Source organism: Streptomyces sp. NPDC059696, from assembly GCF_042733745.1.
In the GTDB taxonomy this organism is placed as follows: Bacteria; Actinomycetota; Actinomycetes; order Streptomycetales; family Streptomycetaceae; genus Streptomyces.
Window position 1 is genome coordinate 1 of sequence record NZ_JBHWFG010000044.1, and the last position, 55,619, is coordinate 55,619.

At 73.6% G+C, this 55,619-nt stretch carries 43 protein-coding genes and 1 pseudogene; 17 read left to right on the plus strand and 27 right to left on the minus strand.

All coding sequences use genetic code 11. The features are described from left to right. Positions 1-165: 165 nt before the first annotated feature. The 7 genes from ACFV20_RS32725 to ACFV20_RS32755 all read right to left on the minus strand — a co-directional run bounded on the left by ACFV20_RS32725 (position 166) and on the right by ACFV20_RS32755 (position 6,317). Positions 166-663, minus strand: coding sequence for a hypothetical protein (locus ACFV20_RS32725; RefSeq protein WP_385663534.1), 498 nt, complete (start codon positions 661-663; stop codon positions 166-168). A 181-nt stretch (positions 664-844) separates the two neighbouring features. Continuing rightward, positions 845-1,747 (minus strand): universal stress protein, encoded by a 903-nt coding sequence (locus ACFV20_RS32730; protein WP_385663537.1) that lies wholly within the window; start codon positions 1,745-1,747, stop codon positions 845-847. 160 nt (positions 1,748-1,907) lie between these two features. Beyond that, positions 1,908-2,150: a DUF397 domain-containing protein gene (locus ACFV20_RS32735; RefSeq protein WP_104786506.1), complete on the minus strand. Its 243-nt coding sequence runs from the start codon at positions 2,148-2,150 to the stop codon at positions 1,908-1,910. 82 nt (positions 2,151-2,232) lie between these two features. Continuing rightward, a complete protein-coding gene (locus tag ACFV20_RS32740; RefSeq protein WP_385663541.1) occupies positions 2,233-3,399 on the minus strand; it encodes a thiolase domain-containing protein in 1,167 nt (388 codons plus the stop codon). After that, a complete protein-coding gene (locus ACFV20_RS32745; protein ID WP_385663544.1) occupies positions 3,396-4,460 on the minus strand; it encodes a thiolase domain-containing protein in 1,065 nt (354 codons plus the stop codon). Before ACFV20_RS32745 ends, ACFV20_RS32740 begins: the two co-directional genes overlap by 4 nt. Beyond that, positions 4,457-5,398: a Zn-ribbon domain-containing OB-fold protein gene (locus tag ACFV20_RS32750; RefSeq protein WP_385663547.1), complete on the minus strand. Its 942-nt coding sequence runs from the start codon at positions 5,396-5,398 to the stop codon at positions 4,457-4,459. The genes ACFV20_RS32745 and ACFV20_RS32750 overlap by 4 nt, the downstream gene beginning before the upstream one ends. A 118-nt stretch (positions 5,399-5,516) precedes the next feature. Continuing rightward, positions 5,517-6,317 carry a crotonase/enoyl-CoA hydratase family protein gene (locus ACFV20_RS32755; protein ID WP_385663550.1) on the minus strand — a complete coding sequence of 267 codons (801 nt, stop codon included), beginning with the start codon at positions 6,315-6,317 and terminating at the stop codon, positions 5,517-5,519. 175 nt (positions 6,318-6,492) lie between these two features. Between ACFV20_RS32755 and ACFV20_RS32760 the strand changes: the two genes are divergently transcribed. Beyond that, positions 6,493-8,112 (plus strand): acyl-CoA synthetase, encoded by a 1,620-nt coding sequence (locus ACFV20_RS32760; protein ID WP_385663553.1) that lies wholly within the window; start codon positions 6,493-6,495, stop codon positions 8,110-8,112. Between the two features lie 116 nt (positions 8,113-8,228). Further along, on the plus strand, positions 8,229-10,037 hold the full coding sequence (locus ACFV20_RS32765) for a sulfatase (RefSeq protein WP_385663556.1): 1,809 nt from the start codon (positions 8,229-8,231) through the stop codon (positions 10,035-10,037). Between the two features lie 106 nt (positions 10,038-10,143). Here the strand turns inward: ACFV20_RS32765 and ACFV20_RS32770 are convergent, their stop codons facing one another. From ACFV20_RS32770 to ACFV20_RS32785, 4 genes are read right to left on the minus strand one after another with little or no spacing between them, the layout of a single operon-like run. After that, on the minus strand, positions 10,144-10,968 hold the full coding sequence (locus ACFV20_RS32770; protein WP_385663559.1) for an alpha/beta fold hydrolase: 825 nt from the start codon (positions 10,966-10,968) through the stop codon (positions 10,144-10,146). Between the two features lie 60 nt (positions 10,969-11,028). After that, the gene (locus ACFV20_RS32775) at positions 11,029-12,531 is read right to left on the minus strand and encodes an acyl-CoA synthetase (RefSeq protein ID WP_385663562.1); all 1,503 of its coding nucleotides are present in this window, start codon (positions 12,529-12,531) and stop codon (positions 11,029-11,031) included. Positions 12,532-12,589: 58 nt separating this feature from the next. After that, positions 12,590-14,140 (minus strand): acyl-CoA synthetase, encoded by a 1,551-nt coding sequence (locus tag ACFV20_RS32780; protein WP_385663565.1) that lies wholly within the window; start codon positions 14,138-14,140, stop codon positions 12,590-12,592. Next, positions 14,137-15,249 carry a nitronate monooxygenase gene (locus ACFV20_RS32785; protein ID WP_385663568.1) on the minus strand — a complete coding sequence of 371 codons (1,113 nt, stop codon included), beginning with the start codon at positions 15,247-15,249 and terminating at the stop codon, positions 14,137-14,139. The genes ACFV20_RS32780 and ACFV20_RS32785 overlap by 4 nt, the downstream gene beginning before the upstream one ends. A 210-nt stretch (positions 15,250-15,459) precedes the next feature. Here ACFV20_RS32785 and ACFV20_RS32790 point away from each other — a divergent pair, with 210 nt between their 5' ends. Continuing rightward, positions 15,460-17,190 carry a serine hydrolase gene (locus ACFV20_RS32790; protein ID WP_385663643.1) on the plus strand — a complete coding sequence of 577 codons (1,731 nt, stop codon included), beginning with the start codon at positions 15,460-15,462 and terminating at the stop codon, positions 17,188-17,190. Here the strand turns inward: ACFV20_RS32790 and ACFV20_RS32795 are convergent. The 4 genes and pseudogenes from ACFV20_RS32795 to ACFV20_RS32810 form a co-directional block, all read right to left on the minus strand. After that, positions 17,079-18,773, minus strand: a complete 1,695-nt coding sequence (locus ACFV20_RS32795) for a phytoene desaturase family protein (RefSeq protein ID WP_385663571.1) — start codon at positions 18,771-18,773, stop codon at positions 17,079-17,081. The genes ACFV20_RS32790 and ACFV20_RS32795 overlap by 112 nt on opposite strands. A gap of 61 nt (positions 18,774-18,834) precedes the next feature. Next, positions 18,835-21,063 (minus strand): tetratricopeptide repeat protein, encoded by a 2,229-nt coding sequence (locus ACFV20_RS32800; RefSeq protein WP_385663574.1) that lies wholly within the window; start codon positions 21,061-21,063, stop codon positions 18,835-18,837. A gap of 64 nt (positions 21,064-21,127) precedes the next feature. Next, positions 21,128-21,907, minus strand: a pseudogene (locus tag ACFV20_RS32805) (oxygenase MpaB family protein); the annotation flags it as partial. A gap of 181 nt (positions 21,908-22,088) precedes the next feature. Continuing rightward, positions 22,089-22,970: a universal stress protein gene (locus tag ACFV20_RS32810; RefSeq protein ID WP_385663576.1), complete on the minus strand. Its 882-nt coding sequence runs from the start codon at positions 22,968-22,970 to the stop codon at positions 22,089-22,091. A 175-nt stretch (positions 22,971-23,145) separates the two neighbouring features. Between ACFV20_RS32810 and ACFV20_RS32815 the strand changes: the two genes are divergently transcribed. Continuing rightward, positions 23,146-23,604 (plus strand): Crp/Fnr family transcriptional regulator, encoded by a 459-nt coding sequence (locus ACFV20_RS32815; RefSeq protein WP_385663578.1) that lies wholly within the window; start codon positions 23,146-23,148, stop codon positions 23,602-23,604. A 19-nt stretch (positions 23,605-23,623) separates the two neighbouring features. Here ACFV20_RS32815 and ACFV20_RS32820 read toward each other — a convergent pair whose 3' ends face one another. Continuing rightward, the gene (locus ACFV20_RS32820; RefSeq protein ID WP_385663581.1) at positions 23,624-24,301 is read right to left on the minus strand and encodes a helix-turn-helix domain-containing protein; all 678 of its coding nucleotides are present in this window, start codon (positions 24,299-24,301) and stop codon (positions 23,624-23,626) included. 423 nt (positions 24,302-24,724) lie between these two features. Here ACFV20_RS32820 and ACFV20_RS32825 point away from each other — a divergent pair, with 423 nt between their 5' ends. After that, positions 24,725-25,165, plus strand: a complete 441-nt coding sequence (locus ACFV20_RS32825; protein ID WP_385663584.1) for an STAS domain-containing protein — start codon at positions 24,725-24,727, stop codon at positions 25,163-25,165. Here the strand turns inward: ACFV20_RS32825 and ACFV20_RS32830 are convergent. The 4 genes from ACFV20_RS32830 to ACFV20_RS32845 all read right to left on the minus strand — a co-directional run bounded on the left by ACFV20_RS32830 (position 25,110) and on the right by ACFV20_RS32845 (position 29,278). After that, positions 25,110-25,616, minus strand: coding sequence for a flavodoxin domain-containing protein (locus ACFV20_RS32830; protein ID WP_385663587.1), 507 nt, complete (start codon positions 25,614-25,616; stop codon positions 25,110-25,112). The genes ACFV20_RS32825 and ACFV20_RS32830 overlap by 56 nt on opposite strands. A gap of 16 nt (positions 25,617-25,632) precedes the next feature. Next, positions 25,633-26,364 carry a CBS domain-containing protein gene (locus ACFV20_RS32835; RefSeq protein ID WP_385663590.1) on the minus strand — a complete coding sequence of 244 codons (732 nt, stop codon included), beginning with the start codon at positions 26,362-26,364 and terminating at the stop codon, positions 25,633-25,635. A gap of 476 nt (positions 26,365-26,840) precedes the next feature. After that, on the minus strand, positions 26,841-28,571 hold the full coding sequence (locus tag ACFV20_RS32840) for a GAF domain-containing protein (protein WP_385663592.1): 1,731 nt from the start codon (positions 28,569-28,571) through the stop codon (positions 26,841-26,843). A 227-nt stretch (positions 28,572-28,798) separates the two neighbouring features. Next, entirely contained in the window at positions 28,799-29,278 is a 480-nt protein-coding gene (locus tag ACFV20_RS32845) for a hypothetical protein (RefSeq protein WP_385663595.1), read from the minus strand. A 468-nt stretch (positions 29,279-29,746) separates the two neighbouring features. Here ACFV20_RS32845 and ACFV20_RS32850 point away from each other — a divergent pair, with 468 nt between their 5' ends. Together ACFV20_RS32850 and ACFV20_RS32855 are read left to right on the plus strand one after the other, a co-directional pair. After that, positions 29,747-30,322: a hypothetical protein gene (locus ACFV20_RS32850; RefSeq protein WP_385663598.1), complete on the plus strand. Its 576-nt coding sequence runs from the start codon at positions 29,747-29,749 to the stop codon at positions 30,320-30,322. Beyond that, entirely contained in the window at positions 30,319-31,908 is a 1,590-nt protein-coding gene (locus tag ACFV20_RS32855; protein ID WP_385663601.1) for an FAD-dependent monooxygenase, read from the plus strand. Before ACFV20_RS32850 ends, ACFV20_RS32855 begins: the two co-directional genes overlap by 4 nt. 349 nt (positions 31,909-32,257) lie before the next feature. On the opposite strand, the gene ACFV20_RS32860 is transcribed toward ACFV20_RS32855, so the two are convergent. Beyond that, the gene (locus ACFV20_RS32860) at positions 32,258-32,539 is read right to left on the minus strand and encodes a metal-sensitive transcriptional regulator (protein WP_385663604.1); all 282 of its coding nucleotides are present in this window, start codon (positions 32,537-32,539) and stop codon (positions 32,258-32,260) included. A 73-nt stretch (positions 32,540-32,612) separates the two neighbouring features. Here ACFV20_RS32860 and ACFV20_RS32865 point away from each other — a divergent pair, with 73 nt between their 5' ends. Next, positions 32,613-33,176 carry a rhodanese-like domain-containing protein gene (locus tag ACFV20_RS32865; RefSeq protein ID WP_385663607.1) on the plus strand — a complete coding sequence of 188 codons (564 nt, stop codon included), beginning with the start codon at positions 32,613-32,615 and terminating at the stop codon, positions 33,174-33,176. 93 nt (positions 33,177-33,269) lie between these two features. Continuing rightward, positions 33,270-34,160 carry a universal stress protein gene (locus ACFV20_RS32870; RefSeq protein ID WP_385663610.1) on the plus strand — a complete coding sequence of 297 codons (891 nt, stop codon included), beginning with the start codon at positions 33,270-33,272 and terminating at the stop codon, positions 34,158-34,160. A 117-nt stretch (positions 34,161-34,277) separates the two neighbouring features. Here the strand turns inward: ACFV20_RS32870 and ppdK are convergent, their stop codons facing one another. Then, the gene (gene ppdK / locus ACFV20_RS32875; RefSeq protein ID WP_385663613.1) at positions 34,278-36,962 is read right to left on the minus strand and encodes a pyruvate, phosphate dikinase; all 2,685 of its coding nucleotides are present in this window, start codon (positions 36,960-36,962) and stop codon (positions 34,278-34,280) included. A 287-nt stretch (positions 36,963-37,249) separates the two neighbouring features. Here ppdK and ACFV20_RS32880 point away from each other — a divergent pair, with 287 nt between their 5' ends. Genes ACFV20_RS32880 through ACFV20_RS32900 form a run of 5 tightly spaced genes read left to right on the plus strand, consistent with a single transcriptional unit; the run spans position 37,250 to position 43,876 of the window. Continuing rightward, positions 37,250-37,756, plus strand: a complete 507-nt coding sequence (locus ACFV20_RS32880; RefSeq protein WP_385663616.1) for a hydrogenase maturation protease — start codon at positions 37,250-37,252, stop codon at positions 37,754-37,756. Beyond that, positions 37,753-40,038 (plus strand): carbamoyltransferase HypF, encoded by a 2,286-nt coding sequence (gene hypF, locus ACFV20_RS32885; RefSeq protein ID WP_385663619.1) that lies wholly within the window; start codon positions 37,753-37,755, stop codon positions 40,036-40,038. Before ACFV20_RS32880 ends, hypF begins: the two co-directional genes overlap by 4 nt. Before the next feature lie 5 nt (positions 40,039-40,043). Continuing rightward, positions 40,044-40,412: a HypC/HybG/HupF family hydrogenase formation chaperone gene (locus ACFV20_RS32890; RefSeq protein WP_385663646.1), complete on the plus strand. Its 369-nt coding sequence runs from the start codon at positions 40,044-40,046 to the stop codon at positions 40,410-40,412. Continuing rightward, positions 40,409-43,105 carry a GNAT family N-acetyltransferase gene (locus ACFV20_RS32895; RefSeq protein WP_385663622.1) on the plus strand — a complete coding sequence of 899 codons (2,697 nt, stop codon included), beginning with the start codon at positions 40,409-40,411 and terminating at the stop codon, positions 43,103-43,105. Before ACFV20_RS32890 ends, ACFV20_RS32895 begins: the two co-directional genes overlap by 4 nt. Positions 43,106-43,144: 39 nt before the next feature. After that, positions 43,145-43,876 carry a CBS domain-containing protein gene (locus tag ACFV20_RS32900; protein WP_385663624.1) on the plus strand — a complete coding sequence of 244 codons (732 nt, stop codon included), beginning with the start codon at positions 43,145-43,147 and terminating at the stop codon, positions 43,874-43,876. Between the two features lie 118 nt (positions 43,877-43,994). Here the strand turns inward: ACFV20_RS32900 and ACFV20_RS32905 are convergent, their stop codons facing one another. The 3 genes from ACFV20_RS32905 to ACFV20_RS32915 all read right to left on the minus strand — a co-directional run bounded on the left by ACFV20_RS32905 (position 43,995) and on the right by ACFV20_RS32915 (position 48,626). Continuing rightward, positions 43,995-44,900: a universal stress protein gene (locus ACFV20_RS32905; RefSeq protein WP_385663626.1), complete on the minus strand. Its 906-nt coding sequence runs from the start codon at positions 44,898-44,900 to the stop codon at positions 43,995-43,997. Positions 44,901-44,952: 52 nt separating this feature from the next. Further along, positions 44,953-47,715, minus strand: a complete 2,763-nt coding sequence (locus ACFV20_RS32910; protein WP_385663629.1) for a cation-translocating P-type ATPase — start codon at positions 47,713-47,715, stop codon at positions 44,953-44,955. A 215-nt stretch (positions 47,716-47,930) separates the two neighbouring features. After that, entirely contained in the window at positions 47,931-48,626 is a 696-nt protein-coding gene (locus ACFV20_RS32915; RefSeq protein WP_385663631.1) for a response regulator, read from the minus strand. Between the two features lie 254 nt (positions 48,627-48,880). On the opposite strand from ACFV20_RS32915, the gene ACFV20_RS32920 reads away from it, so the two are divergent. Continuing rightward, positions 48,881-49,333, plus strand: coding sequence for a pyridoxamine 5'-phosphate oxidase family protein (locus tag ACFV20_RS32920; RefSeq protein ID WP_385663632.1), 453 nt, complete (start codon positions 48,881-48,883; stop codon positions 49,331-49,333). 21 nt (positions 49,334-49,354) lie between these two features. On the opposite strand, the gene ACFV20_RS32925 is transcribed toward ACFV20_RS32920, so the two are convergent. Beyond that, positions 49,355-50,425: a zinc-dependent alcohol dehydrogenase family protein gene (locus ACFV20_RS32925; protein WP_385663633.1), complete on the minus strand. Its 1,071-nt coding sequence runs from the start codon at positions 50,423-50,425 to the stop codon at positions 49,355-49,357. Positions 50,426-50,661: 236 nt separating this feature from the next. Here ACFV20_RS32925 and ACFV20_RS32930 point away from each other — a divergent pair, with 236 nt between their 5' ends. Then, positions 50,662-52,992 (plus strand): heavy metal translocating P-type ATPase, encoded by a 2,331-nt coding sequence (locus ACFV20_RS32930; protein WP_385663635.1) that lies wholly within the window; start codon positions 50,662-50,664, stop codon positions 52,990-52,992. Between the two features lie 117 nt (positions 52,993-53,109). Further along, positions 53,110-53,367, plus strand: coding sequence for a DUF1876 domain-containing protein (locus tag ACFV20_RS32935; RefSeq protein WP_385663638.1), 258 nt, complete (start codon positions 53,110-53,112; stop codon positions 53,365-53,367). Positions 53,368-53,417: 50 nt separating this feature from the next. On the opposite strand, the gene ACFV20_RS32940 is transcribed toward ACFV20_RS32935, so the two are convergent. After that, positions 53,418-55,619, minus strand: a 2,202-nt coding sequence (locus ACFV20_RS32940) for a glycoside hydrolase family 65 protein (RefSeq protein ID WP_385663640.1), incomplete at its 5' end; no start/stop codon positions are given.

Sequence of the window (55,619 nt, forward strand, 5' to 3'; positions counted from 1 at the left end):
CGGCCGGCCCCCCCCTCCCACACAGGCCCCAAAACACTCGGGCCTCCCGGGTGGGGGGCGGGGCGGCCGGGGGGGGGGGGGTGGGCCTGCCGGGGCGGGGTCGGTGGGGGGGTTGCCCCACCTGTTCGGGTGGGCAACGGCCCCTTCGTGTGCGTTCGGCCGGGCTCAGTCCTGCTGGAAGAGTTCCGCGGGGAGCGGCTTGAGGAGGGCGTAGAGATCGTCCGTGATGGGGCGGTCCCAGGCGGCGATGGTCACGAGGACGTTGTCGCTGCGGTCGAACTGCACGCAGGAGATCCGGCTCTCGGAGAGCTTGACGCGGCGCACGATCAGCAGGTTGTCGCCCTGCATCACCGGGACGTCCTCGGTGGCGACGACGGTGACCTCCTCGTCGTTCTCCAGCGCCAGCAGCAGCTGGGCCACCTCGAAGGGGACCTGCCCCTCGGGGACCTCACGGGCCGGGGAGCCCTCCGGCAGATTGCCGATGATCATCGCGGGGCCCCGGCCGCCGAACAGGTCGTAGCGCAGGAAGACACCCTGGCAGGTGCCGTCGGGCGCGGGCAGCAGCCCCGCCCCCAGGTTTCCGGGCCAGTCACCCGGGTCCATGGCCAGTACGTCGAAGTCGGGCCCGGCGGGAGTGGCGCTGCGGCGGCGGAGGAACGACATGTCGCCCATGGTACGTGCCCCGGCCTGCGCGGCGCGGCGCGGGCGGCGGCCCGGGAAGGGCCGGGTGGACACCCTGCGCCGGGTGGGGCGCCGGGCCACTCGCGCGGTGCCGGTCGGGCCGGGTGACCGCCTCGCGCCGGGTGCAGCGATGACAGGCCCGGCCCTCGCCATGACCGCGGGGTCAGGAATCCGAGGGCGACGGCGGCACGACGGCGACCGGGCTCACGGCGTGCAGCAGGACGGCGTGGGTGACCGAGCCCATCATGCGCACGGGTGAGAGCAGACGCCGCTGGTGGCGCCCCACGACGACGAGGTCGGCGTCGAGGGAGGCCGCGACGAGGTGACCCGCCGCGTCGCCCGCCGACGGCAGCAGTTCGACCGGGACCTCGGGGTGACGTTCGCGGAAGGGGGCGAGGAAGCCGTCGGCGAGGACGCGGGTCTCGTCCTCGATGACGTCCTGGTCGACGACCGGCGGGGGCATCTCTGCGGGCATCATCCAGGGCTGCGCGGGCCACGGGTAGGCGGCGACCGCCTGGAGCCGGGCGTCGCGACGGGCGGCCTCGGCGAAGGCGAAGGCGAGTGTGGCCTCGTCGGGGCCGTCCGCCTTCAGGCCGACGACCACCCGCGAGCCGGGACCGCCCGGCGCCTCACCGGAGGTCTCGCGTCCGGGCCGGGGCACCACGACGACGGGGCATTCGGCGTCCCGGGCGGCGGCCATGCCGGTGGAACCGAGCAGCAGGCCGGCGAAGCCGCCCCGGCCGCGGGAGCCGAGCACCAGCAGCTGGGCGCCGGCGCCCAGCCCGGGCAGGACGGCGCCGACCGCGCCTTCCAGGCCGACGTACTCCGTGTCCGGCAGGTCGCCGCGCCCCGCCAGGTGCGCGCGGACCCGGTCGAGCACGGGGTCGTCCCCCGGGTCAGCCTGCACGGCGGCGAGCATGTCGGAGTGCGCCCAGTGGGCGTACTGGCGGACATGCGCCACCCGCAGGGGTGCCGCGCGCCTGCGGGCGGCGTCGACGGCCCACTCCAGGGCGCGCAGGCTGTCGTCCGAACCGTCGACCGCCGCGACGACGGGCAGGGTGCTCATGGGGTCCTCACCTCCGGGATCCGGGCGTCCCCTCCCGGGGCCGGCCTGGCTCAGGCGGCGGCTCCGGGAAGATGCCTCCGGTCGCGTGTCCGGAAATGGGGGCGGAACACCCCCGGATCGGCCGTCGGGCGGCGGCTGTCCGGAACGGTACGTCCCGTCGTCAGGTGAGGTCGAACTCCCCTTCCCGCGCGCCTGACACGAACGCGCCCCACTCGGCGGGGGTGAAGATCAGCGAAGGGCTCTCCGGGCGGGCACTGTTGCGCATGGCGATGAAGCCCTCCACGAAGGCGATCTGCACATCTCCCCGCCCCCGGCTGCTGGACTGCCACTGTGCGTCCGTGAGGTCAAGCTCCGGCTTGTCCCAGCCTGTGAGCGGGCGCTGCTGGGTGGTGGTCTCGGCCACGTCGGTGCTCCTCCCGATTCGTCGTCCGCGGCCAGCCTAGCGATCGTGTCCCACGGCCAACAGGGCACGTGAGGGGGACCTTTCAGGACTCCGGAGGACGGTCGCCCACGAGCCACATCGAGAAGAACTGCGACCCGCCGCCGTAGGCGTGTCCGAGGACCCGGCGAGCCCCGTCCACCTGGTGTTCTCCGGCCTGCCCCCGCACCTGGAGCGCCGCCTCGGCGAAGCGGATCATGCCGGAGGCGCCGATGGGGTTGGTGGACAGCACGCCGCCCGACATGTTCACGGGCAGGTCCCCGTCCAGTTCGGTCACGCCCGCCTCGGTGAGCTTCCAGCCTTCGCCCTCTCCGGCGAAGCCCAGGTTCTCCAGCCACATGGGCTCGTACCAGGAGAACGGCACGTAGATCTCGGCGCCGTCGATCTCGCGGCGGGGGTCGGTGATGCCGGCCTGGCGGTAGACGTCGGCCGCGCAGTCCCGGCCGGCCTGCGGGGAGACGAAGTCCTTGCCGGCGAAGAGGGTGGGTTCGCTGCGCATGGCGCCGCCCAGCATCCAGGCGGGTGGTCGCGGTGCCCGGGCGGCGCCGGCGCGGTCGGTGAGGATCATGGCGCAGGCGCCGTCGGAGGAGGGGCAGGTCTCCGAGTAGCGGATCGGGTCCCACAGCATCGGCGACGCCATGACCCCCTCGAGGGTGATGTCGTGTTCGTGCAGGTGGGCGTAGGGGTTCTTGAGGGCGTTGCGGCGGTCCTTGTAGGCGACGAGGGCGCCGATCGTCTCGGGTGCGCCGCTGCGGCGCATGTAGGCGCGGATGTGCGGGGCGAAGAAGCCTCCGGCCCCGGCCAGCAGGGGCTGCTGGAAGGGGATGGGCAGGGACAGGCCCCACATGGCGTTCGACTCGGACTGCTTCTCGAAGGCGAGGGTGAGGACCGTGCCGTGGACGCGGGCGGCGACGAGGTTCGCCGCGACGAGCGCGGTGGATCCGCCGACGGAGCCGGCGGTGTGGACGCGGAGCATGGGTTTGCCGACGGCGCCGAGGGCGTCGGCGAGGTAGAGCTCGGGCATCATGACGCCCTCGAAGAAGTCGGGCGCCTTGCCGATCACGACGGCGTCGATGTCGGCCCAGGTCGCCTCGGCGTCCTGGAGGGCGCGCTGCGCGGCCTCCCGGACCAGTCCCGCGAGGGACACGTCCCGGCGTGCCGCGACGTGCCTGGTCTGGCCGATGCCGACGACGGCCACGGGCTCCTTGCTCATCGGGGTTCCCCTTCGAGTACGGCGACCAGGTTCTGCTGGAGGCAGGGGCCGGACGTGGCGTGGGCGAGGGCGCGGTCGGAGACGCCGCGGTGGACGCGGGCGGCGGCCTCGCCGATGCGGATGAGACCGGCGGCCATGATCGGGTGGGCGGCGAGGGCTCCGCCGGAGGGGTTCACGTCGACGTCCTCGCCCAGCCGGAGGGCCTTGCGCAGGACGATCTCCTGCGCGGTGAAGGGCGCGTGCAGTTCGGCGGTGTCGACGGGCCGCTCGAACGCTCCGGCGCGCTCGGCGGCGAGGCGGGCGGAGGGTGCGTCGGTCAGGTCGCGCACCCCGAGGCTGTGGGCCTCGATGCGGTGGTCGATGCCGCGGATCCAGGCGGGACGTGCGCACAGTGCGCGGGCCCGGTCCCCCGCCGCGAGGATCACGGCGGCGGCCCCGTCGCCGATGGGCGGGCAGTCGCCGGTGCGCAGGGGCCGGACGAGGTAGTCGCCCTGCGGTACGGGGCCGCGCAGTTGTGCGTGGGGGTTGGTGGTCGCCGCTTCCCGGCTGCGGGAGGCGACGGCGGCGAGGGCCCTCTCGTCGGTGTCCCCGGCGTCGATGAGGGCCTGTGCCTGGAGGGCGGCGAGGGCCACGGAATCGGGCCAGAGCGGCGCCACGTAGTAGGGGTCGAGCTGGCGGGTGAGGACGTCGCGGACCGAGCCGGGCGAGGACTTGCCGTACGCGTAGACGAGGGCGGAGTCGGCGTCGCCGGTGAGGAGTTTCGTCCAGGCCTCGTACAGGGCCCAGGCGCCGTCCATCTCGACGTGCGACTCGGAGATGGGAGGCCAGGCGCCGACGCTGTCGAGGGCGAGGGTGAAGGAGAAGGCGCGGCCGGCGAGGTAGTCGCTGGAGCCGGAGCAGGTGAAGTCGATGTCGGCGGTCTTCAGGCCGGTGCGGTCGAGGACCTCGTGCAGGACCGGCATCAGCATCTCCACCTCGGAGAGGTCGTCGCTGGTGCGCCGGTGGACGGTCTGGGCGAAGGCGACGACGGCGATCTCGCGGCCCCGCGGTGCGCTCGTCACAGCAGCTCCTTGTAGGTGTCGTAGTCCGCGTCGGGTTCGCCCGTGGGCCGGTAGTGGTCGGGGTAGCGGGCGCCGTCGGTCCACACCGGTTCCACCCGCAGTCCCATGCGCACCTCGTCGTACGGGATGCCGCCGATCCGGCCGTGCAGGGCCAGGCCGGCGCCGTCGAGGGCGATGTGGGCGTAGACGTAGGGCACCTCGATGTCGAGGTTCTTCGCCTTGATGTTGACGATGCAGAAGGTCGTGACGGTGCCGCGTGGTCCCACCTCGACCTGTTCGGACGTGGCCACGCCGCAGGTGGGGCAGGCCCCCCTCGGGGGGACGTACACCTTGCGGCAGGACGGGCAGCGCTCTCCGACGATCCGCCGGGCCGAGAGGGCGTCGATGTAGGCGGTCTGGGCGCGGCCGGGCGAGTAGGTGTAGTCGAGGCGCGCCTCGGCGACGATGCCGGTGACGGGGTCCTCGAACTCGCCCGCGTGGACGGTGACCGTGGAGGCCTCTCCGTCGTAGGGCTCGAAGCAGGCGATGTCCGTGATGGCGCCGGTGCGTTCCCCGGCCCAGCGGACGCGGACGCGCATGCCGGTGTGGACGACGTCGGGGCCGGCTGCGTCGAGGGCGTGCAGGAGGGCGGTGTCGGCGCCGTCGAGTCGTACCAGGACCCAGGCGAAAGGCGTGTCCAGGGGCTGCCCTCGACGGGGCTCGTGGTTCCAGGCCCAGGTGGTGACGGTGCCCGTGACACCGACGTGGACGAGGTCGTGGAGTTCCTCGGCGGTGACGGGGTCGTACTCGACGGGCGGGACGAGGGTGCGGCCGTCGCGTGTCTTGACTCCGAGGATCACCCGTTCCCGCAGGCCGGTCAGGAAGGCGCTCTGGACCGGGCCGAGGGAGCGGGTGAAGGGAAACTCGACGACGAGCGGGGCCTTGAGAACTGCGGACATCGAGGGCCTGCCTCCTTCGTGATCGGCGTGCACGGGGCGCCCCCGAGGAGGCGCTGGGAACTGCGCGCTCGGCCACCGACGACCCGCGGCTCGGCAACCGGCCACCACCGGCACAGCGCTACGCGCGCTGGTAGCGGGGCGGTCGCTTCTCGGCGAAGGCCCGGGCGCCTTCCTTGGCGTCGGCGGTGTCGAAGACGGGCCAGCCCATGGTGAGTTCGGCGGCGAGACCGTCGGACTCGGTCATCTCGGCGGTCTCGTAGACCGAGGCCTTGACGGCCTCCACGGCCAGTGGCCCGCAGGCGTTGATCTGCTCGGCGATCTCCAGCGCCTTGTCCAGCGCGGTGCCGTCGGGGACGACGTGGCCGACCAGGCCGATGGCAGCGGCCTCGCGGGCGCTGTAGGGGCGGCCGGTGAGGAGCATCTCCAGGGCATGGGTGCGCGGGATCTGGCGTTGCAGGCGGACGGTGGAGCCGCCGATGGGGAACAGGCCGCGCCGCACTTCGAACAGCCCGAAGGTCGCGGAGTCGGCGGCGACGCGGATGTCGGTGCCCTGGAGCATCTCGGTGCCGCCCGCGACGCAGTGCCCCTCGACGGCGGCGACGACCGGCTTGCGCGGGCGGTGGTGGCGCAGCATCGCCTTCCAGTGCAGGTCCGGGTCGGCCTTGAGCCGGTCCCGGTACTCCTGGCCCGCCATGCCGTTCCCGGCGAGCGCCTTGAGGTCCATGCCGGAGCAGAACGAGCCGCCCGCGCCGGTGAGGACGATCGAGCGGACCGAGTCGTCCGCGTCGGCCTCCAGCCACCCGTCGTGGAGGCCGACGAGCATCGGCAGTGAGAGCGCGTTCCTGGCTTCGGGCCTGTTGAGCGTGAGCACCAGTGTGGCGCCTTCGCGCCGCACGGTGAGGTGTTCCGTCCCGCCCATGGCGAACTCCCCTCTCAAGGAACGAGAACAGGTTGCAGTAGCGCGGGAGGCACTTCAAGGGTTTTCTGACATACAGTCAGATTCTTTCGCGCGGACTCTTCACACGTGGACCGCCCTTTGCTCTGATGACCGGCGAACCGTCCGATGCCAGGCACGCCCGGGGTCAGGAGGAGCGGTGGAGTACAACCTTGCCGACCTGTTCGAGTCGGTCGTCGACGTCGTCCCCGGCCGTGAGGCCCTGGTGTACGCCGACCACCCCGGCACGGGTGCCGAGCGCCGCCTGACATACGCGGAGCTGGACGCCGCGGCCGACCGCGTCGGTCACCATCTGCTCGACAGCGGGATACGCCCCGGGGAGCACCTCGGGCTCCATCTCTACAACGGCGTGGAGTACCTGCAGACTGTCCTGGGGTGCCTGAAGGCGCGGATCGTGCCGGTCAACGTCAACTACCGCTATGTCGAGGAAGAGTTGGTGTACCTCTACCGGGACGCCGACCTGGCGGCGCTGGTCTTCGACGCCGAGTTCACGGACCGGGTGGCGGCGGCACGGCCGCGGGCGCGGAAGCTGCGGCACCTGATCCGGGTGGGTGCGCCCGCGCCGGGGTCCGCGGAGCTGCCCTGCGTGGAGTTCGGGCAGGTGGAGTCCGCGGGAGCGGCCGGGCGGGGTTTCCCGGCCCGCTCGGGCGACGACCGGTTCATCATCTACACCGGCGGCACGACCGGGATGCCCAAGGGCGTGATGTGGCGGCAGGAGGACCTGTTCTTCGCGGGGCTCGGTGGGGGCGCCCCGACCGGGGAGCCGGTGAGGAAGCCGGAGGAGCTCGCCGAGCGGGTCGCGGCCGGCGGGGCGGGGATCACGTTCTTCCCGACGGCTCCGCTGATGCACGGCACGTCCACCCTCACGGCGTTCATCGGCTTCAACTTCGGGCAGCGGGTCGTGATCCACCGCAAGTTCGTGCCCGAGGAGGTGCTGCGGACCGTGGAGAAGGAGAGGGTCAACAGCATCTCACTGGTGGGGGATGCCATGCTGCGGCCGCTGGTCGACGCGCTGAGCGGGCCGCTGCGGGACATCGACCGCTCGTCGCTGTTCAGCGTGTCGTCGTCGGGCGCGATCATGTCGGACACGGTGCGCCGGCAGTTCCGGGAGCTGGTGCCGAACGCCGTGCTGCTGAACAACTTCGGCTCGTCGGAGTCGGGCTTCAACGGTACGGCGACCGAGGACTCCGGGCCCGAGCGGGGCTTCCGGGTGCGGGTCAACGCCCGTACCCAGGTGGTCGATCCGGTCACCCACGCGCCCGTGGCGCCCGGCGAGGTGGGCCGGATCGCCCAGTGCGGGCACGTGCCGCTCGGCTACTACAACGACCCGGTCAAGACGGCCGCGACCTTCTTCGCCAGGGACGGCGAGCGGTGGGTGCTGCTCGGCGACATGGCCACCGTCGACGAGGAGGGCGTGGTCACCGTCCTCGGCCGCGGCTCGCAGTGCATCAACACCGGCGGCGAGAAGGTGTACCCGGAGGAGGTCGAGCAGGCCCTCAAGTCCCACCCCGACGTCTACGACGCGCTGGTGGCCGGGGTGCCGGACCCGCGGTGGGGTCACCACGTGGCGGCCGTGGTGCAGTTGCGCCGGGGGGCGGCACGGCCGTCGCTGGAGGACATCCGGGCGCACTGCCGTGACCGGCTGGCCGGCTACAAGATCCCGCGCCAGCTGGTGATCACCGAGTCGATCCGGCGGTCGCCGAGCGGCAAGGCGGACTACCGGTGGGCGCGGGAGGTGGCGCTGACGGCGGACGGATGATTCTCCGGCCGGGACATTGAACCCAAGGTGACGTGCGGACGTACTGGTGGTGGCAGGCGGGCCCGGCCGGGCTCTGTTCGGCATGCCATCGCAAGACCGCACGGAAGGACCACCGGGTGTCGCTCTTCACTCGCTCCCGTCAGCTCCCGGACGACACGGCCGGGGGCGGGGCGAAACCCGACGGAGACAGCGGCACGGCGGATCCGGTGGACGTCACCACCGCCGAGGACGGCCCCGAGAGTGCGGTCCCGCCGCAGGAGCCCCCGGCGACGAAGCCCGGCTGGTTCGGCTGGCGGCACCGCTACCCCCGTACGGCACGGGGTGTCTCCCTCGGCACGACCGTGCTGGCCGGGGCTCTGGTGCTGTTCGCGCTGCTGGTGCCGAACCGCATCGAGCGCATCGAGTTCGCGTCGTTCGTGCGCATCCCCGCCGAGGGCGTGCTGCTCGCCGGCCTGCTGCTCGCCCTGCCCCCGAAACCCCGGCGGATCACGTCGGTGGTCGCGGGCGCGTTCCTCGGGCTGCTGACGGTCCTGAAATTCGTCGACATGGGCTTCTACCAGATCCTGGCCCGGCCCTTCGACCTGGTCCTGGACTGGATCCTGATCCAGAACGGCACGGACTTCCTGAGGGAGACGTTCGGGCGCACCGGCCAGATGCTGGCCGTGGCGGGGGTGATCGTGCTGCTCGTCGCGCTGCTCGTGCTCACCACCCTGGCGGTGGTGCGGCTGACGAACCTGATGGTCCGGCACCGGCCGGTCGCCGGCCGGACGATCCTGATCCTCGGCACGGCGTGGATCACCTGTATGACGCTGGGCGTGCAGATCGGCACCGTGCCGGTCGCCACCAAGGGCAACGCCGAGTTCGTGGGCAACCGGGTGGAGCAGGTGCGCGCGGGGCTGCGGGACGCCCGGGTCTTCGAGAAGCAGGCCGCGGTGGACGCCTTCGCGAAGACACCGCCCGACCAGCTGCTGACCGGACTGCGCGGCAAGGACGTGCTGTTCACGTTCATCGAGAGCTACGGCCGGGTCGCCATCGACGACCCGGCGATGGCCGAGCAGACCGACGCCGTGCTGAAGGAGGGCACCGGCAGGCTGAAGGCGGCCGGTTTCGAGTCGCGCAGCGGCTGGCTGCGGTCGCCGGTGACGGGCGCGGGCAGCTGGCTCGCCCACTCGACGTTCCTGTCCGGGCTGTGGATCAAGAACCAGCAGCGGTACCGCAGTCTGACGACGAGCGATCGCATGACGCTGACGAAGTACTTCGGCAAGACCGGCGCCTGGCGGACCGTCGGCATCGTGCCGGGGGTGCGCCGCGCCTGGCCGGAGGGGAAGTACTTCGGCCTGGACCACATCTACGACTCCGAGCACCTCGGCTACCACGGCCCGTACTTCAGCTGGACGCCCGTGCCCGACCAGTTCAGCATGGAGGCCTTCCAGCGCCTGGAGCACGGCAGGAAGGACCGCGAGCCGATCATGGCGGAGATCATCCTGGCCTCCAGCCACAACCCCTGGTCCCCCATCGCCCACATGATCGACTGGGAGGACCTCGGCGACGGCTCGGTGTTCCACCGGATCAAGAAGGAGGGCACCGACCCCGCCGAGGTCTGGAAGGACCCGGAGAAGGTGCGCGCCGAGTACCGCAAGGCCATCGAGTACTCGATCCGCAGCCTGACCGAGTGGGTCGAGCGCTACGGCGACGACGACACGGTGCTGGTGTTCCTCGGCGACCACCAGCCGGTGCCGACGGTCCTCGCCGGGGACACCGGCCGGGACGTGCCGGTGACGATCGTCGCCCACGACAAGAAGGTCCTGGACCGGGTCGCCGACTGGGGCTGGACGGACGGGCTCAAGCCGGCCGAGGACGCGCCCCGGTGGGGCATGGACCGGTTCCGCGACCGCTTCATGACCGCGTACGGTCCGCAGGGCTGAGGGACTCCCCGACGGCCGCGGGGAACTCCCGCGGCCGGGCCCTCGTGCAGGAGGTGCCGTGCCCGCGCGGCGCTTCGCCGGCAGCGGGCGCCGGGGGCCGCGGGGGTCAGGCGAAGAAGGCGGACACGCGGTGGGTGAACCACTGCGGGTCGTCGAGCCAGGGGTAGTGGCCCGCGCCCGGCTGCACCACGAACTCGGCCTTCGGGAAGACGTCGGCCACCCGGCGGGCCAGGGCCGGATTCGGCCCGCCGTCGGCCCCGCCGGCCAGGACGAGCACCGGGGCCGTCACTCGGGCCAGCGCGCTCCTGGTCGCCTCCGGGTCGTAGGCGCCCTCGGCACCGTAGGCGTCCGCCGCGGCGTCGTTGGTCTCGGCCTCCTCGCGGTCGGCGTGGGCCCGGGCGGTGTCGTCCCAGCGGCCGTAGAAGAACGGGAGGAACACCGGGTCGAAGTCTCCCGTGCCGTCGAGCCAGGCCTCGAACGCCGGGAAGGCGTCCGCGAACCAGGGTTCGAAGGACCGCAGCCGGGCCGCCGCCAGCCGGTCCTCGGCCGTCGCCGGCCGGCCCAGGGCCCACGGAGTGGCGGTGACCAGCGCCAGCCGCTCCAGCCGCCGTGGGTAGCGCGCCGCGTACAGCATGGCGAGACTCCCGCCCGCCGAGTGCGCGATCACGTCCATCCGCTCCAGTCCCAGATGCCGTCGCAGCGCCTCGACGTCGTCCACGAGCCGGTCGCAGCGGTAGGTCGCCGGATCCGCCGGTGTCCCGGACTCCCCCGTGCCCCGCAGGTCGAGCAGGACCAGCTGCCGGTGTGCGTCCAGACCGCCCAGGTAGGCGGAGGCCCGCATGGGCCCGCCGGGCAGCACGACGAGGGGTTCGCCCCCGCCGCGCAGGTGGAAGGCGAGTCGGGTCCCGTCCGGGGCTCGGAACATCGGCATGCCGTCGATCCTGGGGCCCGGGGCCGGTCCGGCACAACCGGGATTCCCGGCCGGTGCGCGCTAGCCGTTCGCGAGATCGTCGCGCAGTCGCCGCTTGAGGATCTTCCCGCTGGCGTTGCGCGGGAGTTCGGGCACGAACACCACCCGCTTCGGTGCCTTGAAGGGTGCCAGGTGCTCGCGGACGTGGGCGATCAGTTCCGCCTCGGTGACCTCGCCGCGGGGGACGACGACGGCCGTCACCGCCTCGATCCAGCGCTCGTCCGGCAGGCCCACGACCGCGGCCTCGGCCACCCGGGGGTGGGTGTACAGCGCGTCCTCGACCTGGCGTGAGGCGATGACGACGCCACCGGAGTTGATGACGTCCTTCACCCGGTCGACGATCGTGTAGTACCCGTGCGGGTCGCGCACCGCGAGGTCGCCGGAGCGGAACCAGCCGTCGCGGAAGGCCGCCGCGGTCTCCTCGGGCTTGTCCCAGTAGCCCTCGCACAGTTGGGGAGAGCGGTAGACGATCTCGCCGGGGGTGCCGTCGGGTACGTCCTTGCCGTCCTCGTCGACCACGCGGGCGTCGACGAACAGGACGGGCCGGCCGCAGGAGTCCATGCGGCCCTTGTGTTCCCCGGGTGCGAGCACCATGGCGAGGGGGCCGATCTCGCTCTGGCCGAAGCAGTTGTAGAAGGCCAGCTCCGGCAGGCGCTCGCGGAGCCGTTCGAGTACCGGGACCGGCATGATCGACGCCCCGTAGTAGGCCTTGCGCAGGCCGCTGAGATCGCGGGTGGCGAAGTCGGGGCGGTTGGACAGGGCGATCCAGACGGTGGGCGGCGCGAACAGGCTGTCCGCGCGGCCCGCTTCGACCAGGTCGAAGAGCCGGTCGCCGTCCGGTGCGTCGAGGATGATGTTCGTCGCGCCGACGGCGAGGCAGGGCAGCAGGAAGACGTGCATCTGCGCCGAGTGGTAGAGCGGCAGGGAATGCACGGGGCGGTCCCCCGCACTGAGGTCGAGGGCGGTGATGGCGCTCAGGTACTCGTGCACCAGGGCCCGGTGCGTCATCATCGCGCCCTTGGGCAGGGCGGTCGTGCCCGAGGTGTACAGCAGTTGCACGAGGTCCTCGCCGCGCGGCTCCGGGCCGTCGTGGGCCGGCGCATCGGGCAGCCGTGCGAGCAGCGAGTCGCCGGCGTCACGCAGGGGCAACGTCCTTACCCCGCCCGGCAGTCGGCCGGCGAGGTCGGGGTCGGTGAGCACCAGGGCGCAGCCGGCCTGGCCGACGATGTAGGCGAGGTCGTCGCCGGTCAGGTTCTGGTTGACGGGCACGTGCACCAGACCTGCCCGGGCGCAGGCCAGGAAGGCGATCAGATAGGCGTCGGAGTTGTGGCCGTAGGCACCGACCCGGTCCCCGGGGTTCAGGCCCTCGCCGAGCAGGACGCTCGCCGCGCGGGAGACGGCGGTGTCGAGTTCGTCGTACGTCCAGGTCCGCTCGGCGTACTCCACGGCGACGCGCGCCGGTGTGCGGCGGGCGCTGCGCCGCAGGACTCCGTCGACCGTGCTGTCGTGTCCGGGCGTCGTCATGACACATGATCCTCGGCTGACCGCCCGGGGAGGTCAAGGACCCCCGGGCGGTCGGGGCTCACACCGGCCGGGTCCGGCCCTCCCAGTACGGCTCCCGCAGCCGTCGCTTGTACAGCTTGCCGTTCGGGTCGCGGGGCATCTCGGTGATGAAGTCGACGCTCCTGGGCCGCTTGTACCCGGCGAGCCGGTGGGCGCAGTGGTCGAGGAGGTCGGCCGCGAGGACGGGCCCGGGCCGGTGCCCGGGGGCCGGTTCCACGACCGCCTTGACCTCTTCGCCCCAGTCGTCGTGCGGGATGCCGAAGACGGCGGCGTCCGCGACGGCCGGGTGGGCGAGCAGGGCCGACTCGATCTCGGCCGGGTAGATGTTGACGCCGCCGGAGATGATGAGGTCGATCTTGCGGTCGCGCAGGAAGAGGTAGCCGTCCTCGTCGAGGTGTCCGAGGTCGCCGACGGTGAAGAAGTCACCGATGCGGTTGTTGCGGGTCTTGGCCTCGTCCTTGTGGTAGGAGAAGCCGCCGGTGTTCATCTTCATGTAGACGGTGCCCAGTTCACCCGGCGGCAGCCGGTTGCCGTCGTCGTCGAAGACCGCGAGCTCGCTGATGGGCCAGGCCTTGCCGACGGTGCCGGGCTTCTTCAGCCAGTCCTCGGCGGTGGCGAAGGCGCCGCCGCCCTCGCTGGCCGCGTAGTACTCCTCCACGCAGGGGCCCCACCAGTCGAGCATGGCCCGCTTCACATGGTCGGGGCAGGGCGCGGCCCCGTGGATGGCGTGCCGCATGGAGGAGACGTCGTAGCGGTCCTTCACCTCGTCCGGCAGCGCCAGCAGGCGGTGGAACTGGGTCGGGACCATATGGGTGTGGGTGCAGTGGTGGGCGTCGATGAGCCGGAGCATCTCCTGGGGCGTCCACCTGTCCATGAGGACCAGCCGGTGGCCGATGTGCAGGGACGCGCCGGCGAACTGCAGGACGGCCGTGTGGTAGAGCGGTGAGCCCACCAGGTGCACGTTGTCGTCGAACGGCCGGATGCCGAAGATGCCGAGGAAGCCGCCGAGGTGGGCCTCCTCCGGTGGTGTGCCGGGCAGCGGGCGGCGGATGCCGCGGGGGCGGCCGGTGGTGCCCGAGGTGTAGTTCATGACCCAGCCGAGCGTGCGGTCGGCGGGCGCCGACCCGGGCTGTTCGTCGAGGAGTTCGGCAAGCGGGCGGAAGCCCTCGGCCGTGCCGACGGCGTACCGGTGGGTGCCCGGCAGGCCGGCCTCGTCGGCGGCGGCGCGGGCAGCGTCGGCGAAGCGCTCGTGAGCGAGGAGGACCTTGGCGCCGGAGTCGGAGACGATCCAGGCGATCTCCGGCCCGACCAGGTGGTGGTTGACGGGGACGAGGTAGAACCCGGCCTGGCTGGCGGCGAGGTAGGCGGTGAGGAACTCGACGCCGTTGGGCAGGACCACGGCGAAGGTGTCGCCCCGCCGCAGTCCGGCCGCGCGCAGGCCGTGCACGAGCCGGTTGGCGGCGGCGTGCAGGCGTCCGGCGGTCCACTCCTCGCCGTCGGGTGCGACGAGCACCCTGCGGCCGGGGTCCTGCGCGGCCTGGGCCCAGAAGCCCACGGGGGGTGTGCTCATGACGGTCCGCTCCTTCCGGCGACGCGGTTGACGCGCTCCACGGCCTCCTCGAAGCCGCGGGTGAGGTCGTCGAAGACGGCCTGGACGCTGCGTTCGCTGTTCATCCGGCCGACGATCTGGCCGACCGGGGTGCCGAGCAGCGGGGTGATCTCGTACTTCTGGATGCGCGAGACGGCCTCGGCGACCAGCAGCCCTTGCAGGGGCATGGGCAGGGTGCCGGGCCCGGCGGGATCGTCCCAGGCGTCGGTCCACTCGGTGCGCAACTGCCGGGCGGGCTTGCCGGTCAGCGCCCGGGAGCGCACGGTGTCCCCGGAGCCGGCCGCGAGGAGTTTGCGGGTCAGCGCGGGAGAGCCGAGGTCCGCTTCGGTGGTGGTCAGCCACAAGGAGCCCAGCCACACGCCTTGGGCGCCGAGGGCGAGCGCGGCGGCCACCTGCCGGCCGCTGCCGATTCCCCCGGCGGCCAGGACGGGCAGGGGGGCCACGGCGTCGACGACTTCGGGGGTGAGCACCATGGAGGCGATCTCTCCGGTGTGGCCGCCCGCCTCGTAGCCCTGCGCCACGACGACGTCGATCCCGGCGTCCCGGTGCTTCTCGGCGTGCCGGGCACTGCCCGCGAGGGCGGCGACCAGGACGCCCCGGTCGTGGGCGCGGGCGACGACGTCGGCGGGCGGGGAACCGAGGGCGTTGGCGAGGAGCCGGATCGGATAGTCGAAGGCGACGTCGAGCTGGCTGCGGGCGACCTGCTCCATCCAGCCGGTGATCCGCCAGCCGGACGCCTCGCCCTCGGCGAGCTCGGGCACGCCGTGCCGGGCGAGGGTGTCGCGGACGAACTGCCGGTGCCCTTCGGGGATCATCGCCTCGACATCGGCTTCCGTCACGCCGTCGACCTTCTTCGCCGGCATCACGACGTCCACGCCGTACGGCCGGCCGTCGGCGTGTGCCTCGATCCAGTCCAGGTCGCGCTTGAGTTCGTCGGGGGCGGTGTAGCGGACCGCGCCGAGCACGCCGAAGCCGCCCGCCCGGCTGATGGCCGCGGCGACGGCGGGGAACGGCGTGAAGCCGAAGACGGCGTGCTCGATTCCCAGGGTCTGGCTCAGCTCCGTCTGCATGGGCGCAGGATGCCGGAGTCCTCCGGAGGACGGAAGGGGTTTTCTGATGCTCCGTCAGATTCAGGGCACGGTGGGTTCACGCGTGCGGTCTATGGGCGGAGGCCGGCGGCGGACATACTGCAGGGGACAGGCGAGTCGGCAGAGGCGAAGGGGTACGCGGTGACCGGCGAAGCGGCGAGCGACGAACCGACCCGGCGTCAACTGGGCAGAATGGGACTGGCCCTGGGTGGCGCGCTCGCACTCGCCCCGTTGCCGGCCGGGCCCGCCGCGGCGGCCCCGGCGGCGACCGGCCGCCGCCCCACCCTGCGGCACGGCTCCGCCGCACGCGCCGGACTGCTCCCCTCCCACCTGCGCCGGCTCGTCACCGACGCGGAGGCGTTCCTCGCCCCCTCCCCCCAGCACCCCTGGTACGCGGGCGCCGTCCTGCTCGCCGGCCGCGGCGGCACCGTCGCGCTGCACCGGCCCATCGGCATGGCGGTGCGCTACCGGGCCTACGACGAGAAGACCGACACGGGCGTCGAGTTCCCGCCGGGCGAGCAGATCCCGATGGCCGAGGACACGGTGTTCGACCTGGCGTCGGTGTCGAAGCTGTTCACCTCGATCCTCGCCGTGCAGCAGATCGAGCGGGGCGCGCTGGAGCTGGAGGCGAAGGTCGCCTCGTACCTGCCGGACTTCGCCCGCGCGGGCAAGCAGGACATCACGATCCGTCAGCTCCTCACGCACACCTCGGGGTTCCGCGCGTGGATCCCGCTGTACAGCGCACCCACCCACGAGGAGAAGCTCCAGCTCATCTGGGACGAGAAGCCGGTCGGCGCGCCCGGCACGGCGTACCTGTACTCGGACCTGAACCTCATCTCGCTGCAACTCGTGCTGGAACGGATCACGGGCCGCGCCCTGGACACCCTGCTGCGCGACGAGATCACCGGGCCGCTCGGCCTGCGCCGCACCCGCTACAACCCACCCGCTTCCTGGCGGCCGAAGATCGCGGCCACGGAGGACGCCCGCGCACCGTGGTCCGGACTCGACCGCGGCCTGGTGTGGGGCGAGGTGCACGACGAGAACGCCTTCAGCCTGGGCGGGGTCGCCGGCCACGCGGGCGTCTTCTCCGACGCGTGGGACCTCGCCGTCCTCGGCCGCACGCTGCTCAACGGCGGTACGTACGGACGGGCCCGGATCCTTGAACCGGAGTCGGTGGAGCTGATGTTCACCGACTTCAACACCGCCTTTCCCGGGGACGAGCACGGCCTCGGCTTCGAGCTCTACCAGCACTGGTACATGGGCGCGATGGCCACGCCGCGCACGGCCGGGCACACCGGTTTCACGGGGACGTCGCTGGTACTCGACCCGACGACCGACTCCTTCCTGATCGTCCTCGGCAACTCGGTGCACCCGGTGCGCAGTTGGCGTTCCGGGTCGGCGCCCAGGGTGGCCGCGGCGAACAACATGGCGCGGGCCGTGCCGGTCCGCCCCGCGCGGGGCCGCACGGCCTGGTTCGCCGGCACGGCCCTCTCCACGACGGCGACGCTCACGCTCCCCGCGCTCGACACGTCCGCCGGCCGGGCGCGGCTGCGCTGCGCGCTGTGGTGGGACACCGAGCCGACGGCCGACCTGCTGGCCCTGGAGGCCTCGGCCGACGGCGGCACGAGCTGGCAGCCCGTGCCGTTCACGACGTACCGCCGCGGCCAGGACCCCGAGCGGCACCCGTCGGGCTCGGTCACCGGTTTCTCCGGCCGCGTCTGGCACGGGCTCACCGCCGGCCTCCCGGCCGCACGGGAACCCGCCCTGCGCTGGCGGTACGCGACGGACCGGCTCTACGTCGGGCGCGGCTGCTACGTGGACGGTCTGCGGGTGGAGAGCGGCGGGGACGTCCTGTTCGACGAGCGGCACCCGTCGGACGCGGCGCGCCTGCGGGCGGCGGGGTGGACGCGCGAGGCGGACTGACCGCTCACCCCCCCGGTGTTCTCCAGTACGGCCATGGCCGCGTTGTGCCCCGGCACGCCGCTCACCCCGCCCCCGCGCACCGCACCCGCCCCGCACAGCAGGACGTTGCCGTGCCCGGTCTCGACGCCCCAGCGGCCGGTGCCCTCCTGGGCGTGGGGCCAGCTCAGCTCACGGTGGAAGATGTTGCCGCCGGGCAGGCCGAGGTCCCGCTCCAGGTCCAGCGGCGTCCGGGCCTCGATACAGGGGCGGCCGTCGGCGTCGGTGGCCAGGCAGTCGGCCAGGGGCTCGGCCAGGTGGGCGTCGAGCTGGGCGAGGGTGGACTTCAGGAGTTCCTCGCGCACGGCGTCGTTGTCCCGCTCGAAGAGGCGGGCCGGGGTGTGCAGTCCGAAGAGGGTGAGCGTCTGGTAGCCCCGCTCGGCCAGGCCGGGGCCGAGGATGGTCGGGTCGGTGAGGGAATGGCAGTAGATCTCGGAGGGCGGCGCGGTGGGCAGGTGTCCGGCGGCGGCCTGGGCGTGGGCGTGGGCCAGTTGCTCGTAGCCCTCGGCGATGTGGAACGTGCCGGCGAAGGCCTCGCGCGGGTCGACGGCGCTGTCACGCAGCCGCGGCAGCCGTTCGAGCAGCATGTTGACCTTCAGCTGGGCGCCCTCGGCGGGCGCCGGAGGCCGGTCGCCGGTCAGGTCCGCCAGGGCCTGCGGTGAGGCGTTGACCAGGACGTGCCGGGCGGCGACGGTGGCTTCGCCGTCCGCCGTGCGGTAGGTGACCTCGGCGGTTCGGCCGTCCGTGGCGACCCGCGTGGCCTCGTGACCGGTGGCCAGGACCGCGCCCGCCGCGCGTGCCGCGTCCGCGAGGGCGTCGGTGAGGGCCCCCATGCCGCCGACCGGCACGTCCCAGTCGCCGGTGCCGCCGCCGATCACGTGGTAGAGGAAGCAGCGGTTCTGCTTCAGGGAGGGGTCGTGGGCGTCGGCGAAGGTGCCGATGAGGGCGTCGGTGAGGACGACGCCGCGCACCAGGTCGTCCTCGAAGTACTCCTCCACGGCGGCACCGATCGGCTCCTCGAACAGCATCCGCCAGGTCTCCTCGTCGTCGAGGCGGCGGCGCAGCTCCTCGCGCGCGGGCAGCGGCTCCGTGAGGGTCGGGAAGATCCGCTCGGCGGCGCGGCCGGTCCTGCCGTAGAACTCCTGCCAGGACCGGTACGCGCGATCGGAGCCGGTGAGCCGGGCGAACGCCTCGCGGGTGCGCCGTTCCCCGCCGCCGACGAGGAGTCCGGTGGCGCGGCCGTCGCGTTCGACGGGGGTGTAGGAGGAGACGGTGCGGGTGCGGACCCGGAAGTCCAGTCCGAGGTCCCGGACGATCTTCTTCGGCAGCAGGCTGACCAGGTACGAGTAGCGGGACAGCCGGGCGTCGACCCCGGCGAAGGGCCGGGTGGACACCGCCGCGCCGCCCGTGTGGTCGAGCCGCTCCAGGACCAGCACGGAGCGGCCCGCCCGGGCCAGGTACGCGGCGGCGACCAGGCCGTTGTGACCACCGCCGACGATGACGGCGTCGTACGTCCGGCTGGCGCGGGGTCCCTCGGGTGCGGTCATGGTTCTTCGTAACACGGGGTGATCCGGATCGGCCAGACGGCGCCCGCCCCTTCCGGCGGGGTCAGCGCCCGGCCGCGGCCCGCTGCTCCCGCAGGGCCGCGACTCTCCGGTACAGGGCCATGGCCTCGGCGCCGCGGCCGAGCTGTTCGAGGCAGTGGGCTTCGTCGTTGCGCCCGGCGAGGGTGTCGGGGTGGTCGGGGCCGAGGACGCGTTCGCGGGCGGTGGCCACGTGCCGGTACTCGGTGAGCGCGTCGGGCCAGCGGCCCAGCCAGCCCAGGCCGACGGCGACCTCGCGGCGGCTGACGAGGGTGTCGGGGTGGTCGGGGCCGAGGACCTGCTCGCGGAGCGCGGCCACCTCGCGGGACTCGGCGAGGGCCTCCTCCCAGCGGCCGAGCCGGCCGAGGTTGACGCAGCGGCCGTGGCGGGCGCGCAGCGTCTCCGGGTGACCGGCCCCCTGGCTGCGGGTGCGGTCCGCGACCAGGTCCGTGTAGAGGTCGAGGGCTTCCGCGCCACGGCCGAGGCGGCCCAGGCTGATGCCGGTCTCGTGCCGGGCGGCGAGCGTGTCGGGGTGGTCCGGGCCGAGGGCGCGGCCACGGGCCTCGGCGACGTCACGGTAGATCTCCAGGGCCTCGGGCCAACGGCCGAGCCGGCCGAGGGTGTAGGCGACCTCGTACCGGGTGACGAGCGTGTCGGGGTGGTCCGGGCCGAGCACACGGGCACGGGCGGCGGCCACTTCGCGGGCCGTCCGGTACGAGTCCTCCAGACGGCCGAGACGGGTGAGGTTGAAGGCGAGGTTGTGACGGCAGCGCAGGGTGTCGGGGTGGTCGGGACCCATGAGGTGCTCGCGGGCGGTGAGCACCGACGTGTAGACGCGGTGGGCGTCGAAGGGCCGGCCCAACTGGCCGAGCACGTACGCCATCTCCTGCCGGGCGGCGAGGGTGTCGGGGTGATCGGCGCCGAGGGTGCGGATCCTGGCTCCGGTGACGTGCTTGTACTCGCGCAGGGCGTCCGCGGCGCGGCCGGTGCGGCTGAGGGTGAAGGCGACCTCGTAACGGCTGGCGAGGGTGTCGGGGTGGTCGGGGCCGAGGAGGTGCTCGCGTTCGGCCGCGACGGCCCGGTGCACCTCGCCCGCCTCCGTCCAGCGGCCGAGCCGGCCGAGACTCAGGCCCGCGTTGTGCCGGCCGGCCAGGGCGGTCAGGACTTCGGTGGGCGGGGCGGGCCGCTGTGCGGGGGCGGGCTGCTCGACGACGGGGCCGGCGACGGGCCGGGCGATCCACTCGCCGGACAGTCCCGCCGCGGGGTCCGGCGGCGCGGTGCGCAGTGCCGTGCCGGTCGCCTTGCGGCCGGTGGTCATGCCGCGCGTCCAGGACGGCAGCCGGGCGGCGCCGGCGGCCCCGCCCGGTGCCGGGCGGGCCGCCACGGCGGACGCGTACACCGGAGCGGCCCGGTGGGCGCTGATCCGCCGGGCCAGCTCCCGGGCGTCATCGGGGCGTTGCCCGGGTTCCTTGGCGAGCAGGTCGAGGATGATCTGCTCCAGGTACTCCGGCAGATCGCCGCGGTGCTCGCGCGGCGGGCGGGGCGGGGTGTCACGGTGGCCGACGAGGATCGCCCAGGCGTCGCCGAGGTCGAACGGCGGTACCCCGGTGGCGATCTCGTACAGCACGCAGCCGAACGAGTACAGGTCGCTGCGCTGGTCGACCTCGGTGCCGCCGATCTGCTCCGGGGACATGTAGTGCGGGGTGCCCATGGCGATGCCGGTGCCGGTCAGCCGGGAGGTGAAGCCGATGTCGTGGCCGAGCCGGGCTATGCCGAAGTCGCAGATCTTCACGGTGCCGTCGCCGAGCCGCACGATGTTGGCGGGCTTCAGGTCCCGGTGCACGATGCCCTGCTCGTGGCAGTAGGCGAGGGCGGCCGCGACCTGTTCGGCGATCTCCTCGACGTCCGCGACCGGCAGCGGGTGCTGCTTGTTGTCCTCCAGGAGCTGGCTGAGGTTGCGGCCGTCCAGCAGCTCCATCACGAGGTGGAGGACGCCGTCGGACTCGCCGAAGTCGTGCACGACGGTGATGCCCCGGTGCTGCAGCGCGGCGGCCACCCGGGCCTCGCGGCGGAACCGCTCCCGCAGCACCCGGGTGAAGGCGTGGTCGTGGTTCGGGCCCAGCGGTTTCAGGCACTTGACGGCGACGTGCCGGCCCAGGGACTCGTCCCGCGCCCGCCACACCTCGCCCATGCCGCCGCGCCCGATCAGATCGAGCAGCCGGTACCGGCCCTGGATGAGCCTGCTGTCCCCCATGTCGCGCGACGCTCCCCCCGGTAGCTGTCCGCCCGCCCCTCGGCCCACCCAGTATGGCGGCCTGTCGTCCGAGTTTGTACGGTGCCGGGCGCGCGCCGGGGCCGAGACTCGCCATGGCCCGCAGGATGTGTTTGGGCGGGAGTTGCCAGCGCACACGTGCGGGAATGCGGCGCAGCAGGAGGCCTGCGAGGCGCAGTCGGCGGGTGACGGTGGCGGGTGCGGGAGCGGGTCTGCCGTACAACTCGTGGGCGTACGGCGGCAGGGAGGCGTACGCCAAGTGCGCCACGCGCCGCCACAGCACCTCGCGTGCCGGTACGAGGAGGGGGTGCGTCGGCGGGCGGAGGAGGAAGTCGTCCACGTCGCGTGCCTCGGGTCCCGCGGCCAGGTCGGGGCGCACCTTCTCGAAGTACGCGGCCATCTCGGCCCGGTCGCCGGGAACGGCGTCGGGGTCGAGGCCCACCAGGCGTGCGCTCTGCCGGTGTTCGGCGATGTACCGGTCGGCCTCGGCGTCGGTGAGCCGGAACCCGGAGCGGCGTGCGACGTGCAGGTAGGAGTCGATCTCGGCGCAGTGCACCCACAGCAGCAGGGCGGGTTCGTCGAGGGCGTAGCGCTCGCCGGTGTCCGGGTCGGTCGCGCTCAGCGCGCGGTGGATCCTGCGCACGCGGGCACCGGCGCGTTCGGCCGCCTCGGTGGTGCCGTACGTCGTCGTTCCGACGAAGCTCGCGGTGCGCATCAGCCGGCCCCAGGCGTCGCGCCGGACGTCGGAGTTCTGCAGGACGCCCCGTACGGCGCGGGGGTGCAGGGCCTGGAGGTGGAGTGCCCGGACGCCGGCGATCCACATCATGGGGTCGCTGTGGAGCTGCCAGGTCACCGATTCCGGACCGAACAGTCCGGGGTCCGCGCCGCTCACACGCCTCACCTCCGCCCGGCGCACACGATGGCACAGCTCGAACAGCGGGTCGAGAGGCTCCGAGCCGGCGCCTTGGGCGGTGCTGCGCCCCCTTAGCCGAGCGGCGCGTCCTCCCTCACGCGGGCGGCTCCCGCGAGGCTCCGTGCGGCACGACGGCCACCGGGCAAGCGGCATGGTGCAGCAGCGTGTGGGCCACCGTGCCCAGCTGGAGCCCGACGTGCCCCTGCCGGCGCCGTGCTCCGACGACGACCAGGTCGGCCGCGGCCGAGCGGTGCACGAGCACCTTCCGGGCCGGGCCCTCGAGCACGGTGCGGTGCACCCGGACCGCCGGATGCTCGGCCGTGGCGGCGCCGAGCAGCTCCTCCAGCTCCGCGCGGGCCCGCTCCTCGTGCTCCCGGCCGGACGCGCCCGATGACGTGTGCGCGGCGCGGCGCCAGGTCCGGACGACATCCAGGACACCGCCTCGGGCCTGCGCCTCACGGAAGGCGAAACGCACGGCCTCCCCGCTGGTGGACGGGCCGCCGGCGCCGAGGAGGACCCGCTGGTGGGTGCCGGCCAGGCCGGCCTTGTCCCCGCGGACCACCACGACCGGGCAGTGGGCGCGCGCCGCGACGGCCAGACCCACGGAACCGAGCAGCAGTCCCTTCAGTTCGCCGCGGCCGCGCGAGCCGGTGACCAGCGCGGTGGCGTGGTCGCCCGCGCGCAGGAGGGCGTCCGTCGCGTCGGCGAGGAGGACATCGGTGGACACCTTCACGCGGGGGTCGCGCCGCACGGCGCGTTCGGCGGCGGAGGCGACGATGTGGTCGGCCCTCACCTGCCCGGCGGGGCGGTCCAGGCCGGCCGACGGGGTGCGGCCCTCGTACCGTTCCCACAGCGAGCCGTGGACCAGCCGCAGAGGGAGCCCGTGGCGGGCCGCTTCGTCCACCGCCCAGTCGACCGCCGGCAGACAACCGTCGGATCCGTCGACCCCCACCACCAGGGGACGTTCCCTCGTCATCGTGCCCACCGCCTCGTTCACGGCATCGTGGGGATCCGCCCTCACCGTCGCAGCCGCGGCAGCCGGAAGCGAGGGGCGGTCGGGCCCCCCGCCGGGGCCGTTCGGCCCGTGGTGCGCCGCGGGGGCGAGGCCCAGGCTGGAGTCGGCAGACCACGGGCTTGAAGGGAGCCGAGCGATGACCTCCACCACCCACCTGGCCGCGGGCCTGACGGCCGGACACCGCGAGCGGCTGATGCGCGTGGCCCGCGAGGTGTCCTTCGACACGGGCACACGCCTCTTCGACGAAGGGATGCGTGCCGACCGGTTCTGGATCGTGCGCACCGGGACGGTCGCGCTCGATCTGCACATCCCGGGCCGGAAAGCGGCCGTGGTCGAGACCCTGGGACACGGCGAGCTGGTCGGCTGGTCCTGGCACTTCGCGCCGTACGTGTGGCATCTGGGCGCGGAAGCGGTGACTCCGGTGCGTGCGCACGAGTTCGACGCGGAGGCCGTACGGGCGATGTGCCTGCGGGATCCCGAGTTCGGCCGTGCGATCGCGGACTGGGTCGGCCGGGTCGTCGCCCACCGGCTGCAGGCGACGCGGGTCCGGCTGCTCGACCTGTACGGCCCCTACGGCAGCGGCAGCGGGCTGTGAGCGGCCGGGGCGCGCGCGTTCAGGTCACGCTGATCCTGCGTCCGGTGACGGCGACGGGCTCGATCCGCAGCCACAGGTCGCGCCGGCCTCCCGCCCAGGGTGTGCTGTACGCCTGCTCGGCGAGACGGGCGGTCTCGTCCGGGTCCATCACGGTCGTCGCGGGACCTCGCACCAGGACGCTCCAGCCCTCGCTGAACGCCTCGTCGATGCGGTCGACCTCGAAGGCGACCCGTTGGCCGTCCGCCTGGGCCGGGGCCGTTCCGGGCTCCGTGCGGAAGACGATCCCGCCGTCGACCACGCTGTAGTTGAGCGGTACGACGAGCGGCCCGGAGTCCGCGGGCACGGCGAGGCGTCCCACCCCGTGGGTGGAGAGCAGGGAACGGCACTCCGCTTCGGTGAGCTCACGGAACCGTGGGGTGCGGGCGGCCCGGCCGAGGCCCGGGGGCAGTTCCGTGTCGCCACCGGTCAGGTGCCACACCGTGGTCTTCAGTGCCCCGGCCAGCCGGAGGAGGGTGCCCGCGCCAGGGTCGGCCGGCGGTCGCTCCTCCAGGTACTGCAGGTAGGCCGGTGACATGCCCGCCCGGGCGGCCGCCTCCTGCCGGCTGAGGCCGAGTTCGGTGCGCCGCTGGGTGATCCGCCGCCCGAGGTCGCCCTTCGGGCTGCCTTCCGCGGCGTGCGACGAGGCTCGTTCGGTCATGGCGCGTCACCTCTCTCGATCGTCGGGCCGCCCGGTCGGGGACGACGTCCTGATGCGGCTCCTCGCCCGGCAGGTCACCGGCCGGGGCGAGGGGCCGGTGGCCGGGGCCGTGGGCCGGTGGCCGGGGCCGTGGGCCGGTGGCCGGGGCCGTGGGCCGGTGGCCGGGGCCGTGGGCCGGTGGCCGGGCGATGTGCCGGTGGCCGGGGCCGTGTGCCGGTGGCCGGGCGATGTGCCGGTGTGCACAGCAGTTCCAGCTTCGCGCGGATCGGCGGGACGCGCTTGGGCCGGTCGGCCCCGGCCGCCGGCCCGCCGGGGTCCTGAGGGGCGTACGGCCGGGGCCGCGCACCCCGCGTGTCCTTGCGTCCCACGACCAGGGCCGATCGGCCCTACCGCGCGCCCCGCCCGGCGGGCTTTGCTCGGACCATGCACGACGACCCCGGCAGGTCCGGACCGCCGCCACAGGAGCGCACCACGCGCGTCCTGACCCTGGCCGGCGAACTCGACCTGCTCACGGCCCCGGCGCTGCGGGCCGGCCTCGACAGGGCGACCGCCGGTCCCTGTCCCGACCTGGTGCTGGACCTGCGTCCGGTGTCGTTCATCGACTGCGTGGGGCTCGGCGTCCTGTGCCGGGCGCGGAACCGCGTGCGGGCCCGGCACGGCCGGCTGCGGCTGGTCGCCGACGGCACCTTCCTTCCGCGCCTCCTCCGGCACACCGGGCTGGCCGGGGTCTTCGAGGTGCTTCCGGGCATGCCGGAGGGCGTGGCCGGGGCCCCGGCCACGCCCTCCGGCAGTGTGGCCACCGACGGGGTCACACGGGTCGCGCGAGAGCCGTCTCGTGTCCGATCGACGCCGCCCACGCCTTGATCTGCTCGATGTCGCGGAAGTCCCCGCCCTTTCCGTTGCGGAGGATCATCCGGGCGACCCAGCCCTTGGCACCTTCGCGCAGGCAGCCGCCGAAGGTGACGTGCTCGCGCACGTCGAGCCGGTTCATGGCCCGCTTCACCCACGGCACGGGCGGAATGTCCCGCTCGGAGGCCGAGGGGTCGAGCGGGCCGCTGCTGAAGAACCACAGCGGGCGCTCGGCCAGGGCCGCGCGGTGGCGGCGGACGAAGCGGCGGGCGTCCTTGTGCCAGTGGCCGGCGTACAGACCGCCACCGACCACGACGGCGTCGTACTCCGTCACACTCGGCACGGCACCGGCGGGGAGCGCCTCGGCGGCCAGCCCCTCCTCGCGCAGCACCCTCGCGATCGTCTCGGCGATCTCCCCGGTCGATCCGTTCGTCGTTCCGTAGGCGACGAGCACGTTCGTCGGCATGACGGTCCGCCTCCTCTCACAGTTCGCGCAGCCGGTCGTCGGCCACGTGGTGCAGCAGTCGCTCGTCCGACCGCAGGCGGGTGTCGTCCAGCCGCCAGGACAGCTCGTCGACGACGGCGACGACGCCGTCGGTACGCCGTGCCATGGCGACGGCGATCTCCGCCTCGCTCCGGCGTTCCAGCCGCCCGGCGAGTGTGACGACCCCGTCCCCGACGGAGACGTCGATGCTGCCCGGGTCCAGCCACAGGACCCGCACCAGGACCTCGCCGATCACCTCGTCACGGATGTCCTCGTCGGGCCGCACGAGGACCCGGAGCAGGTCGCTCCGGGTGACGAGCCCGACCAGCCGGTCCTCCTCGTCGAGCACCGGCAGCCTCTTCACCTCGCGTCGGACCATGGTCCGCGCCGCCTCGACGATGGTGTCCTCGGCGTGCACGGTGACGGGCGGCGTGCTCATCAGCCGGCCGGCCGTGCGAGCCGTCGCCCGCCCGGCGCGCCCACGGGCGGCGGGTGACCGTGCGGGAAGGCCGAAGCGGCGGCTGGTGCCGTGCCGTTCGGGGGCCGCGGTCCGCTCGGTCACGAGGTCGGAGACGGAGACGACCCCGATGACCCGGTCGTCGTCGTCCACCACGGGCAGTCCGCCGATCCGGTGGTCGGCCTGGAGCCGGGCCACCTCCGCGGCCGGCGTGTCGTACCCGGCGCGCACCACGTCCATGGTCATCACGGAGCCGACCTTGTCGTGCTGCATGATGCCTCCTCCCCGGGCCGTCCCGGCGGGAGCCCCGACTCGTCGGAGCCGGCGCACCGGCACCCGGCGGCACTTCGCGCGTCCTGGCGGTGTCCTCCGGACTCCGCTCTTCGAGCATCCGTCGGGCGGCGCCACCACCGCATGGGCTGTCCGGGGTCGACCGGGGGCCGACCGGCCCGGGCCGGAACCACGTCTGCTCGAAGACGACCGCGACGGCCGCCTCGACCGGCCGTGGTCCATGCCGCCGTCCTCGCCTCACAGCGGAAGCAGCCTGAAGGGAGCGAGCACCGGGGCCCCTGAACCGGGCCGCCGGAACGCGACCGCCCGCCTCGGCACCGTGCCGGTGCCGCCCGCCGGCACCTGGACATCATCGGCACTGCGCCGGGGTCCCCCGACCGCGGATGCCCCGGCACCGTGCGAGGGCCCCCACCGACGCCGGCCGTCCGTCGCCGCGGGCCGTCCCCGGCGATCCCCCGTCAGCCCGCCGTCGGCCGGACCGGTACGCGCCACTCCAGCCGGGTGCCGCCGCCTTGGGGGCGTTCGCCGAGCCGGAGCCGGCCGCCGAGCGCCGCGGCCCGTTCCTCCATGTTCTTGAGCCCGCTGCGCACGGCATGCGCGGGGATCCCGCGCCCGTCGTCGCTCACCGCGAGCGTCAACTCCCCCTGGGCGTACACCAGATGCACGTCCACGGAGCGGGCGCCGGCATGCCGGGCCACGTTGCTCAGGGCCTCGCCCAGCACCGCGACGGCGTGATCGGCCACGTCGCCGGGTACGTCCGTGTCGACCAGCCCCTCGATCCGTACCGCCGGAGCGAAACCCAGGGACGTGGTCGCGGCGGTGACCGCGTCCGACACCCGGGCCCGCAGTCCGCTCCCCTCCCGGGTGCCGCCCTGCGCCCGCAGTCCGAAGATCGTCGAACGGATGATCTTGATGGTCTCGTCCAGGTCGTCGACGGTGCGCGCCAGTCTCTCCACCGCCTCCGGGTGGTCGACGAAGCGCTGGGTGCTCTGCAAGGTCATGCCGGCCGCGAACAGTCGCTGGATGGCCAGGTCGTGCAGGTCACGGGCGATCCGGTCACGGTCCCTGAGCAACGCGATCTGCTCGGCGTCCCGGCGCCGTTCGGCCAGCTCCAGCGCCAGTGCGGCCTGCCCGGCGAAACCCAGCAAGGGGCGGGTGTCGGCGTCCGTGAAGGGCGTACGGCCCGCGGCACGGCCCAGCAGCAGCACCCCGCCCGGCTTGCCGCCCGCCTCCAGCGGCACACCGACCACGGGCCCCACCCCGGCCCACTGCGCGGCGTCCGGAGCGGTGCGCGCGTCCTCCTGGATGTCGGCGCTGACCACCGGTTCGGCCGTCGTCAGGACGGCGGCCACGAAGCCGTCCCGCCCCGACACCACCAGGCCGCTGCGCCGGTCCGCGTCCAGCCCGACGGCGAGCAGCGGCCGGAGCGCGTTCTCCTCCGGCACACGCTCGGCGATCATCCCGACGTCGGCGTCGGTGATCTGCCGGGCCTGCTCCACGATCAGTTCCAGGACGTCCCTGCCCGGCGCGCCCGACAGCAGTGCGCGGGTGACCTCGGAGCTCGCTCCCAGCCACCGCTCGCGCAGGCGCGTCTCCTCGTAGAGCCGGGCGTTCTCGATCGCCACCCCCGCCGCCACCGCGAGCGTCGACAGCACCGACTCGTCCTCGGCGTCGAACTCCGACGCGTCGCGCTTCTCGGTGAGGTAGAGGTTGCCGAACACCTGGTCGCGGACCCGGATGGGCACGCCCAGGAACGAGTGCATCGGCGGGTGGTGGGGCGGGAAGCCGTACGACGACTCGTGCTCGGAGATCTCCGCCAGCCGCAGCGGCTCGGGGTGCCGGATCAGCTCGCCCAGGATGCCGTGGCCGCTGGGCAGGTCGCCGATCCGGGCCCGCTGCTCGTCACCGACCCCGACGGTGTGGAACTCGGACAGCATGCGGTCGTCGCCGATGACGCCGAGCGCCCCGTACTCGGCGTTCACCAGCACCACGGCGGCCTCGACGATGCGCCGGAGCACCTGCGGCAGGTCCAGTTCCCGCCCGACGGACAGCACCGCTTCGAGCAGGCTGTGCACGCGGTCCTGAGCGCCCCGCGCCGCGTCGATCCGCGCCTGGAGTTCGTCGAGCAGCTCGTCCAGCCGCAGTTTGGGCAGCCGCTGCTCGGAACGGCCGGCCCGTTCCCCGCTCATCGTCGCCTCCGACCGGTCCGGCGGACGCACTGGGGGAAGCGCCCGCTTGAGGCTCACGATAGTGCGTCACCGCGTGATCGGCCGGATTCCGGTGCGAGGCCGGGCCATCGTGGGGAGAGAGGACGGACGTCGTCGCCCACGCGGGGGCCCTGTCCCGGCGGCGCGCACTGCGCCCGCACCCGATACGGCGCGGGCCGGTGGTGTCACCGCCCCGCACGCCCCTCGCTTCACCGGCGGAAACGCGCCGACCAACGGGGTTCCACCAGGTCCCACTCGGCATCCCACTGGGCGAACCTTCTCCGGTCGAGGACCAGGCCGACGCCCGCCCGCACCGCGTAGACGCCGACCACCATGCCGAGGGCCGCCATCCCGCCCGTGAAGAAGCCGTTGCTCCAGGCGGTGGTCGCGGTCACGGGCGGACCGGTGATGGTTCCGGCCCGGTCCACCCAGATCCGTAGCGTCTCGCCCTTGGGCGTTCCGGCCCGCACCGGGGTGGTTCCGGTGTGGACGGTGCCGTTCTGTTCCGTCCAGCGAACCTCCGCCGGCTGCCTGGCCGCTCCGCCGTCGTCCGCGACGGCGCTGGTCACCCGGGCGGTGACCTCGTGCCGCTGAGCGGTCTGGGCGTGCGCGGTGCGCATCGTGGACCCGTAGGCGGTCATTCCCGCGCCGACGGCGGCGAGCGGCAGTCCGACGGCGAGGACGAGCATCAGGACGCGCCGGAACCAGCATTCGAACCTGTCGGACGGACGCCTCAGTGGGTTCGCCCCCGCTGCAGCGTGATGCTTGCGGGACGGGGGCGGACCAGAGGCGTACGGAGAACGTCGCTTGTTCATGAGCGGACCTCCGGCAGGTCGCTGATCCCTGCTCGACCACTGCTTCCACCATCGCCCGGCAGCGGTCTCGGGCACAGGGCCGAAGGTCCCTGCGTGACCGTACGTGCGTCCCGGGGGGCCGTACGGTGCGTCCCGGGGGCCGTACGTGCGTCCCGGGGGCCGCGCCGAGCCGCCTCCGCCGGCGTGCGCGTCGGCGCCTGCCGGGGCGATCCTCGAAGAGAGGACACACCTGGCGGCGGCCGCCGCCCCTGTGCCGCCGAAGGCTCCCCCCTTTCGTCCGTCACGGACGGTGCCCGGTCGCCGTAGCCCCCCATCACTGATCACGGCAGCGAGGAGACCGTGATGAGAGAACAGGAGCCACTCACCCCCGTCGAGGCCTGGCGGGCCGTGGCCGCAAGCGTCCTCTCCTGCTGGGTGCTGCTCGCCCGGCGCCTGGTCCACCTGCCGGGAGAGCGCGTGGGAACCCGCATCCGCTTCGCCGACGGCACGTCGTCCCGCGTGTACCGGGAGACCCGTCTCGGCAGCGGCCTGGCGAAGGATGCGTGCGTGCTGGTGGTCACCTTCCGGTTGCGCCTGGTCCGCGGTGCCGGGCACGCGCTGTTCCGGGCGGAGAGTCTGCTCAACACCCCGCTGTTCGTCGGCTTCCCCGGCTTCACCTCGAAGTTGTGGCTGACCCACGACGAGGACGGCCGTTACCGAGGCGTGTACGAGTGGGACGGCCCGCGGCGCGCCGAGCGCTACGCGCGCTCCCTGTGGCGGGTCCTGGCCCTGGTCAGCGTGCCCGGCTCGATCCGGTACAAGGTGTTGCCCGGGGTCCGCCGTGACGATGTCCTGGCGGACCCCGGACTGATCGAGCGGGCGGCAGGGGGCGACGACGCCCCTCAGTGGTGGCGCGTGACGCACGAGACGCGGCCATGACGACGGACCTGCTGGTCGCCGGGGCGGGCCCCACCGGACTCACCCTGGCCCTGGTCGCCCATGACCATGGGGCACGGGTCCGGATCGTGGAGCGCCGGCCCGAGTTCTTCCGGCCCTCACGCGCCCTCATCCTGCACCCCCGCACACTGGAGGTGCTGCGTCCCCTCGGAGTCACCGGCACCCTGCTCGCACGGTCCGACACCGCTCCGACCGCGGTTCTGCGGCTCGGTTCCCGAGAGGTCGAGACGAAGCTGGCCGACTTCGCGCTGCCCGGGACGGCGTACCCCCATCTGACCCTCGTGCGGCAGACGGACGTCGAGGACGTGCTGACGCGCGCGCTCGCCGACCGCGGTGTGCGCGTCGAGCGGGGCACCGAACTGGTCGACGCGCTCGACGGCGAGCGGAACGCGGCGGCCGTCCTGCGATCACCACAGGGCACGGAGGAGGTCCGCTGTCTCTTCGTCGCCGGCTGCGACGGCCCGGACAGCACCGTGGGGGCCTGTGCGGGCATCGAATGGCGCAGCAGGCCCTACGCCGTGGAAGTGGTCCTCGCCGACCTCGACCTGGCGAGCGCCCCCGGCACCCCGGACCCGTCCGGTGCCCAGGTGTTCGCCGGGCGTGACGGACTGGTGTTCCTCTTCCCACTCGGCGAGCAGGCCGCCTGGCGGCTGCTGGCGACGCGGGCGGCAGGGGGACGGACCGGGCGGGAGTTCGGCCGGCCCGGCCCCGCCGTCCCGCGCGGTGAGCTCCAGCGGCTTCTGAACGACGCGGGGGCGCGAGTGCGTATCGAGCGGCTGGCGTGGTCGGCCCGGGTGCCGCTGCGCTGCGGCCTGGCGCGGCGGTTCCGCGGAGGGCGGCTCTTCCTGGCCGGGGACGCGGCCCACAACTACTCACCCGCCACGGGTCAGGGCATGAACGCCGGCATCCAGGACGCCGTGAACCTCGGCTGGAAACTCGCCTTCGCGGCAGGCGGCGCCGAGGGCGGCTTCCGGTCGGAGTCGGGTGATGACATCCTGCTGGACTCCTACGAGGTGGAGCGCAGGGCGGCGGCCCACCGACGGCTCCTCCTCACCCACGTGGCGTTCTGGGCGGAGGCGTCGACCGGTCGGGTCCCGGGCTGGCTGCGCGGGGTGGCCGCCCCGTACCTGGCCCCGGCCGTACCCGCCCTGCTGCGGCAGCGCCGGCTGGTCTCGGAGGGCATCCGTGTCATCTCCCAGCTGCGGGTGACCTACCGGCAGAGCCCCTTGTCCGTGCAGGGAACGCCGCCCCTGCGCGGCGCCCCCCGGCCGGGCGACCGGCTGCCGGACGCGACCGTCGCCGTCGGAGGGGCCCCGCAGCGGCTGCACCGGCTGCTGGCCGGTCCGGGTGTGCACCTGCTGCTGCAGCGCGACGCCGACTCACCGCCGCGGGCGGCCACCGGACCCCATGTCGCCGTCCTGCGGCTGGCGAACAGTCCGGGCCGGGGCCTGGTGGCGGTCCGTCCGGACGGGCATGTCGGTTTCCAGTGCGGCGCCGCGGACCCTGCCGGGCTGCTCGGCTGGCTGGCGCTGGCCGGCGCGACGGCCTCGCCTCCCGCCGGGGCGTGATCGCGATGCGACGAGGGCGTGGCCGCCTCCCGCCTCCGCTCTCCCGACTCCGGCTTCGGCTTCGGCTTCGGCTTCGGCTCCGGCTCCGGCTCCGCGATAATACCCCCAGGGGGTATTTCTGTTACGGTGAGGAACAGATACCCCCGGGGTTACACCGTCCCCAAGAGGAGTCGTGGTCGTGTTCTTCGTCGACACCCTGGAATGCGACGGTCTGGGCAACTTCCGGGCGGCTGCTGCAGCGCGCGTTCGCCGTCGTGCTGCCGGCGGTCGCCGTGTTCATGCTCGCCGACGCGCCGGCATGACCGGCCGACCGGAACGGGCCGGGACCGGCACGCTTCTCTCTGGCTTCTCAGGCCAGCGACAGGAAGAGCTTCTCCAGCCGTCCCCGCATCCGCTCACGCTCCTCCGCGGCCGCCATGTCACCGCCGGTCAGGCATTGCTGGAGGCCGGTGGCGATGATCGCGAAGCCCGCCCTGTCAAGCGCACGGGACGCCGCGGCGAGCTGGGTGACCACGTCCTCGCAGTCGCGCCCCTCCTCGATCATCCTGATGACACCGGCGATCTGGCCTTGTGCCCGCCGCAACCGGTTGACCGCCGTCTTCAGTTCCTCAGCCGCCATCGGCAGTTCCACGACCGCACTCCTTCGGATACCCCCACGGGTATCCTACCCAAGGGGTGACGTACGGAGAGCAAAGGACATTCCCGTGACCCATCATTCCCTCACCGCCGATCAGGTCGGCGCCCGCCTGCACGAGCTGACCGTCATCGACGTCCGCACTCCCGGCGAATACGCGACCGGCCACCTGCCCGGCGCGCACAACGTCCCGCTCGACCACCTCGATGAGGCCCTGTCCGTGCTCAGGGCGGCCGCCGGACGCGGCGACCTCCTGGTCGTGTGCGCCTCGGGAGCCCGTTCCGTCGAGGCCTGCCGGCGGCTGGCGGGGGCCGGGGTCCCGGCCGCCACCCTCACCGGCGGCACCAGCGCCTGGACCCAGCTCGGCCACGACGTCCACCGTCCCGCCGGCGTTCGCGCCCCCTGGCCGATGGAGCGCCAGGTACGCCTGACCGCCGGGTCCCTCGTGGTGGCGGGCCTGCTCGCCGGGCGGCTGTGGCCCGGGGCCCGCTTTGTCTCCGCGGGCGTCGGGGGCGGTCTGGTGTTCTCGGCCCTCACCGACACCTGCGGCATGGCCCGCCTGCTCGCCAGGCTCCCTCACAACCGGCCGAGGGCCGCCGATCTCGACGCCACGCTCGCCGCGCTGAGCGGCTGATGTCCCCGGCCCGCGGCCGTCCCCTGGAGGCACGCGGGCCTCGCCGGGGTGAACCTGGAGAGGGAACGGTGTGACGCGTCGTGCGAGGGAGACATGGTGCATGGTCTCGTGATCGTGGGCGTGGACGGTTCGGCGTCCGGTCTCGCCGCGGCCGAGGCCGCGGCCCGGGAGGCGTCGTCGCGCGGGGCCGGGCTGCGGGTGGTCCATGCGTTGACCATGCCCGCGCCCCTTGTGGCCTCGGGGGTGCCGGCGCCCGGACCGCCGGAGGCCGAGCTGCGGAGGGCGGCCCGGCTGACCGTGGCCCAGGCGGTCGCTCGTGCCCGGACCGTGGCGCCGCACATCGCGGTGAGCCACGTCGTGATCGCCGCCGAGCCACTCACCGTCCTCGAGGCACAGTCACGGTCCGCGGACCTGGTGGTCGTCGGCTCGCGGGGCATGGGCGGGTTCATCGGCCTCCTGGCAGGGTCGAAGGCCGTCCACCTCGCGGCGCACGGTTCGTGTCCCGTCCTGGTCGTGCGCGAACCACCACGCGGAGACGGGCCCGTCGTGCTGGGCGTCGACGGCTCGGCCGCGGGGCGGCACGCCGTCGGCTTCGCGTTCGCCGAGGCGGCGTGGCGGAACGCACCCCTGCTCGCCGTGCACTGCTGGACCGCGTGGAGCGGCACGAGCCCTTCCCAGGAAGTGGCGCCACCCTCGGCGAATCCCTCGGAAGCCCTCGCCGAGCGGGCGGAACGCTTGCTCTCCACGACCTTGGCCGAGGCCCGGGAACGCCATCGGGACGTGACGGTACGGCGCGAGGTGGTGCACGGCGGCTCGCGGGAAGCGCTCATCGAGGCGAGCCGGTCGGCTCAGCTCCTGGTGGTCGGCGCACGAGGGCGCGGTGGATTCGCCGGACTGCTTCTGGGATCGGTCAGCCAGGCCGTGCTGCACCACGCGCACTGCCCGGTGGCGGTGGTACGGGGTGAGCGCCGCCGAGAAGCCTGACGGGCGGCTGCGGCCCGGCTCACGCGACGGTGACGTCGTCGTCGAGGTGGACGCCCTGCACGGCATGGAGCAGTTCGACGCCCCCCGCGGGACAGATGGGGCCAGGGTGCGGCGGCGTCACCTGCTGTCGCTGCCGGCGGCATCGGCGAGGGCCGCCCGCCCCGCCTCCAGCCTCGCCGCCGGGATGCGGAACGGTGAGCAGGAGACGTAGTCCAGTCCGGCCCGGTGGAAGAAGTGGATGGACTCCGGATCCCCGCCGTGCTCACCGCAGACACCGGTTTCCAGACGGGGGTCGACCGCACGGCCGGCCTCCACGGCGAGTTCCACGAGACGCCCCACGCCTTCCTGGTCGAGGGTCTCGAACGGGGAGGCGGCGAAGACGCCCTCCTCCAGGTACAGGGGGAAGAAGGAGGCCTCGGCGTCGTCGCGGGACAGGCCCCACGTCGTCTGGGTGAGGTCGTTGGTGCCGAACGAGAAGAAGTCGGCCGCCTCGGCGATCCGGCCGGCGGTGAGTGCCGCACGGGGAAGCTCGATCATGGTGCCGATCGGGCAGCCTAGGGCGGTTCCCGTCTCCCCCGCGACCTCGGCGAGCACCCGCTCCGCCTCCGCACGCGCCAACCGCAGCTCCTCCACCGTCCCCACCAGCGGGATCATGATCTCGGCGCGGGGCCGGCCGTGGTCGCGCAGCCGCCGGACGACGGCCTCGGCGACGGCCCGGACCTGCATGGCCACCAGACCGGGTACGGCGAGTCCCAGGCGTACCCCGCGCAGTCCGAGCATCGGGTTCTGTTCGTGCATCCGCTCCACGGCGGCGAGGAGATCACGGTCGTGCGGATCGGGGTGGGCGGTGGCGGCGATGCGGACCGCCAGGTCCGTGCGGTCGGGCAGGAATTCGTGCAGGGGAGGGTCGAGCAGCCGGATCGTCACCGGCAGACCGTCCATCGCCGCCAGGATGCCGGTGAAGTCCTCGCGCTGCAGCGGCAGCAGGGCTACCAGCGCGGCCTCGCGCGCGGTGTCGTCGCGGGCCAGGATCATCGCCTCGACCAGGGCCCTTCGGTCGCCGAGGAACATGTGCTCGGTGCGGCACAGCCCGAGGCCCTGGGCGCCCAGCCGCCGGGCACGAGCGGCGTCCTCGGGAGTGTCGGCGTTGGCGCGGACCTCCAGGCGCCGCACGGAGTCGGCGTGGTCGAGGAGGCTCAGGACGGCTCGTGCGAGGGGCCCGGTCGCCCGGCCCGTCTCCAGGCATCCGCTGACCTCGGAGGCGGTGAGCGGCACGGCGCCCAGGTACACGGTGCCGGCGGTGCCGTCGACGGAGAGGGTGTCGCCCTCGCGCACCACGGCGCCCGCCGGCGTGGTGAACTGCCGGGCGGCGGGGTCGACGACGAGCGTGTCGGCGCCGCAGACGCAGACCTTGCCCATGCCGCGGGCGACGACGGCGGCGTGGCTGGTCTTGCCGCCGCGACTGGTCAGGACCGCGCGGGCGGCGATCATGCCGGGCAGATCCTCGGGGGTGGTCTCGCGGCGGACCAGGACGGTGTCCTGCCCGGCGGCCGCACGGCGCACGGCGGCCCCGGAGTCGAACACCACGACGCCGACGGCCGCACCCGGCGAGGCCGGCACGCCGCGGGCGAGTGACACGTCGGAGGCACGGGTGGCGAAACGGGGGAACATCAGCCGGGTCAGTTCCGTACCGCCGACACGGGCCAGAGCCTCGTCGGGTGTGATCGTGCCCGCCTCGGCGAGGTCGTGCGCGATACGGAAGGCGGCCTCGGCGGTGCGCTTGCCGACCCGTGTCTGCAGGATCCACAGACGTCCGCGCTCGACCGTGAACTCGACGTCGCACAGGTCGCGGTAGTGGGTCTCCAGCGCGCGCAGGTGCTCGGCGAGCCGCCGGTAGGACCGGGGGTCCAGGTCGGCCAGCTCGGCCAGCGGCACGGCGTTGCGCACACCCGAGACGACGTCCTCGCCCTGGGCGTCGGGCAGGTAGTCGCCGTACATGCCCTGCTCGCCGGTGGCGGGGTCGCGGGTGAAGGCGACGCCGGTGCCGGAGTCGGGCCCGAGGTTGCCGAAGACCATCGTCTGGATGTTCACCGCCGTGCCGAGGTCGTCGGGAATGTGCTCGCGGCGGCGGTAGACGCGGGCGCGTTCGCTGTTCCAGGAGCCGAAGACCGCGCGGACCGCGCGGTAGAGCTGCTCGAAGGGGTCCTGCGGGAAGTCCTCGCCCGTCTCCCGGCGGATGACTTCCTTGAACTCCTCCACGACGCGGCCCAGTTGCTCCGCGTCCAGGGCCTGGTCGCCGGTCGCGGACAGCGCCGCCCGGTGTGCTCCCATGACCCGCTCGAACAGGTTCGCGTCCACCCCCAGCACGGTGTGGCCGAACATCTGCAGCAGGCGCCGGTAGGAGTCCCAGGCGAACCGCTCCTGCCCGGAGGCCTTGGCGAGCCCGGCCACGGACTCGTCGTTCAGACCGATGTCGAGGATGGTCTCCATCATTCCGGGCATCGAGAAACGCGCTCCGGAACGCACCGAGACCAGGAGCGGGTCGTCGGCCCGGCCGAGCTCGCGCCCCATCGCCCGCTCCAGGGCCGCCAGCGCACGGGCCACTTCCACGCCCAGCTCCGGCGGCTCCTGGCCCGTCGCCAGATACGTACGGCAGGCCTCGGTGGTGACGGTGAAGCCGGGTGGGACGGGCAGACCGAGCCGGGTCATCTCGGCCAGACCCGCGCCCTTGCCGCCGAGCAGGGCGGCCATCTCACGGTTGCCCTCGGCGAACGCGTACACGTACCGGGTCGGTGTGTTCATGTCGGATCGCATCTCTCAGTCGTGCCGCACGACGGACTCGAAGGCGAGCACGGTCGGCGTGCGGGACAGCGGCGGATCGGAGCGGGTGCGGTGCCCTGTGCTCCGCACCGCCAGCTTCACCGACCCGGACGGCACCGTGCAGGGGCCACCCGGTCCTCGGCGAGGGCCGAGGGGCCCCTGTGCCCGGTCTCGGTCGGCCCGGCGCCCCCCGCATGCGGGCGACCCGGCCTGCCGATGAGGGCCGTTCGGCCCTGGAGCCGCGGTCGGACGACCCTCAGCGTGGAGTCATGGAGTCCTCTGCGCGCATCGTCGTCATCGGCGTCGGAAACGAGTTCCGGCGCGACGACGGCGTGGGCCCGGCGGTCGCCGCGCTGCTGCGGGAGCGGGCCGAGAACCCGGCCTTCGTCCCGGACACCGTGGTGTCGGACTGCGACGGTGACCCGGCCCGCCTGATCGCGCTGTGGGAGGGTGCCCGGCTGGCCGTCGTGGTGGACGCGGCGCAGGCGCACCCGGGGGCCGCCGGCCGGATCCACCGGATCGAGCTGGACGCCGAGCGCCTCGGGCAGCCGTCCACGACCAGTTCGCACGGTCTCGGCCTCGGTGAGGCGGTCGACCTGGCCCGCGTCCTGGGCCGGCTGCCGGAGCGCCTCGTCGTGTACGCGGTGGAGGGCTCCGACGCCTGCGTGGGCACCGGGCTGACGCCGGCCGTGGCGGACGTCGTGGAACCGCTGGCGGACTCGGTCGAGAACGAGATCCTCCGTCACCTGGCCGCGGAGGCGGGAGGCGAGCGATGACCGTACGGGCCTTCCGCGTGTACGGAACCGTGCAAGGCGTCGGCTTCCGGCCCTTCGTGTACCGCACCGCCGACGCCCTCGGCCTCGACGGCTGGGTGGCGAACGTGGACGGTCATGTGGAGGGCGAGGTCGCGGGTGACCCCCGGGCGATCGAGGAGTTCGCCGCCCGGCTCGGCACCGGGGCGCCGCCGCTGGCCCGCGTACGGCGGGTCGACCTGTCGAGCGGTCGCACCACCCCGGCCGAAGGATTCCGGGTGCGGCGCAGCGCGCCCGGTCGCACCCGGACCGCCGCCCGTGAGATTCCTCCCGACGCGGCCCTCTGTGACGCCTGCCTGCGGGAGCTGTACGACCCCACCGACCGGCGGTACCACTACCCGTTCATCAACTGCACCGACTGCGGACCGCGGGCGACGATCATCGAGGGTCTTCCCTACGACCGTCTGCGCACCACCATGCGCCGCTTCCCGCTCTGCCGGGACTGCGCCGCCGAGTACGCCGACCCGGCAGACCGCCGCTTCCACGCCGAGCCCGTCGCCTGCCCCGCCTGCGGGCCCCGGATCGCCTGGGACGAGCTGCGGGATGCGGACGCCTTGCGGGCCGCGGCGAAGACGGTCACCGGCGGAGGCGTCGTCGCGCTGAAAGGACTCGGCGGCTACCAACTGGTGTGTGACGCGACGGACAGCGGTGCCGTGACCGTGCTGCGGTACCGCAAGCACCGGCCGTCGAAGCCGTTCGCGGTCATGGTCCGCGACATCGGGGCGGCGGCCCGGCTGGCACGGGTCGGCGCCACCGAACGCGCGGTGCTCACCTCACCGGCGCGTCCGGTGGTGCTGCTCGCGGCGAAGCGGCGGCACCCCCTCGCGGCGGAGGTCGCTCCCGGCGTGCCGCGCACCGGTCTCTTCCTGCCCACGACCGGGCTGCACCACCTCCTGCTCGACGAGGTGGACCGTCCGCTGGTCGTGACGAGCGGCAACCTCAGCGACGAACCGATAGCCGTGGGGGACGACGAGGCGTTCGGGACGCTCGCGCGCGTCGCGGACGGTTTCCTCACCCACGACCGGCCGATCCGGGCCCGCTATGACGACTCGGTGGTGCGCGTCGAGGGCCGGCAGCGCATCACGGTCCGCCGGGCCCGTGGCCTGGCACCGGCGCCGCTGCCCCTCCCCGCGCGGATCCCGCTCGCCGGGGCCGGGGCGCAGCTCAAGCACACGTTCACGCTGGCGGGAGACGGCAGGGCGTATCCGGGTCCGCACACCGGCGATCTGTCCGGCGCGGCGGCGTACGACGCGTTCCGCCGGTGCTACGCCGACCTGAAACGGCTCACCGGCATCGAACCGGCCGTACTGGCCCACGACCTGCACCCCGGCTACCTGTCCACGCAATGGGCGCGGGAGCAGCCCCTCCCCCGGATCGCGGTCCAGCACCATCACGCGCACGTGGCCGCGACCGCGGCCGAGCACGGGGTGAGCGGTCCCTTCGTGGGGGTCGCCTACGACGGCCTCGGGCTCGGTGACGACGGCACCCTGTGGGGCGGTGAGGTCCTCCTCGCCGATCTGCGCGGATACCGCCGGGTGGGCAGGTTCGCGACCGCCCCGCTGCCCGGCGGCGACGCGGCGGTGCGCCACCCCACCCGTACTGCCCTGGGCCACCTGCTGGACGCCGAACCTCTGGGCACGCCGCGCCCCTCCCCCGGTCTCGTCCGGCGTTTCACCGAACGACTCGACCCGTCCGAGGCCGCCGTGGTGCGCGCGATGGTGGCCCGCCGGGTCAACTGCCCCCGGGCGTCCAGCGCGGGACGCCTGTTCGACACGGTCGCCGCCCTGCTCGGGCTCGCCGACGCCATCGGCTACGAGGGCGAGGCGGCCGTGCGTCTGGAGGCCGCGGCCGGGACGGCGCACGCCGTGCCGCTCGCCCACCGGATCGTGCGGGCGGGCGGCCTGTGGGTGTACGACTCGTCGTCCACGCTGGCCGACCTGCTGGAGCGGCGGGCGGGCGGTGAGCCGGTGCGGGACCTGGCGGCCGCCTTCCACCTCACGCTCGCCCGCGTCACGGCGGACCTCGTCGCCCGGGCCGTCGAGGACGCCGCCGAGGGCGGCGCGCTCCGCACGGTCTGTCTGGGCGGTGGCTGCTTCGTCAACGGACGGCTGCTGACCGAGGTGCGGCGACGGCTGCGCTCCCAGGGTTTGCGGGTGCTGGTCGGGCACGAGGTTCCGGTCGGGGACGGCGGCATCAGCTTCGGCCAGGCCGCGGTGGCCGCGGCCCGGCTCGCGAGGGAGAGGTGAGCGCGATGTGCCTGGGCATCCCCGGCCGGGTCCTGGAACTGCGGGACGAGGCAGGACTGCGCATGGCGACCGTCGACTTCGGCGGCGTGCGGCGCGAGGTGTGCCTCGAGTACACGCCCGGTGCCGGCATCGGCTCGTACGTCATCGTGCACGTCGGTTTCGCGATCACCGAGGTCGACGAGGCGGAGGCACGGCGCACCCTGGACGTCCTGCGTGCGATGGCGGGGGCCGTGGAGTCGGAGCTGGGCGAATCGTTGCCGCGACAGCCGGCCCGGGACCGTCGGCCCCGCCCCGTGCCCCACCGGCCCATCGGACCGGCGGCTGCGGCGACACAGGCTGAAGGTGCAGATCCGCCGACGAGAGGCACGCCATGACCGCCACCCCGGCATCCGTCGAACGGGTGCACGCCCTCCTCACCGACGGCACCACGGTGTGCGTACGGCAGGCCCGGCCCGACGACCGGACGGCCGTCCTCAGGCTGTACTCGGAGATGTCGGACGCGAACCTGCGGCTGCGTTTCTTCTCGGTGAGCCGCCGCTCCGCCGAGCAGGCCGCGGCGCGCATCGCCCAGCCGGCGGACTCCGGATACCACGCGCTGGTCGCCGAACACGGCGGCCGGATCATCGGGGTCGCCGAATATCAGAGTGAGCCCGCAAAGACGGCGGAGAGCGCCGAGATCTCGCTGGCGGTCGGCGACGGACGCCACCACCGCGGAGTGGGCACGCTGCTGCTGGAGCACCTGGTCTCCGCCGCTCGCGCTCACGGCGTCAGGACCTTCACCGCGGACGCGCTCGCCGAGAACCACGAGATGCTCAAGGTCTTCTCCGACCTGGGGCTGCGCGCGGAACGGCGGTTCGACGGTCCGGAAGTGCACTGCACCATCCTGTTGGACGAGACCGAGGACTACCTCAGGAGCGTCGAGCAGCGCGGCCGGGCCGCGGACGTGGCCAGTCTGGTGCCGCTGCTGCGTCCCCGGTGCGTCGCTGTGATCGGGGCGGGACGCAGGCCGGGGTCGGTGGGCCGGGCGGTGCTGCACAACCTGTCCACCGGCGGGTTCACGGGCCAGTTGTACGCGGTCAACCCGGTCGCGAGGTCGATCCTCGGTGTCCGCGCCCACGCGGCCGTGAGCGCGCTGCCCCGGGTTCCCGACCTGGCGGTGATCGCCGTACCGGCCGGGGAGGTGGCACGGGTCGCGGAGGAGTGCGGCCGGTTCGGCGTCCGCGCTCTGCTGGTCGTCTCCTCCGGTCTGGACGCCCGCCAGGCCGAGGAGCTCCTGGCGGCTTGCCGCGAGCACGACATGCGGCTCGTCGGCCCCAACTGCCTGGGCCTGGCCAGCACCGAGGAGCGGGTGCGACTCGACGCCACCTTCGCCGCCGCCCACCCGGCACCCGGGACCGCCGGGGTCGCCGTGCAGTCCGGAGGAGTGGGTATCGCCCTGCTCGGTGGTCTCGCGCGGCTCGGCATCGGGGTGTCCAGCTTCGTCTCGCTCGGCGACAAGTACGACGTCAGCGGCAACGACCTGCTCCAGTGGTGGGAGTCCGACGGGCGCACCGACCTGGCGCTGCTGCACCTGGAGTCCTTCGGGAACCCGCGCGCCTTCTCGCGGACCGCCCGTCGCGTCACCCGCCGCATGCCCCTCCTCACCGTCGACGCGGGCCGTACCGAGGCGGGCCGTCGCGCCGCCGCCTCCCACACCGCGGCGGCCGCCACGACGACCATGACCCGGCGGGCGCTCTTCGCCCAGGCCGGCATCACCGCCACCCGTACCATCCCCGAACTGCTCGAAACGGCCGCCCTGCTGCACAGCCAGCCGCTGCCCGCCGACGGCAGGGTCGTGGTGGTCACCAACGCGGGCGGCGCGGGCGTACTGGCCGCGGACGCGTGTGCGGAGGCCGGGCTGGCCTTGCCCCCGCTCCCGCCCGGGCTGGCCGGCGACCTCATGGACGTGCTCCCCCCGGGCGCGGGCACCGCCAACCCCGTCGATGCGACGGCGGCCGTCTCCGAGGAGCAGCTGCGGGCCGTCGTGGACCGGGTGGCGGCCCACGACGGCTTCGACGCGGTCCTCGTCGCCCTGGTGCCCACCGCCGTCGCGGCAGCCACCGGCGACGTCCTGGTCAAGGCCCTCACCCACGCCCCGGACCGCCGCGTCCGCACGATCGCCGCCGTCCTCCTCGACCAGGACGTGCCGGTGCGGCTGCTCCCGTCGGACACCGGACGGGTGCCGGCCTACGCCGACGCCCAGGCGGCCGCCCGGGCCCTCGCCCACGCGGTCGAGCGTGCCCGTCGGCTGGCCCGGCCGCCCGGCACCGTCCCGGTCCTGGAGGACGTCGACACCGCCCGCGGGCGGGCTGCGGTCGACCGGTTCCTGCGCCTGCACCCCGAGGGCGGCTGGCTCGACCCGCGTGCCTGCGCCGAACTCCTGGGCTGCTACGGCATCCCGCAGTCGCCGTGGGCCTGGGTGGAGACCGAGGACGAGGCCGTGTGGGCCGCGGACCGGCTCAGGGGGCCGGACGGGCACGTCGTGCTCAAGGCCCACTGGCCGGGGCTCGTGCACAAGACGGCCCAGCACGCGATCCATCTGGACCTGCGCGGCGATGCCCAGGTGCGCGCCGCCTTCCGGGACTTCGACGTCCGCTTCGGCCACATCATGACCGGTGCCGTCGTCCAGCCGCTCGCCCCGCGCGGCATCGAGCTCTTCGCGGGCGTGGTCCAGGACGAGGTGTTCGGGCCGCTGATCCTGTTCGGGCTCGGCGGCACGGCGACGGAGGTCCTCGCCGACCACGCGGCACGGCTGGCCCCGCTCACCGACCTCGACGCACAGAGCCTGATCACCGCGCCGCGCTGCGCGCCGCTGCTGTTCGGGCGTGAGGGCACCGGTCCCGTCGATCTCGCGGGGCTGGAACAGCTGCTGCTGCGGCTCTCGCGCATGGCGGGCGACCTGCCCCAGCTCGCGGAGGCGGACTTCAACCCGGTCCTCGCCCGGCCGGAGCGCGTCCTGGCCCTCGACGCGCGCATCCGGCTGGTGCCGCGCCGCACCCCCGACCCCTACCTGCGCCGGCTCCGCTGAACCCGCAGGTCCGCAAGCCACCGAAGGAGGCGGAACACGATGAGGCACGACAAGGTCGGCGCGTTGATGACGGCCGACGTGGTGCGCGCGGAGTACGGCACGCCGTTCAAGGAGGTGGCCCGGCGGCTCGCCGAGCACGGGATCAGCGGTCTGCCGGTGGTGGACGACGACGAGAAGGTCCTCGGGGTCGTCTCCGAGACGGATCTGATGGTCCGGCAGGCGGAGGGCCTCGGCCCGTCCGAGTCCCGGCGGTGGTTCCGCCGGCTGCGCCGGAGGCCGGGGGCGCGCGCCCTGCGGACCAGGGCCCGGGCGCGGACGGCCGGACAGCTCATGTCCCGTCCCCCCATCACCGTCCACGGCGACGCGACCGTGGTGGAGGCGGCCCGGGTCATGGCACACCACCGGGTCGAACGGCTCCCGGTCGTCGACGACGAGGAGCGGCTCGTGGGGATCGTCACCCGTCGCGATCTGCTCCAGGTCTTCCTGCGCCCCGACCCCGAGATCCGGGCGGCGATCAGGAACGAGGTGCTGGAGCACGGGTTGTCGCTGCCGCCCGACGCGGTCGACGTGGACGTCCACCAGGGCGTCGTCACGCTCACCGGCCGGCTGGAACGGCGGGTCGAGACCACCATGGCGGTGGAGATGTGCCGCCGGACGGACGGAGTGGTCGCGGTCGTCGACCACCTCACCTACAGCTTCGACGACTCCGGGCTGTCGCCCGGGGAGCCCGAACTCCACGGGATGCCCTACTACTGGCAGCGCAAGCCGTGAGGAGGCCCGCCGTCATGCCCGCCGTCATGGCGGAGAAGGTCTTGGTGGCCTGAGTAGCGCGACACCCGCCGCTTCGCCCGGCGTCGTTCCACGGCGTCGCGGAGCCTGTCACGTCACGTCAGGCGTGTGCCACCACCGCGACAGGAGCGAGTGCGTGGTGCAGCACGGCATGGGTGACGGGGCCGATGTGCACGCCGAACCGGCTGCGCCGCAGCCGCCGGCCCACGACGACGAGCGACGCGTAACGGGAGGAGCTCACGATCTGGTCCGCCGCGCTGCCGGCGCGGGAGGCCTCGATCACCTCGACGGACGGGTACTTGTCCCGCCAGGGGCGCAGCGCCTCGGTGAGTCCGGCCGCGTTCTCCCGGGCGAACTCGTCGTACACGCTCACGTGGTCGGACAGGCCGTAGATGGTGTAGGGCGGGGGCGTCCAGGCATGCAGGACGCGCAGCGCGGCGGCACGCCGGGCAGCCTCCTCGAACGCGAACGCGATCACCGTGTCGTCGGGACTGCGGGTGTCGAGCCCGAGCAGCACGGGACGGAACCGCGTCGCCGCGGACGGTACGCCTGCCGGGTCCATGGCGTGCTCGTCCGCCGCCTGTTCTCCGGAGCGGACGACGACCACGGGCACCTCGGTGCGCGCGATGACGGCCTGGCCCACGGAACCGACCAGGAATCCCCCGATCCCGCTCAGCCCACGGGAGCCGAGGACGACCAGTTCGGCGTCCCTGGCCACGTCCACCAGCGCATCGGCCGGCACACCGGTCAGCTGGACCGCTTCCACGTCCACGCCCGGGTGACGCGCTCGCAGCCCCTCGGCGGCCCCGCGCGGAATCCGTTCGCTCCAGTGCTTCAGGGTCTCCGTGCCGAGCAGCGGTGCCTGCGCCATCGGCTCCGGGACGGGCTCCCAGACGTGCACCAGCCGCAGGGGCAGCTCACGCAGCTTCGCCTCACGGGCCGCCCACTCCGCGGCCGCCCGGCTCTCGGACGAGCCGTCGAGACCCGCCATGATGTAGCGCACCATGCCGTCCACCTCCTGAATCCCTGTCCACCTTCAGGTTCGCGCCGAGGAGAGGTCACGGTGCAGGGGTCGCACGTCCCGCCCCGGGACCGTTCGGCCCCATCGTCGGAAGGACCCGCCGCACCCCGCGCAGGGCGAGTTCCACCAGGACCACGGTGGACGCCGTCACCAGACACAACGCCCACTGGCCCGGACTGAGCGCAACCGTGCCGAAGACCTCGCGCGCTGCGGGCAGGTGGACGGCGATCACCTGGACGGCGAGCACTCCGGCCAGGCACAGCCACAAGGTGCGGTTGCGGAACTGGTCGCGCCCGAGCAGCGCGCCCTCGTCCGCGCGGGCGTTGAGGGCGTTGAACAGCTGGAACAGTACGAACGTGGTGAACGCCATGGTGAGCGCGGTGTCGGTGCCGAAGGGGGAGCGCGAGAGGGACAGCAGGGCGACGGTGCCCGCCGCCATGACGGCCCCTGCCCTGCCGATGGCGCACAGCCGGCGGGCGTCGAGGATCCGTTCCTTCGGGTCCCGGGGCGGCCGCCGCATCACGTCGTCACGGGGAGGATCGACGGCCAGGGCCATCGCGGGCGGCCCGTCCATGATGATGTTGACCCACAGCAGCTGGGCGGCCGTGAGCGGAGCCGGCAGCCCGGCGAGAGAGGCACCGAGCAGCGTGAGGATGGCACCGATGTTGGTGGCCAGTTGAAAGCGCACGAACTTGACGATGTTGGCGTAGATGGACCGCCCTTCGCGCACGGCGCCCACGATGGTGGAGAAGTCGTCGTCCGTGAGGACCATGTCGGCGGCTTCCTTGGCCACGTCGGTACCGGTCACGCCCATGGCGACGCCGATGTGGGCGGCCCGCAGCGCGGCGGCGTCGTTGACTCCGTCGCCGGTCATGGCGACGACGTGCCCCCGGTGGGACAGGGCCCGCACGATCAACACCTTGTGCTCGGGAGCCACCCGGGCGAACACGCCGATCCTCTCGACGCGTTCGGCGAGCTGCCGTTCCGTCATGGCGTCCAGGTCGGCGCCCGTCACGACCTCGCCGCCGATGTCCAGCTCGCGCGCGACGGCGGCCGCCGTGTCACCATGATCGCCAGTGATCATCTTCACGGCGACTCCGGCGGAGCGGCACAGGGCGATCGCGTCCCGGGCCTGGGGCCGGGGCGGGTCGGCGATCCCGGCGATCGACACCAGCGTCAGCCCGGTCGGCGCGGCCCGGTCCGGCACACGGTCCACCACGGCGGTGGCCGCGCCGAGCACGCGCAGTCCGGCGCCGCCCAGCCGTGCGGTCACGGCGAGGATCTCGCTCTTGCGCCGGTCGTCGAGGTCGTGTTCGCCGTCCTCCGTCCGTACGCGCGCACAGAGGTTCAGCAGGACGTCGACCGCGCCTTTCACGTGGACGCGGACCCGTCCGTCCGGTGCGGAGTGGAACGTGGCCATGTACTTCCTGGCCGCGTCGAAGGGGATCTCGCCCACCCTCGGGGACCGGGAGCGCAGCAGTTCGGCGTCGATCCCCGCCTTGGCCGCGAGGACCACCAGTGCGACCTCCGTCGGGTCCCCGACGAAGCCGTCGCCGGTCAGGTGTGCGTCGTTGCAGGCCGCGAAGGGCAGCACCGCCTGGCGCGGACCGCCGGCGTGAGCGGTCCTCGACGGGCCCGCGGTACGGACCGTGCCGGACGTCGCGTATCCCTCACCGGTGACGTCGTACAGCGTCCCGGCGCTCCACAGGGACCTCACGGTCATCTCGTTGAGGGTGAGGGTGCCGGTCTTGTCGCTGCACACCACCGTCGCGGCGCCGAGCGACTCCACCGACGCCAGTCGCTTGACGACGGCGCCGCGGCGCGCCATGCGGTGCACGCCCAGAGCGAGCGTCAGGGCCAGCACGGCGGGGAGTCCCTCGGGGATCGCGGCGACGGCCAGGGCGACGGACCGCAGCACGATGTCCGCCATCGCCTCACCGTGCAGCAGCGCTACGACGGCGTAGGCGACGACGGCGACACCGCTCAGCAGGGCGAGGCGCCGGCCGAGGCTGTCCAGCTGGACCTGCAACGGGCTTCGGGGCTCGGTGCCGGTACGCAGCGCCTCGGCGATCGCACCGAGTTCGGTGCGCATGCCGGTGGCCGTGACGATCATCTCCGCGCGGCCGCGGGTCAGCGCGGTGTTCATGAACAGGACACTGGTGCGCTCCGCCACCGGGACCGGTGAGTCCGCACCGCCTGGGACGGCGGCCAGGCTCTTGGACACGGGACGCGACTCGCCGGTCAGAGCCGCCTCGGCCACCTCCACGGATTCCGCGACGATCAGCCGACCGTCCGCCGGTACGCGATCACCGGCCTCCAGCAGCACCACGTCGCCCGGGACGAGGCCTTCCGCGTCCACTTTCCGTTCCGCACCGTCCCGGCGGACCCGGGCGGTCGGCACCAGCATCCTGCGCAGCGCCTCGAGGCTGCGCTCGGCACGCCGCTCCTGGACATAGCCGAGCACGGCGTTGATCTGCAGGACGACGGTGATCACGATCGCGTCCCTGTAGTCCCCCAGGGCCGCGGCCACCACGGCTGCGATCAGCAGGATGCCGATGAGCCAGTTGCGGAACTGGTCGAGGAACTTCAGCCACTCGGGACGCCGGGCCGGCTCGGCGAGACGGTTCGGCCCGAGCACGGCGGCCCGGTCGGCCGCCTCACTCGCGCTCAGCCCGACCCTCGCGTCCACGTCGAGGCGACTGGCGACCCGGGCCGGATCGAGGCGGTAGGCGTCGGAGGCCGCTGCCGGATGGGCGGGGAGCGTCGCCCGCCCGGCTTCGGCAGTCCGCTGACCGTCCATGGTCACTCCCCGGCGGCGTCGCGACGAAGGGAACGAGAATGCGGCAGCCCGCCGTCTGCGGGGCTTCGTCGCCGCGGGAGGCGAACGTGTCCTCCTCGCAGCCGCCCACCGAGACCGTTCGCGGTGACCCGCCGGGTCGCCTGCGGCGCGGATGCCGTGGTGTCACTCGCCGTCGTACCGGCCGCGGATCTCGAGCGGTCCGCCCGCCGCACGCCTCAGTGACCTTCCGTCCGCATCCGGTCCTGGGCCTGAGTGGCGATGACGGCGGCCTGGATGCGCCGTTCCACTCCGAGCTTGGCGAGAAGCCGGGAGATGTGGTTCTTCACCGTCTTCTCAGCGAGGTAGAGGCGCTGGCCGATCTGACGATTGGTGAGGCCCTCACCGATCAGTGCCAGGATCTCGCGTTCCCGCGCGGTGAGCCCCGGAAGCGCCTCCGGTGCCTCCTCGGGTTCGCCGCCCTCACGCAACCGGGTCATCAGCTTGGTGGTGGCGGCCGGGTCGAGCAGCGACTGGCCCCGGGCCACCGTGCGCACGGCCGACACCAGGTCGGAACCCTGGATCTGCTTCAGGACGTATCCCGACGCCCCGGCCATGATCGAGTCGAGCAACGCCTCCTCGTCGTCGAAGGAGGTCAGCATCAGGCAGGCGAGGTCCGGCATGCTCGAGCGCAGCTCCCTGCACACACTGACGCCGTCACCGTCGGGCAGGCGGACGTCGAGCACCGCCACCTGCGGCCGCAGGGCGGGGACGCGCACCAGAGCCTGGGCGGCGGTGCCCGCCTCGCCGACCACGGTGATGTCCGGCTCGTCGTCCAGCAGGTCGTGCACGCCACGCCGTACGACCTCGTGGTCGTCCAGCAGGAAGACCTGAATGGGGCTGTCCGGGCCTGGGCCCTGTTCACCGTCCGCCATGGGAACTCCTTGTCCACGGTCCGAGCCGCTGCCCGTCCTGAGCGGGCAGGCTTCTCCCCCGGATCCTTCTCGCCCACGGGCCGAAAGGCCAGGGCCGTTCGGCCCTGAGACGAGAGGGCTCACCTCTTCGGGTCAACCAGGCTTCTGCCGGGGCCGTTCGGCCCTGGTCCGCGGCGGTTGCGGGGCGTTCCATCGACGAGAGCACCGGCCGATCCGGGCCGCGTGTACCGCAGTCGTCCTTCCGGAAGCCACCCATGACCATCCAGAACGACCGGACTTCTCCGGCCGGTCCGATGCGGAGCACCGAGCTTGACCGCTCCGAGGCCCTGCGGCTGCTGGGCAGCGTGGCGCTGGGCCGGATCGTCTTCACCCGTCACGCGCTGCCCCAGGTGCGTGCGGTCCCTCACGTTCTCGACGGGGGCGACATCGTCATCCGCACGCATGAGGGCGCCGCCCTGACCCGGTACACCGGCCTGCCCGGCGACCCGGGGGTCGTGGTGGCGTACGAGGCCGACGCCATCGATACCGGGACGCATGCCGGGTGGAGTGTCGTGGTGACCGGTTATGCCAGTCTGATCACCGACCCGCGCCGGCTGGCCCGCTACCGGGCGATGATCCGCCCCTGGCAGGGGCGGACCATGGACGACGCGGTCCGTATCCGGCCGGACCTGGTGACCGGCGTGCTGCTCACGGCCGCGGACACCTGAGGCGACCCGCGGTCGGCACGGCTAGGCCGCCGGCACGGCCAGTTCGTCGTGGCGCTGTCCGCCGAGCACGACTTTGAGTGCGCCGGTGTCGGCCGCGTGGGCGAAGACCTCGTAGGCCTCCTCCATCTGGTCCAGGACGAAGGTGTGGGTGACCAGGTCGCCGGTCGGAAGCCGGCCGGAGGCCGCCATCGTCAGCAGGGTGGGCGTGGAGGACGTGTCGACCAGGCCGGTGGTGATGGTCACGTTCTTGATCCACAGGTCTTCGAGGTGCAGGGTCGCGGGCTTGCCGTGGACCCCGATGTTGGCCACCCGGCCGCCGGGCCGCACCATGCGGGTGCACATCTCGAAGCTCTCCGGCACTCCCACCGCCTCGATGACGACGTCGGCGCCGAGACCGCCGGTCAGGTCGTCGACCAGCTGCTCCGGCTGGTCGCGCACGGGAGCGACGGCGTCGGCACCGAACCGCCTGGCGGCCTCCAGCCGCGAGTCGGCGAGATCCACGGCGATGGTCCGCTCCGGTGAGTACAGCCGTGCGGTGAGGATCGCGGCGAGTCCGATCGGACCGGCGCCGACGACGGCGACCGTGTCACCGGGCCGCACACCTCCGTTGATCACGCCCACCTCGTAGGCGGTCGGGAAGATGTCCGCGAACAGCACCGCGTCCTGGCTCGTGAGGGCCCCCGGCAGCGGATGCGCGGAGAGGTCTGCGTGCGGCACACGGACGTACTCGGCCTGTGTGCCGTCGATCAGATGGCCGAGGATCCAGCCTCCGCCGCCCTGGCACTGACCGTAGGCGGCGTCCTTGCAGAAGCGGCAGCGTCCGCAGGCGGTGATGCAGGAGACCAGGACCCGGTCGCCCGGCCGGACGGTGCGCACGTCGCTGCCGGTCTCGACGATCTCGCCGACCGCCTCATGTCCCAGCACCGTCCCCGGGGGTACCTCCGGCACGTCGCCCTTGAGGATGTGCAGGTCCGTTCCGCAGATGGTGACGGCGTCGACCCGGACGATGGCGTCGGTGGGGTCCTTGATCCCCGGATCGGGGACGTCCTCCCAGGCGGACTGCCCGGGGCCGTGGAAAACGAAGCCCTTCATGGCCCTTCCTCCTCGATCTCCGGCCCTTCGTCGCGCGCCGTCGGTGGATCGCTGGGGCGGGCACGGAGCGCACGGGGATGCCCCATGGATCCATCCTTGACCAGAGCGGTGACCCTCGCATGGGCCGGGTGGCCCTGGGACAGGGCTGTGCGCCCCCTGCCGCACGCGCCGCCGGCCGCGGTGTGATGGTCGGGGACCGGCGCCACGGCCCACGGCGCCGGACCGAGGAGGTGCACATGGCTGCCCCCTTGTCCGCGACCCGGCCGCGCCGCCGCGCACCCAAGGGCTTCGCGCCACGGGTGGAGCCCGTTCTGCTGCTCGTCACCGCGGTCGCGGTGGCGGCCGGCGGCATCTCCTGGCTCACCGGATCCGAGGGTCTCGCCGACCTTCTCTGGGGGCTCGGCACGCTGGCCGCGGTCGTACCCGCGGTGGTGTGGGTGCTGGCGGCGCTGCGTCACGGGCACACGGGTGTGGACCTGATAGCGGTCCTGGCACTGGGCGGCACCCTGGCCGTGGGTGAGTACCTGGCCGGTGCCCTGATCGGGCTGATGCTCGCCTCGGGCCGCACACTCGAGGCGGCCGCCCAGCGGCGTGCGGCGCGCGACCTGCGTTCCCTCCTCGAACACGCGCCGCACTCGGCACGCCGCCGTACGGGCACCGCGGTGGAGACGGTGCCGCTGGACGACGTCGTCGCCGACGACCTGCTGGTGGTGGGACCGGGCGAGGTGGTTCCGGTCGACGGCGCGGTCGAGAGCTCCGCGGCCGTACTCGACGAGTCCGTCCTGACCGGCGAGCCGCTGCACGTGGAACGAGCCCGTGGTGAGGCGGTGCGCAGCGGGGTGGTGAACGCCGGCGGCGCGTTCGATCTGCGCGCCTTCGCCACCGCGCGGGACAGTACGTACGCCGGGATCGTGCGGCTGGCCCGGCAGGCCGGTGCGGAGTCGGCGCCGGTGGTCCGGCTGGCCGACCGCTACGCCGCCTGGTTCCTGCCCCTGTCCCTGGCCGTGGCCGGGCTGGCCTGGCTGGTCAGCGGCTCCGCGGTGCGGGCGGTCGCGGTCCTGGTGGTCGCCACCCCGTGCCCCCTGCTGCTGGCGGCACCGGTCGCCGTCGTCTCCGGTCTGTCCCGCGCCTCCCGCCTGGGAGTCGTCGTGCGCGACGGCGGCGCGCTGGAGAACCTGGGCCGTGCCCGCACCGTGCTGCTGGACAAGACCGGCACCCTCACCCGCGGCCGTCCGCGTGTCCTCGACGTGACCGCCGCGCCCGGCCGGACCCCGGCGGAGGTGCTCCGGCTCGCCGCCTGTGTCGACCGTTACTCGCCGCATGTACTGGCCCGGGCCATCGTCGAGGCGGCCCGGGTGCGTGGTCTGGAGCTGTCGGATCCCGCCGACGTCACGGAGGAGCCGGGCCGAGGAGCCACCGGCACGGTGGACGGGCACCGCGTCCGCCTGGGCCGCGCCGGGGCGTGGGGCAGCCGGCCGTCCTGGGCCGGGGCGGTCGACAACCGTGCCCTCATCGAAGGCGCGGCGGTCGCCTGGCTGACCGTGGACGACGAACCGGCCGGCGCCGTCCTCCTGCGCGATCCCCTGCGTCACGACGCCCCGCGCACCGTCCGCTCCTTGCGTACGGCGGGGATCCAGCGGGTGGTGATGCTCACCGGGGACCGCCGCGCGCCCGCCCAGGAGGTCGGCGCTCTGCTCGGTCTCGACGACGTCCGCTCCGGGCTCGGCCCCGCGGACAAGGTCGCCGCCGTGCGCGCGGAACGGCAGCGCGCCGTCACCGTGATGGTGGGCGACGGGGTCAACGACGCTCCGGCCCTGGCCGCCGCGGACGTGGGCGTCGCGATGGGCGCCCGCGGTTCCACCGCCTCGTCCGAGGCCGCCGACATCGTCCTGACCGCCGATCGGGTGGACCGCCTGGCCGATGCCGTCTTCGTCGCCGTACGGGCTCGCCGCATCGCCGTGCAGAGCGCCCTCGGCGGAATGCTGCTGTCGCTGGCGGCGATGGCCGCTGCCGCCGCCGGGCTGCTCCCGCCGGTGATCGGCGCGGTGCTCCAGGAGGGCATCGACGTCGTGGTCATCCTCAACGCGCTGCGGGCTCTGCGCACGGACCGGACCGGCCGGCCCGCGCTCAGCCCCGATGCCGAGGCGCTGATCCACCGTTTCTCCGCCGAGCACGACGATCTCCAGGACGTCCTGGCGGCCGTGCGCGACGCCGCGGACCGCCTCTCCGAGAGCCCCGGCCCCCGGGCTCTGGCGGCGGTGCGGGAGGCGCACCGGCTGCTCACGGAGCGGTTGCTGCCGCACGAGTACGCCGAGGAGCACCGGCTCTACCCGGCCCTGGCGCCGGCCCTCGGCGGTCCCGAGGCCACCGCCACCATGAGCCGGGCCCATGCCGAGATCGACCGCCTCTCCCGCCGTATCGCCACCCACCTGGAGCTCGCCCGTGCGGCCGGTGGCCTGGCCCCCGAGCAGCTCGACGACCTGCGGGCCTGCCTCTACGGCCTCAACACGGTGTTGCGCCTGCACTTCGCCCAGGAGGAGGAGAGCTACTTCTCCCTCGCACCGTGACGTCCGGGTGCCTGTCGGCAAGGGCCGTTCGGCACTGTTGCGGGCACCTGCCCCGGCACAGGATGGAGGCAGGGAGCGGTTCGGGTACGGAAGTGATCCGGTACGGAAGTGATCACCATGGAAGCCAAGCAGTGGACGGTGCAGATCTATCTCACCGAGGACGGCGACGCCACGCACGCGCGCGCCGTGCTGAAGACACAGGACACCTCGACGCTGACGGGCCGGGGTGCGGCCCGGCGCAACCCGATCGACAGGCCCGTACCGGAGATCGGCGACGAGCTCGCCGCCAGCCGGGCTCTGGAGGACCTGGCGATCCGGCTGCACGACGTGGCGGCCGACGACATCGTCATGCTGACGGGCCCCGTTCAGGCGTGACGGGCGAGGGTCGCCCCGCCACCGCGTGAGTCCGCCGCTGAGCGGCGGACTCAGGGCCGTCCGTCGGCCAGCAGCAGCCGGCTCGTCTCCCCGGGGCCGACGCACACGGTCCGGTCGGGCAGCCGCACGTCGATCGGCGGGCCGCTCGACGACGGGACGGCGATCTCCAGCCGGCCGCGCTCCAGCCGCAGCCTCACGCCCCAGTGCCCCTGGTACTGCAGCGAGAAGCCGTACGACGACAGCTCGGGAAGCGGCACCGGGTCCAGCCACAGCGCCCCTCGACGCGTCTCCAGCCCGGTCAGCCCACGCTGTACCAGGTCGAGGGTGCCGGCCATCGCACCGAGGTGGATGCCCTCACCGGTGGTACCGCCCTGGAGGTCGGCCACGTCGCCCAGGAGAGCCTCCTGGCAGAACGACCAGGCCTCGCTGCGCCGGGCCCGGGCCAGGATCCAGCCGTGGACGAGGCCGCTGAGGGTGGAACCGTGGCTGGTGCGGGCGAGGTAGTAGTCGACGGTCCGCGCCCAGGTCTCCCCGTCGAGGCGGTAGCCCAGGTGCCGGAAGAGGCCCTGGAGCTCGTCGGGCGAGAAGAGGTAGCCGAGCATCAGCACGTCCGCCTGCTTGGAGGCCTGGTAACGGTTCACGCTGTCGCCCTCCGCCTCCAGGATCCGGTCGAGCCGCCGGATGTCGTCGTAGCGCGCCCGGTAGCCGTCCCAGTCGAGTTCGGCCAGCTCGCCGTACCCCTCGAACTGGCTGATGACACGGTCGTGGAACGGCACGCGCAGCGTGTGGGAGATCTCCTCCCACTGTTCGGGCTCGCCGTCGTCCAGCTCGACGCGTTCGACGAGTTCGCGTCGGCGGGGTGCCGGCAGGTCGCGGAGCACCTCCAGTGCCCGGGCGAGCACCCAGGCGGCCGTCACGTTCGTGTAGGCGTTGTCGTCCAGGCCCGGTCGCTCGGCGCCCGGGTAGGCCACGTGGTACTCGTCAGGGCCGACCACGCCCCGGATGCGGTGCCGGCCGGTCGCGGCGTCCCAGTCGGCCGAGTCCGCCCAGAAACGCGCGATCTGCACCAGCAGCTCGGCGCCCTTGGTGTGCAGGAACTCGGCGTCGCCGCTGGCCTCGCAGTACTGCCACACGTTGTACGCGATCGCCGAACCGACGTGGTGCTGGAGACGCGTGTGGTCCGCGAGCCAGCGGCCCGAGCGGGGGTTGAGGTGCAGCCGCTGGGTCTCCTCCCGTCCGTCGCTGCCGCTCTGCCAGGGGTACAGCGCCCCGCGGCGGCCGGTGGCCCGCGCGGCGGCGCGGGCCCGGTCCAGGCGCCGGTGGCGGTAGTGCAGCAGGGCGCGGGACACCTCGGGGAAGTGCAGGTTCAGGTACGGCAGGACGAACAGTTCGTCCCAGAAGACGTGACCGCGGTAGGCCTCGCCGTGGAGCCCGCGGGCGGGGACCCCGACATCGAGCTCGGCGGTGTGCGGCGAGAGGGTCTGCAGCACGTGGAACAGGTGCAGGCGCAGGATGGCACCCGCTTCTCCGGGGACGTCGATCGCGGCCCGGCGCCACAGCTGGTCCCAGGCCGTCAGATGCGGCTTCAGGATCGCCTCGAAGCCCGGCGCCTGGCTCACCCGGTCCACCGCGGTCTGCAGCGGGTCGCTGATCGCGGGGTCGCGCGAGGTGTGCAGGGCCACCGTCTTGTCGACGGCGACCGTGCGTTCCGGTTCCAGGAGCAGACGCGCCCGCTGCACGGCACGGAGTTGCTCATGGGTTTCGGCCACCGGGGCGTCACACGTCAGCCGGGCCGCCATGCCGATCCGGACGTCCGAGGTGCGGGTACGGCAGCGCAACCAGACGGTGCCGGGCGAGCCGGTGCCGGTGTGCACATGGGTGAGGTGGCGTCCTTCCAAGCCCTGGTAACGCTGCACGCCGCTGTTGGTCACTCCCCCGTCGAGCGCCGCCTCCACCTCCAGCTCCGCCGGTGCCCCCTCCACCGTGAACTCGGTGCGCAGGGCCGCGAGGTAGGGATCGGCCATGTGGACGAGCCGCTGCTGGCGCACGGACAGCACCTGTCCGTCGTCCAGGCCGTACCTGGTCTCGCGTTCGAGGAGGCCCGCCTCCAGATGCAGGGTCTGCCGGTGCGCGAGCACCGGCGCGGAGTCCGGTGTGAGCCACGCACCACCGGGGCGGCGGAAGCGGAGCGGCAGCCAGTTCGGCAGGTTGACCATGTCCTCGTTCTCGACCCGGCGTCCGGCGACCACCGA

Excerpts from the sequence above, each read along its gene's own strand:
- ACFV20_RS32730 (WP_385663537.1), bottom strand. The coding sequence starts at position 1,747 with ATGAGCACCCTGCCCGTCGTCGCGGCGGTCGACGGTTCGGACGACAGC.
- ACFV20_RS32935 (WP_385663638.1), top strand. The coding sequence starts at position 53,110 with ATGGAAGCCAAGCAGTGGACGGTGCAGATCTATCTCACCGAGGACGGC.
- ACFV20_RS32815 (WP_385663578.1), top strand. The coding sequence starts at position 23,146 with ATGACCTCCACCACCCACCTGGCCGCGGGCCTGACGGCCGGACACCGC.
- ACFV20_RS32900 (WP_385663624.1), top strand. The coding sequence starts at position 43,145 with ATGAGGCACGACAAGGTCGGCGCGTTGATGACGGCCGACGTGGTGCGC.
- hypF (WP_385663619.1), top strand. The coding sequence starts at position 37,753 with ATGACCGTACGGGCCTTCCGCGTGTACGGAACCGTGCAAGGCGTCGGC.
- ppdK (WP_385663613.1), bottom strand. The coding sequence starts at position 36,962 with ATGAACACACCGACCCGGTACGTGTACGCGTTCGCCGAGGGCAACCGT.
- ACFV20_RS32825 (WP_385663584.1), top strand. The coding sequence starts at position 24,725 with ATGCACGACGACCCCGGCAGGTCCGGACCGCCGCCACAGGAGCGCACC.
- ACFV20_RS32895 (WP_385663622.1), top strand. The coding sequence starts at position 40,409 with ATGACCGCCACCCCGGCATCCGTCGAACGGGTGCACGCCCTCCTCACC.
- ACFV20_RS32770 (WP_385663559.1), bottom strand. The coding sequence starts at position 10,968 with ATGCCGATGTTCCGAGCCCCGGACGGGACCCGACTCGCCTTCCACCTG.
- ACFV20_RS32905 (WP_385663626.1), bottom strand. The coding sequence starts at position 44,900 with ATGGTGCGCTACATCATGGCGGGTCTCGACGGCTCGTCCGAGAGCCGG.
- ACFV20_RS32830 (WP_385663587.1), bottom strand. The coding sequence starts at position 25,616 with ATGCCGACGAACGTGCTCGTCGCCTACGGAACGACGAACGGATCGACC.
- ACFV20_RS32835 (WP_385663590.1), bottom strand. The coding sequence starts at position 26,364 with ATGCAGCACGACAAGGTCGGCTCCGTGATGACCATGGACGTGGTGCGC.
- ACFV20_RS32810 (WP_385663576.1), bottom strand. The coding sequence starts at position 22,970 with ATGACGAGGGAACGTCCCCTGGTGGTGGGGGTCGACGGATCCGACGGT.
- ACFV20_RS32890 (WP_385663646.1), top strand. The coding sequence starts at position 40,044 with ATGTGCCTGGGCATCCCCGGCCGGGTCCTGGAACTGCGGGACGAGGCA.
- ACFV20_RS32850 (WP_385663598.1), top strand. The coding sequence starts at position 29,747 with ATGAGAGAACAGGAGCCACTCACCCCCGTCGAGGCCTGGCGGGCCGTG.
- ACFV20_RS32915 (WP_385663631.1), bottom strand. The coding sequence starts at position 48,626 with ATGGCGGACGGTGAACAGGGCCCAGGCCCGGACAGCCCCATTCAGGTC.
- ACFV20_RS32785 (WP_385663568.1), bottom strand. The coding sequence starts at position 15,249 with ATGCAGACGGAGCTGAGCCAGACCCTGGGAATCGAGCACGCCGTCTTC.
- ACFV20_RS32725 (WP_385663534.1), bottom strand. The coding sequence starts at position 663 with ATGTCGTTCCTCCGCCGCCGCAGCGCCACTCCCGCCGGGCCCGACTTC.
- ACFV20_RS32795 (WP_385663571.1), bottom strand. The coding sequence starts at position 18,773 with ATGACCGCACCCGAGGGACCCCGCGCCAGCCGGACGTACGACGCCGTC.
- ACFV20_RS32820 (WP_385663581.1), bottom strand. The coding sequence starts at position 24,301 with ATGACCGAACGAGCCTCGTCGCACGCCGCGGAAGGCAGCCCGAAGGGC.
- ACFV20_RS32775 (WP_385663562.1), bottom strand. The coding sequence starts at position 12,531 with ATGACGACGCCCGGACACGACAGCACGGTCGACGGAGTCCTGCGGCGC.
- ACFV20_RS32840 (WP_385663592.1), bottom strand. The coding sequence starts at position 28,571 with ATGAGCGGGGAACGGGCCGGCCGTTCCGAGCAGCGGCTGCCCAAACTG.
- ACFV20_RS32800 (WP_385663574.1), bottom strand. The coding sequence starts at position 21,063 with ATGGGGGACAGCAGGCTCATCCAGGGCCGGTACCGGCTGCTCGATCTG.
- ACFV20_RS32750 (WP_385663547.1), bottom strand. The coding sequence starts at position 5,398 with ATGTCCGCAGTTCTCAAGGCCCCGCTCGTCGTCGAGTTTCCCTTCACC.
- ACFV20_RS32910 (WP_385663629.1), bottom strand. The coding sequence starts at position 47,715 with ATGGACGGTCAGCGGACTGCCGAAGCCGGGCGGGCGACGCTCCCCGCC.
- ACFV20_RS32755 (WP_385663550.1), bottom strand. The coding sequence starts at position 6,317 with ATGGGCGGGACGGAACACCTCACCGTGCGGCGCGAAGGCGCCACACTG.
- ACFV20_RS32780 (WP_385663565.1), bottom strand. The coding sequence starts at position 14,140 with ATGAGCACACCCCCCGTGGGCTTCTGGGCCCAGGCCGCGCAGGACCCC.
- ACFV20_RS32855 (WP_385663601.1), top strand. The coding sequence starts at position 30,319 with ATGACGACGGACCTGCTGGTCGCCGGGGCGGGCCCCACCGGACTCACC.
- ACFV20_RS32930 (WP_385663635.1), top strand. The coding sequence starts at position 50,662 with ATGGCTGCCCCCTTGTCCGCGACCCGGCCGCGCCGCCGCGCACCCAAG.
- ACFV20_RS32880 (WP_385663616.1), top strand. The coding sequence starts at position 37,250 with ATGGAGTCCTCTGCGCGCATCGTCGTCATCGGCGTCGGAAACGAGTTC.
- ACFV20_RS32925 (WP_385663633.1), bottom strand. The coding sequence starts at position 50,425 with ATGAAGGGCTTCGTTTTCCACGGCCCCGGGCAGTCCGCCTGGGAGGAC.
- ACFV20_RS32740 (WP_385663541.1), bottom strand. The coding sequence starts at position 3,399 with ATGAGCAAGGAGCCCGTGGCCGTCGTCGGCATCGGCCAGACCAGGCAC.
- ACFV20_RS32920 (WP_385663632.1), top strand. The coding sequence starts at position 48,881 with ATGACCATCCAGAACGACCGGACTTCTCCGGCCGGTCCGATGCGGAGC.
- ACFV20_RS32870 (WP_385663610.1), top strand. The coding sequence starts at position 33,270 with ATGGTGCATGGTCTCGTGATCGTGGGCGTGGACGGTTCGGCGTCCGGT.
- ACFV20_RS32790 (WP_385663643.1), top strand. The coding sequence starts at position 15,460 with ATGGGACTGGCCCTGGGTGGCGCGCTCGCACTCGCCCCGTTGCCGGCC.
- ACFV20_RS32845 (WP_385663595.1), bottom strand. The coding sequence starts at position 29,278 with ATGCTCGTCCTCGCCGTCGGACTGCCGCTCGCCGCCGTCGGCGCGGGA.